Source organism: Thermus thermamylovorans (assembly GCF_004307015.1).
Taxonomy (GTDB): domain Bacteria; phylum Deinococcota; class Deinococci; order Deinococcales; family Thermaceae; genus Thermus; species Thermus thermamylovorans.
The window spans coordinates 1-53768 of sequence record NZ_SIJL01000009.1 but is presented as its reverse complement, the minus strand read 5'-3'; the positions used below and the strand labels follow the sequence as shown (position 1 = coordinate 53768).

Here is a 53768-nt window from a genome sequence, read left to right as displayed (position 1 = left end):
ATGCCCGAGGGGATGAGGATGCTCCAGAAGGTCCAGTACATGACCCGCCGGGCCCCGAAGCGGTCGGAGAAGTAGCCCCCGAGGGGCCTTAGGAGGCTTGCAGGGAAGATGTAGAGGGCGGTGAGGAGGGCGGCCTGGTGGAGGGGTAGGCCGAAGACGTCCACGTAGTACTTGGGCAGCCAGGCGCTCAAGGCCACATAGGCCCCGAAGACCACCACGTAGTAGAGGCTGAAGCGCCAGACGCGGATGTGCCTTAAGGGTCTCAGCATGTCCAGAAGGGCCCGGCCTTGCCCCGGCACCTTGTCGTTTTTAGGGGTGCCGAACCACATGACCAAGCCCATCAGGACCAGGAGCACCGCGTAGAGGAAGGGGATGAAGCGCCAGCCCCCCGGGATGAGCCCCCCCAGGTACCCGGCGGCGGGGACGCTGGCGATGAGGGCCGGGCCGATGAACTTGGTGACGCTGGCCCCCACGTTCCCCGCCCCGAAGAGGCCCAGGGCAAAGCCCTGCTGCTCCTTGGGGAACCAGGCGGAGTTCCAGGCGATGCCCACGCTGAAGGCGTTCCCCGCGAAGCCCACCAGGAAGGCGTAGAGGAGGAGCTCCTCGTAGCTCCCCGCCCGGGAGACCAGGTAGGCGGGGATGGCGGTGAAGAAGAGCATGAGGGTGAAGACGAGCCGCCCCCCGTAGCGGTCGGCGAGGATGCCCGTGAACATCCGCCAGAGGGAGCCGTTCAGGATGGCCACCGCCGAGAGCCAGGAGAGCTGGACATCCGTTAGGCCGAACTCCTGGCGGATAGGGACCCCCAGCACCCCGAACATCAGCCACACGGCGAACATCACGGTGAAGCCGATGGTGGAAAGCCAGAGGACCTTAAGCCTCTCGGGCCGCTCCCGCTCCAGCTGCTTGGGGTCTTGCACCATGGCTCACCTCGCCTGCTTGCGGATCCAGACCACGATCTGCCAGGGCCTAAAGAGGTAACCCAGGGGCACGGTGATGATGTGAACCAGCCGGGAGAAGGGGAAAGCGGCCAAGAGGGCCCAGAAGCTGAAGACGTGGAGCTGAATCCAGAAGGGAAGGTCGGCCAGGAGCTCCGGCCTGGGCTGCAGGGTAAGGACCGACCAGAGGTAGGGGGTCATGACCGCGGGGAACCAGAAGGTGCCGTAGCGGTAAAGGAGGGCGGTGAGAAGGCCGGAAAGGATGGAGAGCAGGAGAAGTAGCAAAACCGCGTAGTCCATGGGGGTAGAGGCGGCCCGCACCCGGGGGTTGCTGATCCTCCGGCTTAAGAGGACCCAGACGCCCACCAGGGCCCAAAGCCCCAGGCCGAACCCCGTGATCTGCAGGAGGTAGAGCCTCACCGGCACCGCGTTCCAGAGGAGGAGGCCCTGGGGGAGAAGGAGGCCCAAGAGGTGCCCCAGGAGGACCAGCACGAGCCCCCAGTGCAGGGCCACGGAGCCGAAAAAGAGCTGCCTTTGTTCCAGAAACTGGCTGGACTGGGCCGAGACCGAGAAGGGCCGGTAGATCATGCGGTAGGCGGTGACCGCCACCGCCAGGGTGAGGGCGATGTAGGGGAAGACGCCGAAGAGAAGGGCGTTCCAGCTCATCCTTCACCTCCTGGTTAAGACCCCTTGCACCGCCTCCTGGGCCCCTTCCAGGACCAGGAGGTAGGGGTTCTTGGCGTCCAGGGTCTTTAGGGTCTTGTGCATCTCCTTGAGGGCCCGGGGGAGAATCTCCAAAAGCTCCGGCAAGGGCGCTTCCGCGCGGGCCAGGTAGCGGAGAACGTTGGCCAGGTGGTCGGGGAGCTCGCTGCCCGGGTCCAGGCCCAGCTCCCGGTAGGCCCGCACCAAGGCGGCCAGAAGCTCCCCCCGCTGGTAGCTCTCCCCGTAGACGGCGAAGCCCACGTAGGGAGCGGTGGTGGGGGTCAGGTCCAGGGTGCGGGTGTAAAGCTCCTCCCACTCCCCCAAGGGGAGCTCCTCCACCTGGCGCAAAAAGCGCTCCAGCTTCTGCTTGGCAGGGCCCCTAGGGCACTCGATCCAGCGCCGCCACAGCTCCTCCAGGCGGCCAGGCAGAGGGTAGTCCAGGGCCAAGGCCAGGGTTTCCAAGAGGGTAGGGTTGACCATGGCCTCCCTCCTACTCGCCCCTCAAGGGGGGCTGGATGTAGCCGAAACCCGCCTCGCCCTTGGCGGCCAGGGGATCCTTCCAGACCTCAGCGGCCATCTCCCGGTGGTAGGGGGGCAGGACGAAGCGCTCCTCCAGGGTGGGCAGGGTGGTGAGGCGGTAGATGGCCTCGGCCTCCTCCAGGGTGAGGCCGGCATCCGCTAAAACCTTCAGGGCCTTCTCGGTGGGCTGGCCCTCGAGGCTCTCCTGCCGCTTCAGGATGCGCACCGCCAGCATCTTCTTGAGGATGGGTACGACCACGGCCTCGTTGCCGGCGGCGAAGAGGTTCGCCAGGTACTTCACGGGCAGGCGGGCCTTCTCCAGGCCCTCGTAAAGCTCAAAGTCCAGATCGGTCTCGGGAAGGTCCAGGCGGAGCAACTCCCGCTCCTGGCCGCCCCTAAGGGCCTTCTCCACCGTGGCCACCACCGGGGAAAGGGGCGGGACGTAGAACATCATGGCCAGGGTGCGGTACTCGGGATGGTGGGGGAGGGCCAGCCGCCAAACCTTCACGAACTTGTAAAGGGGAGAGTTCTGGGCGGCCTGAATCCAGCCGTCGTCGATCCCCTCGGCTTTAGCGGCGGCGATCACCTCCGGGTCAAAGGGGTCCAGGATGAGGGAGAGCTGGGACGCCACCAGCTCCTCGTCCGGCACCATGGCCGCCTCGGGGATGCGGTCGGCGTCGTAGAGCAAGACCCCCATGTAGCGGATGCGCCCCACGCAGGAGTGGGCGCAGGCGGGGGCCTGGCCCGTCTCCAGGCGGGGGAAGCAGAGGATGCACTTCTCGCTCTTCCCCGTGGCCCAGTTGTAGTAGACCTTCTTGTAGGGGCAGGCGGCCACGCACATGCGCCAGGCCTTGCACTTGTTCTCGTTGACCAGGACCACCCCGTCCTCCGCCCGCTTGTAGATGGCCCCCGAGGGGCAGGCGGCCAGGCAGGAGGGGTTCAAGCAGTGGTTGCAGATCCGGGGCAGGTACTGGAAGACCACCCCTTCGATCTCCTCCAGTTGGGCCCGCACCTCGGGGTCCAGGGCCTTCAGGTTGGGGTCGTTTTTGGCGTAGAGGGGGCTTCCCCCCAGGTCGTCGTCCCAGTTGGGACCGGTCTCGGGGGTCATGGGCTCCCCGGTGACCATGGAAATGGGGATGGCCGTGGGCTGGTCCTCCCCCTCGGGAGCGGTGAACAGGTCCGAGTAGCGGAAGGTGAAGGGCTCGTAGTAGTCGTCCAAGGAGGGCAGGGCGGGGTTGAAGAAGAGGCGGAAAAGCCCCTGGGCCCGGGAGTGGAGGCGGAGATCCAGGTGGCCGTCCTTGTAGGCCCAGCCCCCCCTAAAGCGCTCCTGGTCCTCCCAGCCCGTGGGGTAGCCGGACCCGGGGCGGGTTTCCACGTTGTTCCACCACATGTACTCCGCGCCCTTGCGGTCGGTCCAGAGGTTCTTGCAGGCGATGGAGCAGGTGTGGCAGCCGATGCACTTGTCCAGGTGGAAGAGCATGGACACGTGGGCTCTAACCTTCATGGGCTTCCTCCTTTACCACTCCGGCGGGGTCTCCAGCTTGCGCACGTAGACCCAGGTGTCCCGGTTCACCCCCACCGGCCCCCAGTAGTTGAAGGCGTAGGTGAACTGGGCGTAGCCGCCGGACATGAGCACGGGCTTGAGCCTGGCGCGGGTGATGGAGTTGTTCATCCCTGCCCGCTTGCCCCTTAAGGGGCTTTTGGGGATGCCCACGGTGCGCTCGGTGGCGTGGTAGACGAAGACCGTGCCCCGGGGGATGCGGGCGGAGACGATGGCCCGCTGCACGAAGACCCCGTTGTCGTTGAAAAGCTCCACCCAGTCGTTGTCCTTAATGCCCAGCTCGGCGGCGTCCTTATCGTTGAGCCAGACGGGGTACCCGCCCCGGGAGAGGGTCATCATGCGGTGGTTTTCCGAGTAGGTGGAGTGGATGGACCACTTCCCGTGGGGGGTGATGTAGTTCATGAGCTTGCCGCTGGCCTCTTGGGAGCTCCTCTCCGTCTCCTGGAGCATGTGGACCTCGGGCCTTGGCTTGTAGGTGGGGAGGTGTTCGCCAAAGGCCAGGTAGTTGGGGTGGTCCAGGTAGAAGTGCTGCCTGCCCGTAAGCGTCCGCCAGGGAATGAGGCGCTCCACGTTGAGGGTGTAGGGGCTGTAGGCCCGGCCGTGGTTGATGATGGCGCTCCAGGTAGGGGTGGTAAGCATCCTGCGGGGCTGGGCCACGATGTCCTTGAAGGAGATGCGCGCGTGGCGGCTCCCCTCGGCCAGGTCGGTGAGCTTGACGCCGGTCTTTTTCTCCTCGTCCAGGAAGGCCCGGTAGGCCAGTTCCCCGTTGGACACCGGGTCCAGGAAGAGGATGGCCTCGGCCACCTCCCGGGCCTCCTCGAGGCTCGGCCGCTTCTCCCCCTGGAAAAGCCGGGGCTGGCGCTCGGCAAGCTCCCGGTAGAAGTCCTCCACGGGGATGGCAAGCCCGTGCATTCCCACCCCGTTCCTCTCCACCGCGGGCCCCAGGGTGACCATCTTCTCGTAGAGCTGGGTGTAGTCCCGCTCCACCACCCGGAACTTGGGCATGGTCTTGCCGGGGATGGGCTCCGCTTCCCCTTTCTTCCAGTCCCGGTCCTCCGTCTGGGCCAGCTCGTCCGGGGTGTCGTGCTGCAGAGGAATCATGACGATGTCCTTGACGGGCTTGGGCAGGTGGACCTTGGCCAGCTCCGACACCTTCTTGGCGATGGCCTTGTAGATCTCCCAGTCGTGCCTGGACTCCCAGGCGGGGGGGACGGCGGCCTGCAGGGGGTTGATGAAGGTGTGGAGGTCGGTGGTGTTCAGGTCGTCCTTCTCGTACCAGGTGGCGGCGGGCAGGACGATATCGGAGTAGAGGGCGCTGGTGTCCATGCGGAAGTTGAGGTCCACCACCAGGTCCAGCTTCCCCTCGGGGGCCGGCTTGCGGTAGACCACTTCCTGGACGTGCCCCTCCGCCCGCTCCTCGGCGGTGGCGGTGCTGTGGGTGCCCAGGTAGTGGCGCATGAAGAACTCGTGCCCCTTGGCGCTGGTGCCGATGGCGTTGCCCCGCCAGATGAACCAGACCCGGGGCCAGTTCTCGGGGGCGTCGGGGTCTTCTACGGCGAACCTGAGCTCCCCCCGCTTCAGGGCCTCCACCACATACCCCACGATCTCCGCCTCGGTCTTGGCCCCCTTGGCCTCGGCTTCCTGCACCAGCTGCAAGGGGCTCTTGTTGAACTGGGGGAAGAAGGGGAGCCACCCCTTGCGCACCGCCCGCACCTGGTGGTCGATAGTGTGGTCAGAAAGCCCCTGGGCCGTCTTGTCGTAAGCGGAAAAACCCCGCTCGTAGCGCCACTGGTCCGAGTGGACGTAGTGGAAGCTCGGGGTGTTCTGCTGCCTGGGGGGGTAGCCCCAGTCGGCCCCGAAGGCGATGGGGGCCCAGGAGGCCTGGTTGGCCACCTTCTCCTGGCCCACGTAGTGGGCCAGGCCCCCGCCGTTCACCCCCACGCTCCCCGTGAGCATGAGGGCCACGATCCCCGCCCGGTACATCAGGTTGTTGTGGTACCAGTGGTTGATGCCCGCCCCGATGATGATGAGGTTCTTCCCCCCCGTCTTGAGGCCGTTTTCCCCCCAGGCCCGGGCGTAGGTGAGGAGGGTGTCCCGGTGGATCCCGGTCCACTTCTCCTGCCAGGCGGGGGTGTAGGGGAGGTCGTCCTCGTAGCCCTTAGGGTAGTCCCCCGGAAGGCCCCGGCTCACCCCGAACTGGGCCATGAGGAGGTCGAAGACCGTGGTCACCGCCACCCGTTCTCCCTCCTTGGTGACCACGTACTTCACGGGCACGCCCCGCCGGAGCTTCCGGTCCGAGGCGAAGTCGTCGAACTCCACCAGGGCTACCTCGTCCTCCACCCCGAGGAGGGTGAGATGGGGGGAGAGGGGCTCCCCGGTCCTGGGGTCCTCCAGCTTCAGGTTCCACTGGCCCTTTGCCTTCTGCCAGCGGAAGCCGAGGGTGCCCATGGGCATCCTGGGGCCCTTGGCCTCGTCCCACAAGAGAAGCTTGAAGTCCCCGTTTTCCTCCTCGGCGTACTCCGCAAGGCGGTTCGCCCGCAGGTAGCGGCCTGGGCGCCCGTCCCGGAGCTCCACCAGGAAGGGGGCATCGGTGTAGCGCTTCAGGTAGTCCTGGAAGTAGGGCACCTCCCTTTCCGCGTAGTACTCCTTGAGCAGGACGTGGTTCACCGCCATCCAGAAGGCCCCATCCTGGCCGGCGTTCACCGGAATCCACCAGTCGGCGTACTTGGACACCTGGGAGAAGTCGGGGCTGAAGACGGTGAGCCTAGCCCCCGCGTGGCGGACCTCGGAGATGAAGTGGGTGTCCGGGGTGCGGGTCATGTTGAGGTTGGAGCCCATGACAGCGATGAAACGGGCGTTGTACCAGTCCGCGGACTCGTGGACGTCCGTCTGCTCCCCCCAGATCTCCGGCGAGGCGTTGGGCAGGTCGCAGTACCAGTCGTAGAAGCTCATGGGCACCCCGCCCAAGAGGGAAAGAAAGCGCGAACCCGCGGCGTAGGAGATCTGGCTCATGGCGGGGATGGGGGAGAACCCGATCACCCGGTCCGGCCCGTAGCGCTTCACCGTGGAGACCACCGCGGCGGCGATGAGCTCCAGGACCTCCTCCCAGCCCGCGCGGCGGAAGCCCCCCTTGCCCCGGGCCTTCTGGTAGCGCTTGCGCTTGTGGGGGTCGTTCTGGATGGCCTCCCAGGCGGCCACGGGATCCGGGTGCTGCTTCTTGGCCTCCCGCCAGAGGTCCAAAAGGGCCCCCTTGGCGTAGGGGTACTTCACCCGGATGGGGCTATAGAGGTACCAGCTGAAGCTGATGCCCCGCTGGCAGCCCCGGGGCTCGTAGGGGGGGAGACCCGCCTCGAGGCTGGGGTAGTCCGTGGCCTGCAGCTCCCAGGTGACCACGCCGTCCTTGACGAAGACCTCCCAGGAGCAGGACCCGGTGCAGTTCACCCCGTGGGTGGTGCGCACGCGCTTATCGTGCTGGAAACGGTTGCGGTAGAACTCCTCCCACTTTCTTTCCGCCGGGCTTTCGATTTCCTTGATCCAGTCCCTCATGCTCGCCTCCTCAGCTGCTCGCGGATGCGCTCCGCCAGGCTCTTGGGCCTCAGCTGCCAAAGGACCGCCTGGTAAAGGAGCAGTAACCCCACGAAGAGCAGGCCCGCCACCAGGTAGCGCCCCAGGTAGAGGGATGGGGGCCTGGGGGTCTCCTGGGCCGCCTGGACGAAGAAGGCGGCCAGGGCAGCGGCCTCGGCCTCGGTGAGGGGCTTGTCCCGGTAGGCCTCCCGCATCACCGGCCAGGCGGTGGGGTTCTGCAGCACTGCCCTAAGCCCTGCCTCTCCCCCCAGGCGCTCCGCCACCCGGGTCAGGTCCTGACCCAGGGAACCGCCCCCTAAAAACCCCAGCCCGGCCACGGTGTGGCAGGCCTGGCAGGGGGCCCCGCCGTTTTGGAAGCGCCTTTGCCCCAGGAAAAGGGCCCGGCCGAGCTCGGCATCCCCCTCCGCCGCCAAGGCGGGCGGCGGAGGGGCCGGGGCCTCGGCGGGGGCTCCGGAGAGCCCCCGCAGGTAGGCCAGGATCTCCCGGGCCTGGGCCTCGGCCACGTGGGGCAGGGGGGGCATGGCCCCGATCCCCTGGCGCACGGCCCGCAGGAAGCGGGCCTCGTCGGCCAGGGACGGGTGGTCCAAAAGCCCGGGGATAGCCCCGGGGATGCCCTGGCCCTGAGCCCCGTGGCAGGCAGCGCAGTACTGGCCGTAAAGCGCCTCCCCCTGGGCTAGGGCCAGGCCCAAGGCGAAGGCCAGGGCTAGGGAAAGGAACCTTCTACCCTTCATCCTCACCTCCGGCTTCCAGTGTTGGGGAAGGTTCTGGCGGCCACTTACCTCCCTAGGGACATCTGTCCTAGGAGTTGGCCCTACCCTGAGGGGAGATGCGGCCCCTCGCCCGCCTGCAGCTGGACGCCCAGGGCCGGGCTATGGTCCTCGAGGCCGACCCCTCCTTGGGCCTGGAAGGGAATGGTCTCCCCTGCGCGGCCCTGGTGCAGGGACAGGATCCCTTCGGCCGCCCCTTGTGCCCCCGCTGCCCCGTCCAGCGAGAGCTCAAGCGGGGGGCCTACCGGGCCAGCACCCCCCTCCTCCTCAAGGGGAGGCGGCTCCGCTGCCAGGGCTACCGGGAGAACAGGGGCTTTTTGGTGGAGCTCTACCCCGAGCGGGCGGAACCCCCGGACCTTCTCCTGGAGCTTTCCCGGCTTGCCCGGCACCTCCTGGACCGCCCCGAGCACTTCCCCGAGGCCCTGGAAACCTTTCTGGGCACCCTGCGCAAGAGCCTGGGAATGGAGGCCACCGAGCTCTTCCTGGCGGACCCCGAGGGGCACCACCTGCTTCTCACCGCCTACGAGGGCCTCCACCGCGAGGCCTTCCTGGAAAGACCCTGGTTCCAGCTGGGAGAGGGCTACCCGGGCCTCGTGGCCTTAAGGCGCGAGCCCCTTTACACCCACGCCTTGAAGGAGGACCCCCGCTACCTGAGGCAGAAGGTGAAGCAGCTGGGTTACCAGACCTACATCTGCTACCCGCTGGAGCTGCCTCACGGCCTCATCGGGGTTTTGAACCTGGCCTCCCGGGACCCGGAGGCGGACCATGAGGAGGTCTTGGAAGCCCTCTCCCGCATCGGCCCCCTCTTCGCCAGCACCCTCTACACCCTCCTCACCCGCCTGGGGGAAGTGGGGCTTTTTGCCCTGGGGGCCCACCTGCAGCGGGGTGAGGTTTCCGAGGGTCAGCACAACTTTTTACGGGAGCTCAGGCGCCTTTCCGGGGCCACGGGGGTCCGGCTGGTGGGCCGGAGCGGGGAGCGGCTGGAGCTGGGATTCGTACCCCCCTGCGCCATGAGGGACTGCCCGGCCTGGCGGGGAGAGGTGATGGGCCTCAAGAACGGCTTACCCCCTTGCCCCGAAACCGAGGGCAGGCCCCGCATCTGCCTCCCCCTGTGGGCCCAAGGGGGAGTGGTGGCGGTGGGCACGCTCTTCCACGCCCGTCCCCCCAAGCCTCCCACGGGCCCCGCCGCCCCCGCCCTGTGGCTTTCCCGCCTGGCCATCCCCTTGCTCTTCGCCCGGGCGAGGGAGGACCCCCCGGAGCTGGAGGTCCATGCCCTGGGGGGCTTCCGCCTACGGTACCGGGGGCAGGAGCTTTCCCCCAAGAGCTTCGGCCGGAGCGGGGCCTACCGCCTCTTCAAGTTCCTCCTGGCCAACAAGGACCGGGCCCTTTACACGGAGGAGCTTTTGGAGACCTTCTTCCCCGACCTGTCCCCTGAGAGAGCCCGCCAGGAGCTCTACGCCCTGGTCTACCACCTGCGCAAGACCCTTCCCGGGGTGGTGGAGCGGGAGGGGGAGTACTACCGCCTGCACCTACCGGAAAAGCGCTTTCTGGACTTTGAACGCTTTGAGGAGCTCATGCGCAAAGCGGACCTGGAGGAAGGTCTTTCCGCCTTCAAGACCCTGCGCCAGGCCTTGGAGCTCTACAAGGGCCCCCTCTTCGGGGACGACCCCTACGGGGAGTGGGCGGAAGCGGAGAGGGCCTACCTTCAGGACCGGGCCCTCTCCGGGCTCCTGCGCCTCGGGGAACTGGCGGAGGCGCTGGGCTACAAGGAGGTGGCCAGGGAAGCCTACGCCCGCGCTCTCAAGCTGGAGCCTTTCCTAGAGGAAGCCCGGGAACGCCTCCTGGCCCTGAAGGGGTGAGGCGTGGACCTCTCCCAGGTACCCCTTTTCCGCGAGTTAGGCGAGGCGGACCTGAAGGCCCTTCGCGCCGAAGCCCGGCCCCGCGCCCTGGGGAAAGGGGAACTCCTCTTCCTGGAAGGAGAGCCCGTGCAGGCCCTTTTCGTGGTACGGAAGGGGCTCATCAAGGTGTACAAGCTAGACCCCGAGGGGAGAAAACAGGTGGTGCTCCACGTGGAAGGCCCGGGAAGGGTGCTGGCCGAGGTGGCCCTCTTCCTGGAGCGCCCCACTTACCCGGCCAGCGCCGAAGCCCTGGAGGCTAGCGAGGTGCTGGTCATCCCCAAGGAGCGCTTCTTCCAACTGGTGGAGGCCCGCCCTCCCTTGGCCCGGGCCCTCATCCGCTACCTGGCCCGCCGCCAGGGGCAGCTTCTCCACCTCCTGGACCGCCTGGTCTTCCACGAGGTGCGGGAAAGGCTTTGCGAGTACCTTCTGGAAAAGCTCAAGGAGGAAGGGCAGGGCTTCCGCCTGCCCACCAACCCCGAGCTGGCCGCCCTCCTGGGCACCGTGCCCGAGGCGGTCTCCCGCAACCTGGGGGAGCTCTACCGGCGGGGGCTCATAAGGCTTGCGGGCCGCCAGGTGGAGATTCCTGATCCCCAGGCCCTGAGGGGAGTCATCCGATGAGGCCTGGGATCGAGACCCCCCTGGCCCGCGCCCGGGGAAAGGGCATGACCCGGGTCATGGCTCCCACCCCCTCCTTCCCCGCACCCTGGGGGCATGGCTGCGGAAACCCCCTCACCCGGGAAGCCCGGCCGGTCCCGGGAAGGGAAGGCGAGGCAGGGCTCGGACCGAGGGGCGCGGCCTTGTGTTTTGCGAAGGAGGGCGAGATGGTGGCGATTTTTCGGGGAAGGGATCTGATCCGCCCTGGGGGCCGGGTGGCGGTCTTGGAACTGAGCCCAGGAGAAGAGGTCCCCGTACAGGTCCAGAAGGGGGAGGACGCCCTCCTGGCCGCCATCCAGGGAGAACTAAAGCTCCGTTTCTGGAGCAGGAGCCTGGAGGTAAGGTCGGGGGAGGTGGCCCGGCTCCGCCGGGGGAAGCTGGTCCTAAGCGCCCCCAAAGGGGGCAGGGCCCTCCTGGTAGTCCTCGGGATCTCCCCGGAAAGCCTGGCCCGGGACCACGAACGCCTCCTCGCCCTCCTCGAGGCCCTTCCCGCCCGGGAGGCCGCGGAGGCTCTGGCTCAAGCCTTTGAGGAGCACATCGCCAAAGAGGAGGCCCTCTACTACCCCACCCTCTCCCCGGGCAAGCTCAAGGAGCGGCTCCTGGAGCACAGGCTTCTGCGCGAGCTTTTGACAGAGCTCCTCAAGGCCCTGAAGGAAGGCCGCTCCACGGAGGGAATTGTCCAGCGGCTCAAGACAGCTTTCCAGGCCCACTCGGAGGCGGAACTGGAAGGGTGAGTTATACCACCCCACACGGACTTTGTCCGTGTGGAGCCCCGGTGAAAGGGTACCCAAGGTCCCCGCTAGGGAAAGGCAGCGAAGGGTTCCGCGGAAAAGGGGTATCAGGTCTTTTCCAGCACGTGCACGTTGGGCAGGGAGCTGGCCCACTCCCGGTTCTTCTCGATGTAGACCTTCCACTTTTCGGGCACGTCCTCCTCGGGGTAGATGGCGTTCACCGGGCAGGCGGGGACGCAGGCCCCGCAGTCGATGCACTCGTCCGGGTGGATGTAAAGCTGCTCTCCGGCGTCGTAGATACACTCCACCGGACAGACCTCCTGGCAGGATCGGTCCTTCACGCCGATGCAGGGCTCGCAGATCACGTGGGGCATGGTTCACCTCCGAAGACCAGCTTCACCCCTCCTCCCGGGACCGTCCATGACCGGGGTCAAGGGGGCAAGCGCCCTTAGAGCACCTTGGCCGGGGAGGAAACGGGGTACCCTAAGGGCATGATCCGCTTGCGCGCCCCCCTCCCCCCCTACCTCCTCTGGACCCCGGAGGGGGCCAAGGTCTACCTGCCGGACCTCAAGGGGAGAATTCTGATCCTGGTGCGAAACCCTGTCCTGGCCCAGGCCCTGGCGGAGCGGCAGGAAGAGCTCCGGGAGCTTGCCGCCCAAGCCTACCTCCTGGCCCAGGCCCCCGCCGCAAGCCCCCTCCCGGTCCTCCTGGACCCGGGGGGCCAGCTTCTTGCGGCCCTCCCCAAGGAGGGGGTTCTGGTGGCCGACGCCTACCTGGAGGTCTACCACTTAGGCCCCGTGGCCGATGCGGAGGAGGTGCTGGCCTGGGTGGGCTTCGTGGCCGCCCAGTGCCCGGAGTGCGTGCTGCCGGAGGCGGCATGGACCTGAGGGTCAAGCGGGTCTACGACCCCCCTTCCCCCGAGGACGGGGTGCGGGTGCTCGTGGACCGCCTCTGGCCCCGGGGGCTCAGCAAGGAGCGGGCCAAGGTGGACTGGTGGGCCAAGGAACTCGCCCCCTCCGACGAGCTCCGCCGCTTCTTCGCCCACGACCCCGAGAAATACCCGGAGTTCCTCCGCCGCTACCGGGAGGAGCTGGAGGGCAACCCCACCTTGGAGCGGCTGCGGGCCCTGGCCCAGCGGGGGAGGGTGACCTTCCTCTTCGGGGCTCGGGAAGCCCGGTACAACAACGCCACCGCCCTGGCGGAGATCCTCAGGGAAAATCCGGAGGAAGCCGTGTAATACCACCTCACCCTGACGAAGTTAGGGTGGGGGCCCCGGTGAGACCACCCCACCCCGGCTCGCGCCGGGGTGGGGCCCGGTAAAAGGGTGTCCAAGGCCCTCAGTGGAAGAAGGCAGCGAACGGTTCAGCGTGGAAGGGTATAAGGCTCCCTAGGCGGGGGTGAACCTTCAGGGGAAAGGCCTACCTGGGGGTCCCCCGAGGCCTTGACGGTTAGGGGTGCCGGGCTTATCATTTAGGAGTCCTAAGGAGGTGAAGCATGAGGAAGGTTTTGGGAATCCTCGGCGCCTTGGCCTTAGGCCTCCTGGTCCTGGCCCAGTACGGGGGAGGGGCCACGCAACCCACCTTCCCCTACCCTGAGGGCCACCGGCTCTGGACCCACGTGAAGAGCATGGAGCTCAGGCCCGGCCACCCCCTCTACGAGAGCTTCGGCGGCCTGCACCACATCTACGTGAACCAGGCGGGGCTAAAGACCTACCTGGAGGGCAAGAGGACCCCCTTCCCTAAGGGCACGGTCATCGTCTTCGACCTCCTCGAGGCCAAGGCGGAAGGAAACGCCCTTCTGGAAGGCCCTAGGAAGCTCATCGGCGTTATGGTCAAGGATCCGGACCGCTACCGGGACACGGGGGGCTGGGGGTACTACGCCTTTGGCCCGGACAAGAGGCCCCTCAGCATCGACCCCCAATCCTGCCACGCCTGCCACCAGGGAGCCGCCCACACCGACTATGTATTCAGCGCCTTCCGGCCCTAAGATGGAAGGGTGGAGGCTTCGCCAGGCGAACAGCAAGGGGAAAAACTCGTAAGCTTGCTAGAGCGCCTGGCCCAGGTGGAGCGGGCCCTCCTCCTCCGAAGGGCGCACCGCCTGGGCCTCACCGCCCTCCAGGCCCAGCTTCTCCTCCACCTCTCCGAAAGGCCCTACGGGGTAGTGGCCCTGGCCGAGCTCCTGGCCCTTACCCCAGCCACGGTAAGCGAAGCCCTTACCACCTTGGAACGCAAAGGTTTTCTCTCGCGGGCCAAGGACCCGGAGGACGGGCGACGGTGGCTCCTCAAACCCACGGAAGAAGGGCTTAGGATGGCCCAGGCCCTGAAAGGTTACGCAGGGCCCTTTCACCAAGCCCTGGGGAAGGTATCCCATCAAGAGGGGCTCCTCTTAGGGCTCACGGAGTTATTGGCGGAGCTGGTACGGCAAGGAACGGTACCCGAAACCGGCCTTTGCCTTACCTGCCGCCACCTACGGCGGGAAAAAGGGTTTTTTTGCGCCCTTCTTGGCCTAGCCCTCACACCTTGGGACCTCCGCCTTGCCTGCCCGGACCACACACCCGCCTGACCCCCTTCACCCTGCCGCGGGAACCCCGCCCCGCTCCGTCCAGGCCGGGGGTACATAAACGCACCGGGGCTCGCTTTGTAGGTAATCCCCCGTCTCCGCCCAGGCCCTGGCCCGGCTCCCCCCGCACACATAGCGGTACTCACAGACCCGGCATTTCCCCTTCAGGCGGTCCTTGTCGCGCAGCGCCTGGAAGAGGGGGCTATGCCGGTAGATTTCCAGAAGGGGCCTTTCCCGCACGTTCCCCGCATAGACCGGCAGGAAGCCTGAGGGAGCCACGTCCCCGGTGGCGGACACGAAGACAAAGCCGTTTCCGTCCGTAACCCCCAGCCGCGAGTGCTCCATGCCGTCTTGGAAATACTCCCGGTACATGCTCTCCCCCGCCGCCAGGGCCCGGTCCTGCGCACCCGCTTCCCGCCGCTTTTGCAACACCACCCGGCGAAAGTGGTGGGCCTCGGTGGTTTTGACATGGAAGGGATAGGAGAGGGCAACCTGGTAAAGCCAGTGGAGCACCTCCTCAAACTGCCGGGCGGAGAGTTGCCTGAGAAGGGCTCCCCGCCCTACTGGAACCAGAAAAAAGAGGCTCCAAAGGACCACCCCCTTCCCGGCTAGCAGATCGGGCAAAGCCTGGATCTCCGGCCAGTTCTCCCGGGTCACGGTGGTGTTCACCTGGGTAGGAAGCCCCGCCTCCTTGGCCCAGTCCAGGGCCGCCAGGGTCCGGGCAAAGGTGCCCTCCTCTCCCCGAAAGGCGTCGTGGCTCTGGGGGCTAGCCCCGTCCAGGGAAAGGGCCAGCCGGGTCACCCCCGCCTCCTTGAGCTGGAAGACCTTCTCCCGGGTAAGGAGGGGGGTGGCCGCCGGGGTGAGGCCCACCTTCAGGCCCAGCTCCCGGGCCTTTTGGATGAGGGAAAGGAGGTCGGGACGGGCCAAGGGGTCCCCCCCGGTGAGGAGCAGGAGGGGCTTGGGGCGGTAGGTGGCCACCTCCTCGATGAGTCGCAAGCCCTCGTCCGTGGAAAGCTCCCCGGGCAGGGGGTGGGGCATGGCGGAAGCCCGGCAGTGACGGCAGGCGAGGAGACAGGCGTTGGTCACCTCCCAGGCGACCAGATAAGGGTACTGGGCGAACTCGGGACGCTCCATGGGGCCAAGCTAACCGGAAGACCCCTTGCCAGCCATGACCGGGATCAAGGCCAGGCGGGGAGCGTTTGGATGCTCCCCGCCCTCAACCTAGGAGGCTAATAGATGTCGTAAGCGGTGTTGTACACGTTGAACTTGCCCGTGGGGGTGCGCACCCAGTCCCCGGTGATGCGGGCCTTCTCCTCCAGGGTGAGGGCGTCGTAGACCACGATGAAGGTGGGGGTGTCCTTGGCGCCCCAGGCGGAGACCCAGACCTCCGTGCCCCCCTTGTTGAACTCCGGGTGGACCATGCGGGCCCTGAACTCCCGTGCTCCCGGCACCTCCCAGCACCGGGCCACCTCCAGCCGGTAGCGGTCGATGGCGCAAAGGCTGGCCGCGGCCTCGGGGCTCGGGCTCATGGGGAAGTCCACGATAACCCAGGGGCTGTTGGGGTGGGTCTTGATGAAAAGGTTGCCGGTGTAGGGAAGCTCGATGCGCCGCACCACCCGCCAGGCGTACTCCGGGTGGTTTTCAGGGTCCACCCCCACCACCGTTACCTCGGGGCTGCCGATGTTCCCCGTGGCCCACACTGGACCGTACGTAGGGTGGTTCCAGTTGGAACCCCGTCCCGGGTGGGGCAGGACTCCGGCCTCCACCTCGGCCACGAACTCCCGGGTCTTGGTGTCGATGACGATGAGCTTGTTCACCTGGTTGGCGGCTACGATGAAGTAGCGCTTTAAAGCCCAGCCCCCGTCGTGCAGGAAGAGCTCGGTGTCGATAACGGTGATGGGCAAAGGCCGACCCTTCTTATCCAGGTAGGCGTAGTCCACCAACCAGGTCTGGCCCGACTCCTTCAGGTTGATGATCCACTCGGGGTTGAAGTGGCTGGCCACGATGGCCGCCACCCGGGATTCCAGCACCAGCTCCCCGGCACCCTTGGCGTAGGAGATGGTGGAGACCATCTTGAGGGGCTCGAGGGTCAGGCCGTCCAGGACCACCATGACAGGCGGCCAGTAGCAGCCCACCACCGCGTACCGGTCCTCGTAGCCCTTAAACTTGCTGGACTCGATGGAGCGGGCGTCGATGCAGGGCTTGGACTCGGCCACCACCTGGGGCGGGTCCATCCAGAGGTCGATGAGGCTGGCCTTGCCGTCCCGCCCGATGGCCATGAAGTACCGCCCCGTGGCGGAGGAGCGCAGGATGTGGGTGGCGAAGCCCGTGGGTACGATGGCGACCAGCTCCTTGGTGTCCCCGTCGATGATAGCCACCTGGCCCAGGTCGCGCAACACCTGGCCGAAGAAGTTCTCCCAGTTGCGGCCGTGCAGGGGCCTGTCAGGCCTTCGCTCGGGGGGTACGTGCACCTTCCAAGTGGCGGCGATCTCGTCAAAGGAGAGGAAAGGGGGCTCGGGGGGCTCCTCCAGGAGGAAGCGGGCGGAGATCTCCACCTGCCGCTCGTCCAGGATCCCCTGCCTGCCCCAGTCGGGCATGCCCCGGGGGAGGCCGCCGTGGATCACCGCCTTCAGGTACTCCAGCCCCCTTTCCGCCATCCTCTTGGGGTCCAGGGCGGGCCCCGTGGCCCCCTTGCGCAAGACCCCGTGGCAGCCGGCGCAGCGGTCAAAGTAAAGGCGGGCCGCCTCCTCCCGCTCCTGGGGCGTCAGGGGCGGGGGAGCCTGGGCTAAAGCGGCCACCGCCAGCGCCAAAAGCCCGAGAAAGCCAAGCGCACCCTTCATGGCTTTCACCTCCGCCAACTAGGATAGCAATGTCTGAGTAGTACAGATGTCCTAAGACAAAAGTCCCTACAAAAGACCTCTTGACCCAGGTCAAGGCCGGGCCCGGGAAAAGGGTTTACGCTAGAAGCATGCGGCTTGCCTTTGTGGGATTGGGCCTCTTCTTTACCGGCCTGGGCTTTTTGGGGGCCTTCCTCCCCGTCCTCCCCTCCACTCCCTTCTTCCTGGTGGCCGCCTACCTTTTTTCCAGAAGCCATCCCCGCCTCGAGGCCTGGCTCCTCTCCCTGCCCCGGGTGGGTCCCCTGGTACGGAACTACCGCGCCGGGCGGGGCATCCCTCGAGGGACCAAGGGCCTAGCTACGGGGATGGCCCTAGGGGCGGCCGCCCTTAGCGTCTACGGCCTGCCCCACCCTGCGGGCCAGGCCCTGGTGGTCCTCCTCATCGCTTACGGCCTCTACTTCATCTGGAAGCGGGTGCCCACCTCAGCGCCGGAAAAAGGTCCAAAAGACCAGGAACTCCCAAAGGGCTAGAAAGCCGCCCAAGGCGTCCACCTCCCCCCTACCTCCCCAGGCCCAGCCGTAGGGGGTGAGGAGGGGAAGGCCCGTGAGCCGGCTCGCCAGGTAAAAGAGGAAAAGGCCCAAGGCCAAGAAAGCAGAGGCCCGACGCAGCGCGCTCCCCAAACCTCCCCTCAGGACCTCGGGGGCCGCCAGGAGGAGGAAGAGCAGGGTGTAGCCCAATCCTCCTTGCAGGATGAGCCCTCCCAGAAGCACCCCCTCGTAGAGGAAAGCCTCCGCCTCCCCCCCGTAGGCCCTCCGGCCCAGGCCGGCGAGGAGGTCCCCGCAGAAGCCCTTCAGACCCAGGCTCGCCCCCAGGCCCTGAAGGTGGGCCGGAAGGAGGGCTAGGAGGGGGGGCAGCCAGGAAGGCATGAGCCCAGGGTAGCGCCAAGGGGGAGGGACATTCGTACTTGACGGGACCGGGAAGGGCTTACAAAACTCAGATGTGTAGATCTGAGTTAGGAGGTGGCGTATGGCGGAAAAGGCGCACTGGCTTCTGGACAACCCCTGGCTCCTCCTTCTCCTCCACGGAGCGCTCTTCGTGGGACTCTACCTGGTCTGGGGGTGGCTGGACATCGGCCGCGTCCCCGGACGCTAGGAGGCGCCATGGCCCTCCACACCCCCCCCAAAGGCTGGCAGGAGGAAGGCCTGCCCCCGGAGGAGCGGGTTTGGCTCGTGCTGGCCACCCTCTTCGCCATCGTCTTCCTCTCCGCCTTCATGGGACTGTGGCACCTCACCGGCCGCCAGACCACCCACGGGGAGGCCTACCAGGTAGACCCGGCGGCCTTCCGCCAGGAGGTGATGGCCTTCGCCGAGCGCTACCGGGTGGGAGAGCTCCACGGCGTCCCCGTGGTGGCCCCGCCCCCCGGGGACGTCTACCTCATGGCCCAGGCCTTCAGTTGGTACCCGGTCCTAAAGCTGAAGAAGGGCGAGACCTACCGCCTCCGGGTGGCCTCGGTGGACTATCCCCACGGCTTCAGCCTCTACCCCCACGAGTGGAGCCTCCAGCTCTACCCCGGGTATGAGTGGGTCTACCCCTTCACCCCCACCCGGGCCGGAGAGTATGCCCTCATCTGCAACGACTACTGCGGCCTGGGGCACCACGCCATGGTGGGGAGGATCCTGGTAGAGGAGTAGGAGGTAAGCATGGCCCTTCCCCTGGAACGCACCTGCCCCGCCACGGGGCTCAGGCTCTACAGCGCCGCGGAAACCCTGGTCAAGGCCAACGCCGTGGCCGCGGTGGTCTTCCTGCTGCTGGGGTTCCTCTGGGTCATTCCCAGCACCTTGAACCGGGTCCTAGGGCCGGAGGCTGCCTCTCCCTTCCTTTACTACCAGGCTACCTTCCTCCACGGCTGGAATATGCTCATCTTCTGGATTCTCTTCTTTGAGGTGGCCCTCCTCTACTTCGCCGCCTCGGCCATCCTCAAAACCCCCCTCCGCTTTCCCGGGTTGGCCTGGGGAGGATTCGGGCTCATGCTCCTGGGAGCGGTCCTCGTCAACTACCTGGGCGTGGCGAGTCCCCAGAACTTCCTCCCCTTCACCCCCTATGTGCCCCTAAAGGCCCCGCCTCTCTTCTATCTGGCGGTGATCCTCTTCGCCGTAGGGGCCATCCTGGCGGTCTTCGTCTTCTTCGCCACCCTGCACCGGGCCTGGCGGGAAAAGGCCTACGGAGCCTCCATGCCCCTGGCGGCCTTCGGAGCCCTGACCGCGGCCATCCTGGCCACCACCACCCTGCTCTCCGGGGCCATCGCCTTCATCCCCGCCTTCCTCTGGTCCTTAGGCCTCCTTCCCGGCCTGGACCCCTTGTGGTTCCGGCACACCTACTGGGGCTTCGGCCATGGGGCCCAGCAGGTAAACCTGGCGGCCATGGTCACCGCCTGGTACCTCCTGGCCCTCTTCACCGTGGGCGGCACCACCCCCAGCGAGAGGCTTTCCCGCATCGCCTTCCTCCTCTACCTCCTGGGCATCAACCTGGGCTCGGCCCACCACCTCCTCACCGAACCCACGGGGGCTCTCTCCAGCGCCTGGACCTGGGTGAATACCGGCTACCTCATCCACGTGGCCGTGCTGGGAAGCCTGATCCATGCCTTCTCCGTACCCGCGGCCATCGAGCGGGGCCTAAGGCTTAGGGGCTTCACCCAGGGGCTTTTCGGCTGGTTCCTTAGGGCCCCTTGGGGGAACCCTGCCTTCTCCGCCCTGGTCCTCTCCGTGGTCCTCTTCGGATTTCTGGGGGGCACGAGCGGGGTCACCATGGGCTCCTACGACCAGAACCTCAAGTGGCACAACACCCTGGCGGTGGTGGGCCACTTCAAGAGCACGGTGGTGCTGGGGATCAGCCTGGCCTTCATGGGCCTCACCTACTACCTACTCCCCCTCCTCTTCCGCCGCCGGCTCCTCTGGCCGAGGCTCGCCGCCTGGCAGCCTTGGCTCTTCGGGCTGGGCATGGCCCTCCTCTCCCTGGCCATGATGCGCCTAGGGCTGGTCTACGGCCTTCCCCGGCGCTTCGGAGACACCTTCCAGTTCGGCGGGAGCCCCTTCGGCTTCCAGTATCCACCGGAGATGGCTCCTCTTCTCGCGGCCATGGGCATCGGGGGCACCTTGGCCCTCCTGGGAGGCTTCCTCTTCGTCCTCCTGGTGGTGGGAAGCCTCCTTTGGGGCAAGCCCTTGGGGGACGAGGAAATCCGCCAGGCCTACCCGGTGCGGGCGGAGGTGGGGCACGCCACCCCCAAGGGGGTGTACCTCCTGGCCCTCCTCTTCCTGGCTTTCTTCCTCCTCTACTACCTCTACCACCACTGGTTCCTCGCCCAGACCTGGTTCATCGGCGGCCGGTAGCGCCCTCCCTCCCGCACCCCCGGGGCAGTCCCCCGGGGGTTTAGCATGGAGGCATGCCGGTACGCAGCCTGTTGCGGCGCGAAGAGTCCTACGCCCTGCACGCCCTTTTGCTCCTGGCGGAGGAACCGGGGCTTGGCGCGGCGGAGATCGCCAGGAAGCTCAAAGCCCCGCCCGCCTTCCTGGCCAAGGTGCTCTCCAAGCTGACCAAAGCCGGCCTGGTGGAAAGCCGCATGGGCCGGGCCGGGGGGGTGTGGCTCAGGCTTCCCCCAGAGGAGATCACCCTCCTCAAGGTGATGGAAAGCCTCTCCGGGCCCGTAGCCCTGGACCTTTGCGCCACCCTGAGGCGCTGCCCCACGGAGGAAAGGCGGGGGTTTTGCTACCTCAAGCCCAACCTGGTGCGCATGAACCAGGAGATCCGCAGGGCCTTTTCCAGCCTCACCCTCAAGGACCTCCTGCCCGAAGCGCCCAAGAGGGCTTGATCTAGGTCATAGCGGGAAAATCCCCAGGTGCCCAAGGCTAAGAGGCATGGAAGGGATCACCCTGAAGACCACGGTGAACGAGATCCTCAGGCGCTTCCCCGAGGCGGTGGGGCTTCTGAGCAAGCTTGGCCTGGACACCTGCTGCGGCGGGGCAGAGCCCCTGGAGGAGGCAGCCAAGGCGGCGGGCCAGGAGCCGAGGGCGGTGCTCCGGGCCCTAGAGGCGTTCCTGGGGGAGGAAGAGGCATGAACCTCCTGGAGAAGGCCCGCTACGGGACGGTGCGGGGGGTGGAGCTCCTCGCCGACCACCCCGAGGTGCGCCTGGTCCTTTTCAGCCTGCAGGGGGGCCAGGAGGTGCGGGGCCGAGGGGAGCCCCGGGTCCACCTCCTCTGCCTGGAGGGGGAAGGCACCCTCTGGGCGGGGGAGCGGGAGGTGGCGGCCCGTCCAGGCACCCTCCTCGCCGTCCTTCCCGGGGAAGCCCACGGGGCCAGGGCCGGGGAGGGGCGCTTTCTGGTCCTCGGTATCCTCACCCCCAGGCCATGATCCCTGCAAGCCGCCTGGCCCTCACCGCAGCCCTCTTCTGGTTCGTGGCCGGCAACCTCCTGGGCCTTCTGCTGGGCCTAGGCTTCCTCCCCTACACCTGGCGGCCCGTCCACGGCCACCTGCAGCTCTTGGGCTTCGTCAGCCTCATGATCTACGGGGTGGCCTACCACGCCCTACCCCGCTTCCGGGGGGTGGTCTTCCGCAGGCCCGGCTTAGCCCTTTGCCAGGTGGCCTTGGCCAACCTAGGGCTTTTGGGCATGGCCCTGGGCTGGGGACTGGCCCTGGGTCCCGTCTTCTGGGGAGTCTTCGCAGGGGTTTCCGCCCTGGCAGGGCTTCTCTTTGCCCTCCTCATGCTGGAGGTGCTGTGGGGCTAAAGGGGCTTTGGCCTACGGACCTTCCCTTACCCTGGAAGCAGGTATGCGCCCGGCGAGCGTTCCCCTAAAAACGGTGGCCCTTCCCACGGAGCACGGGGGCTGGGGGTTTACCCTGGAACCCCTCCTCCTGGGCCTCCTCCTCTCCCCCGGGCCCCACACCCTGGGGCTTCTCTTCCTCGGCCTCTTCGGTTTCCTGGCGCGGCACCCCCTGAGGCTTGCCTACCAAGACCTGAGGAGGGGCAGGCGCTACCCCCGCACCCACCTAGCCCTAAGGGTGGGCGGGGCCTACCTCTTCCTCGCCCTCCTCGGCCTCCTGCTCACGGCCCTCACCGCCAAAGGGCCCTTCCTCCTGCCCCTCCTCCTCGCCCTCCCCTTGGGGGCCTACATGGCCTGGGCGGATGCGCAAAACCGCGCTCGGGAGCTTTTCCCTGAGGTGACGGCGGCGCTTTTTATGGCCTCCTTGGCCCCGGCCGGGGTTCTGGCCGGAGGGCTCGGATGGGAGGTGGCCCTGGGGAGCTTCCTGGCCCTGGCCCTGCGCGACGTGGCCGCGCTCTACTATGCCCGCACCCAGGTACTCCGCGCCCGGGGCGAAAGCCCGAAGGCATACCCCGCCCACCTGGCCCTTTGGGGAGCGGGCTTTTGCGCCTTTCTCCTCGCCTGGCGGGGCCTCCTCCCCTGGGCGGTCTTGCCCGCCCTCCTGCTCCTCGCCCTCTACGGGAGCCTGGCCCTCCTCCGCCCCCCTGTCCCCGCCCGGGTCATCGGTTGGACGCAGATGGGCTTTGGCCTCCTGGTGGTCCTGGCCACCGCCTTGGGCTACACCCTGGGAGGCCTCCCCACCCCCCTCCTGGGGGTACCCGCCCTCCACCGCCTCCTGGGGTGGGGCCTGGTAGGGGCGGCCTTCGCCGCCGGGGTCTACCTCCTCCTGCGGAAGGAGGTGCCCCGGGCCGTGCGCTTCCTGGTGGGGCTTTACGACCTGAACGCCTTCCTTGGCCTCCTCGCCCTGGTCTTCGCTCCCAAGCTCCTCCCCCATCCCCCTCTGGCCCTTTTGGGAGTAGTGCTCCTCCACCTCCTCCTGCGGCGGCCCCAACCCTGGCCTTCCCTGGGCTTTTTCCTCCTGGGGCTTCTGCTCCTCTGGCATTGAAGCGCGGGCCCCCCGCAGGCATCGGGCAGAATGGTGGGCGGAACCACCCTGGAGCGGACGGGAAGAAGCACAATGTGGTCATGAAGGGAGTCCGGGGCATCCTGCTCCTCGTGCCCCTGGTCCTGGCCCTCTACGCCCTCCTCGCCCAGGGGCCGCCCCTGATCTGGGCTGAGCCCGTGCAGGCCCCGCCCTCCGGGCTGCAGGAGGTCTACAACCGGGCCCACCCCGCGGCCTTGCGGGTGGAGGGGCCCGAGGGGGGAAGGGGCACGGGGTTCTTCTACGCCCCGGGCCTGGTCCTCACCGCCTACCACGTGGTGGCCGAAGGGGAAGGTTACACCCTCCTCCTCGCCAACCGCGCCCGGGCCCGGGCCGAGGTCCTGGGCTTCCACGAACCCCTGGACCTCGCGATCCTGCGCACCGAGGCGGCGGCCCCGGCCACCCTGCCCCTGGAGACGGCGAGGCCCCTGAGGGTGGGGGAACCCCTCCTCCACATCGGCAACGGCCGGGGGCAGTTCATCGCCCCCCGCTTTGGCCGCGTGACCCGCCTCGAGGCCAGCCCCTCCCCCTTCCTGCCCCAGGGCCTGGTGGAGACCAGCCTTCCCCTCGCCCCGGGGGACTCCGGGGGGCCGGTTCTGGACGCCCAGGGCCGGGTGGTGGGGGTAGCGGTGGCCATCGGCCAGACGGAGGAGGGCTTCCGCAGCTTCTTCACCCCCCTCCTCGGCCGGGCGGCGGTCCTGGCCGGCCTGGAGCGGGGGGAGCGGACCTACTGGCCCTACCTGGGCCTCCGGGGTCCCCGGGCCTTGACCCCCGACCTGGCCCGGGAACTCGGCCTGCCCCCGGGGGGCGTGGCCGTGGGGGAGGTGGTGCCGGGGGGAGCAGCCCACCGGGCGGGGCTCAGGGGCTTCGAGGCGGGGGGGGTGCCCGACGTGATCCTGGAGGTGGACGGCACCCCGGTGAACACCTTTGAGGAGCTCCTCGCCGAGGTGCGCCGCCGCCAGGTGGGGGACCGGGTCCTCCTCACCGTGCGCCGGGGGGCGGAGGTCTTCCGGGTAGGGGTGGAGCTCGCCCCCTTCCCCGGCCGCTAGGCGCCCGGTTGTGGGCCGCGCCGCGGTGGGGGCCCCCCGCCGGGGCCCTCAGCCCGCCACGAGCTCCCGGTAGCTCGGCACCCCGAGGAAGCCCTCCGCCAGGAGCACCGCCCGGGCGATGGCCCGGGCGAGGGCGTCGGCGGCGTAGGCCCCGAGGCGCAAAAGGGCCATGGGGTCCACCCCCCGCCCGTCCCCCAGGGCCAGGGCGAAGACCAGGTCCCCGTCCAGGGGGGTGTGGGCCGGGCGGATGGCCCGGGCGATCCCGTCCTGGGCCATGATGGCCAGGCGCCGGGCCTGGGCTTTGCTGAGGGGGGCGTCCGTGGCCACCACCCCTAAGGTGGTGTTCTGGCCCGGAAGATAGGGGAAGCGGTGGTCCTCCTCCCTCCCCTGGTAGCGGGAGAGGTCCGGGAGGAGGGCCTTTTCCTCCACGGCCAGGAGGCCTTCCGCGTAGAGCCTGCCCGTCCGGGGGTCGAAGGGCCGCCCCAGGCTGTTCACCGCCGCCAGGGCTGCGACCCGAAACCCCTCCTCCAGGAGGTAGCCCGCCAGGCCCACCCCGCCCTTGACCCCGCCGGCCACCGCCCCCGTGCCCGCTCCCACGCCGCCTTCCCCCACCTCCTCCCCTACCGCCAAGGCCGCCTGGTACCCTGCCTCCGCCCCCGGCGGCCGGTGGAGCCTGCCCCGGCCCAGGTCGTAGAGGACCGCCGCGGGCACGATGGGCACCACCCCGCCGGGGGTGGGAAAGCCCCTGCCCCTTTCCGCCAGGTAGCGCACCACCCCCTCCGCCGCCGCCAGGCCAAAGGCGCTTCCCCCCGTGAGCACCACCGCCTGCACCCTTTCCACGGTGTTTTCCGGCCGGAGGAGGTCCGTCTCCCGGGTGCCGGGGGCCGCCCCCCGCACGTCGGCCGCCGCCACCGCCCCCTCCGCCGCCAGGACCACGGTGCAGCCGGTCCGGGCCTCGAGGTCCGTGAAGTGACCCACCCCAAGGCCCAAGGGAAGGGCCTTCCCGCCCCACAAGGCTTCCGCCATGGGACCAGTATGGTGTAGGCTGAACCCGGATGCAAGGAGGCTTCATGTGGGAATACCTCGTCCACGGCGAGCCTACGCCCCGGGTGGCGGCCCTGCTGGAGGGGGTGGGGCAGGCCCTCGAGGCCCAAGGGTTTCGCCAAAACCCCCAGGCGGAGGCTCCCAACCTGGTGCTGAACGCCATCGCCCCGGAAAACCCCAAACCCTACCGCCGTAAGGCCCAGGCCACCTTCGTGGCCTCGGTGCTGGAGCTTCCCCACTTCCCGGAAAACCCCCTGCAAAACCTCTACCCCTACCTGGTCCGGGCGCTTTCCAACGTCCTCCTGGCCTACGTCCCCGGGCAGGGGGTGAAGTTCCTCACCTTGGAGCTCGGCCACTACGAGGAACCCGAAGGGGCGGCGTTTTACGAGCGGGTGGCCGCGCGCCTAAGGCCCATCGCCTGCAGCCGACTGGTGATCAACAACCTCTTCGAGCCCGACCTGGAGCCCGAGCTCTGGGAGGGGGACGAGCTCACGAAAAGCCTCCACCGGGCGGGCAAGAGGCTCAAGGAGTGGGACCTCCTCCCCGCCCCCTTTCCCATAGAGGAGATCCTCCCCCCCGAGGACCTGCGCCACGTGAAGAGGCTCTACGGCATCGGAGGTCTCTCCTACGGCAACCTCTCCGTGCGCAAGGACGAGCGCCGCTTCTGGATGTCGGCGAGCGGGGTGGACAAGGCGAACCTGAAGGCGGTGGGCCGGGACATCCTCATGGTCAAGGGCTACGACCCGGGAAGGAACGCCATCCTCCTCTCCATCCCCCCCCATGTGGAGCCCAGGCGGGTGAGCGTGGACGCCATAGAACACTGGATGATTTACCGGGAGCACCCCGGGGTGGGGGCCATCCTGCACGTGCATGCCTGGATGGAGGGCGTCCCCGCCACCCCCTTCAACTACCCCTGCGGCACCTACGAGCTGGCCCAGGCGGTGGCGGAGAAGGTGCGGGAGGCTCCTGACCCCACCCGGGCGGTGGTGGGCCTCAAGAACCACGGCCTCACCATCACCGGCCGCAGCATGGACGAGATCCTTGAGAGGATCGAGGGCCGGCTCATCCGCACCGTGCCCATGGTATGAAGGCCCTCCTCTACACCCCCTCCCTGCCCCGCTTTTTCGCCGCCCGGGCCCTAGGCAAGCGCTTTCCCAGGGGGCTTCTCCCCTTGCGCCTGGCGGAGGTGCCCCTGCCCGAGCGGGAGGGCTTCGTCCGGGTCCGGGTGCGCCTAAGCGGGGTCTGCGGCTCGGACCTGGCCCTCCTCTATGGGAAAAGCCCCCCTACCATCAGCCCCTTCTTCTCCTTCCCCGCCGTCTTGGGCCACGAGGTCCTGGGGGAGGTGGAGGGGAGCCTGGTGGCGGTGAACCCTCTCCTCTCCTGCGCCGACCGGGGCCTTCCCCCCTGCCCCGCCTGCCAGAGGGGAGAGGAGGGGCTTTGCCAGAACGTGGCCGAAGGGGCCCTGGCCCCGGGGATGCTGGGGTACAACCGCGACCTCCCCGGGGGCTGGGGGGAGTGGATCCTGGTCCGCCCCGAAAGGCTTTACCCCATTCCCCCGGGGGTACCCGAGGCGCGGGCGGTCCTCGCCGAGCCCCTGGCGGTGGTCTTGCGGGGGCTTAAGAAGCTCAGGCCCTGGCCGGAGGAACTGCTGGTGCTGGGCATGGGCACCCTGGGCCTCCTGGCCGTGGGGCTCCTGAGGGCCTTGGGCTTCGCCGGCAAGGTCTACGCCGTGGCCAAGTACCCTCACCAGGGGGAAAGGGCCCGGGCCTTCGGGGCGGATGGGGTTTACGGAACCGCCCGGGAGGCCCTCCTGGCCCGGGCCCGGCGCTACCGCTACCTCCTCTTCGAGGGGTACCGGGGAGGATACCAGGCGGTGGTGGAAGCCTCGGGAAGCGGCCGGGGCTTCCGGGAAGCCCTGGCCCTGGCCCAAGAAGGGGGAAAGGTTCTCCTCCTGGGGGCCCCGGGGCTGGAGTGGGCCGATCTCTCCCCCTTCTGGTTCAAGGAGGTGGGCCTCCTGGGGAGCTACACCTACACCCGGGAGGAGTTCGCCGAGGCCGTGGGCCTCCTGCCCAACCTCCGGGGTCTGGAAGGCCTGGTGGGGGGTACCTTCCCCCTGGAAAGGTGGCCCGAGGCCCTCGCCGCCCGCGGCAAGGCCCTTCTCAGACCCGGCTGAAGGGCCTTGGGAAGCGGCAGCCCCGCCTCCCGGGCCTACCGGCCTACCCGGCAGACCCCTACCCCCTGCCCCCGGTCCACCCGGCATTCCCGGGGGCAGAGATCGCAGCCGGCCAAGGACTCGAGGGCCGCCGCCCGCTCCTTGAGGCAGGCTTCCCCGTAGGCCCGGAGGGAGACGGGGAGGTGGCCCCGGAGGACAAAGCGGCCGTCTCCGTGGACCTCCGTAGGCACCCCGGCCACCATGGGCAGCCTCGCTGTGCCAAAAAGGTGGCCACCCCCCTAGCACCTCTGCCCCCTTGGCGCTATACTCCGGCCAACCCGGAGGCAGCCGTGGCCTGGGAAGAAGCCTTTCAGGAAGCAGGGGAAAAGCTCAGGGGCCTGCTTAAGGAGATCAAGCGTGTCATCGTGGGCCAGGACCGCCTCCTGGAGAGAATGCTGGTGGCCCTCCTGGCCCGGGGCCATCTGCTCATCGAGGGGGTACCGGGGCTGGCCAAGACCCTGGCGGTCAAGACCCTAAGCCAGGCCTTGGGGGGCACCTTCAAGAGGATCCAGTTCACCCCCGACCTGGTGCCCGCGGACCTCCTGGGCACCCGGGTCTACAACCCCAAGGAGGGGGAGTTCCGCACCGAGCTCGGACCCATCTTCGCCCACCTCCTCCTGGCCGACGAGATCAACCGGGCCCCCGCCAAGGTGCAGTCGGCCCTCCTGGAGGCCATGCAGGAGCGCCAGGTAACCATCGGCAAGGAGACCTACCCCTTGCCGGATCCCTTTTTGGTTCTCGCCACCCAAAACCCCATCGAGAGCGAGGGCACCTATCCCCTGCCCGAGGCCCAGCTGGACCGCTTCCTCCTCAAGGTGGTGGTGGACTATCCCGCCTTCCACGAGGAGCTCCGGATCGTGGAGCGCATGACGGCGGGGGAAGAGATCCGGGTGGCGAAGGTCCTCCCCCTGGAGGAGCTCCTGGCCATCTCCCGCCTGGCCGACCGGGTCTACGTCCACCCCAAGGTGGCGGAGTACGCGGTCGCCCTGGTGCAAGCCACCCGGGACCTGGAGGGGGCAGGGCTTAGGGACCTCAAGCCCTTCGTGGCCTACGGGGCAAGCCCTAGAGCTTCCTTGGCCCTAGTCCAGGGGGCTAAGTCCCTGGCCCTCCTGCGGGGCCGGGCCCACGCCCTTCCCGAGGAGGTGCGCGACCTCTACTTGGACGCCCTCCGCCACCGCCTGGTCCTCTCTTACCAGGCCCTGGCGGAAGGGGTGAGGGCGGAAAGCGTGCTGGAGGCCATCCTGAAGCGCTTCCCTCCGCCCTTCGTGCCCTTCCACGACCCCCATGGAGACGCCCGAAGCCCTTTTGGCCCGGCTGGAGCTTGAAGCGGTACGTCCCCTAGACGGGTTCCTCTTCGGGGACTATCGGGGAGTGTTCTACGGGAAGAGCCTGGAGCTGGCGGAAATCTCCCCCTATAGCCCAGGGGACGAGGCGGAGCGCATTGACTGGCCGGCCACCGCCCGCACGGGGGAGCTCCACGTGCGCCGCTTCCGCGAGGAGCGGGAGCTCACCCTCTGGCTCCTCCTGGACGGGAGCCCCTCCATGCGCTTCGGCTCCCGCAGGCGGGAGAAGTACCGCCTGGCCCTGGAACTGGCCCTGGCCATCGCCTACATCGCCCTGCGCCACGGAAACCGGGTGGGAGCCATCCTGCCCGCTGGCCTTCTGCCCCCCCGGGGGGGCAAGGCCCAGGCCCTCCTCCTGGCCCGGGAGGCCCAAAGGACCGGGGGAAGCCGCCCCCTGGGGGAGGCCCTGGACCTCCTGGGACGGGTGGGAAGGCGGCGGAGTCTCTCCTTTGTCTTCTCGGACTTCCTGGACCCCTTTTACGCCCCCCTCGCCCGCCTGGCCGCCCGGCACGACCTGGTGGCGGTCCTGGTGGAAGACCCTTGGGAGCGGGAACTGCCCGGGGCGGGGGTGCTCCCCTTCTTCGACCCGGAAACGGGGGAGGAGGTAGAGGTGAACGCTTTGGACGGCCGGGTGCGGGAGGCTTACCGGAGGCGGGCCGAGGCCCTCCGGCGGGCAAGGGTGGGGGAGATCCGGCGGGCGGGGGCGGACCTCCTCCCGGCCTCCACGGAGGAGGACCTGGTTCCCCTGCTCCTCCGCTTCGTGGAGAGGAGGCGAAAGTGGCCTTCAAGAGCCCCGAGGGTTTCCTCCTAGGCCTTGTTCTCCTCGGGACCGGGGTAGCCCTCCTCTGGCTCAGCCACCGGGCGGGCCAAAGGCGGCTTGGCCGCTTCCTGGACCCCCACCTCCTCCCCCGGACCAGGCCCCTACCCCTGCCGTACCTCCTGGGCCTTTTGCTCCTCCTTCTGGCGGCGGGCCGCCCCGAGGCCAGCCTGCCCTGGCGGGAGAACCTCACCCAGGTGATGCTGGTGGTGGACACCAGCCACTCCATGGCCGCGGATGACGAGCCCCCAAGCCGCCTGGAACGGGCCAAAGCCCTGGCAAAGGCCTTCCTGACGGGCCTGGACCCCTCGGCCAAGGTGGGGCTCGTGGGGTTCGGCCCCCACGGGGCCCTCCTCTTCCCCCCCTCCACAGACCGCGAGGGGCTTCTGGAGGTTCTGGAAGCCCTCCGCCCCCAGGGGAACACCGCCTTGGCCCAGGGTCTGGCCGTGGCCCGCCGGGCCCTGAGGCCGGAAGGGCCCGCGGGCCGGGACCTGCCCGAAGCCCGCCCCCCGGCGGCCCTCCTGGTCCTCTCCGACGGGGCCGCCAACGTGGGGGGCGATCCCGTGGAGGAGGGCCGGGCCCTGGCCCGGGCGGGCCTGCCCGTCTTCGTCCGTCCCCTGGGGGACCCCCGGGGTACGGTGAGCCGTATCGGTGAGGGGCTTTTCTTCGTCCCCGCCGACCCCCTCGGCCTCTTGCGCCTAGCCCAGGCCACGGGAGGAGGGGTGCTGGAGGAGGACTTCCGGCCCCTGTACCGGGTCCTGAAGCCCCACCGCGCCTGGCGGAGGCAGCCCCGGGACCTCTCCCAGGCCCTGGTGGCAGCCGGCTTCCTCCTCTTCGCCTTCGGGGCCTACCGGAGCCTGGCCCAGGAAGGGAGGTGGCCGTGAGCCTTCTGGCCCCCGAGGCCCTAAGCCTCCTGTTCCTCTTGGGCTTCCTCCTCCTCGGCCTCCACCGGAGGAGGCCCAAAGCCCGCCTACCCCATCCCCTCGTCCCCCTCCTCCGGGAGGCGGCCCGGGAGGCCCGGGGGCCTTTGCCCTGGCTTCCCACCCTCCTGTTTGCCCTGGGCCTCCTCCTCCTGGCCCTAGCGGCGGCCCGGCCCCTCCTCCCCCTGCCCGGCCGGGGAGGAGGGGGGGTGGCCATCCTGGTGGTGGACGTGAGCCGAAGCATGATGGCCACCGACCTCAGGCCAAACCGCCTCGAGGCCGCCAAGGAGGCGGCCCGGACTTTCCTCCAGGAGGCGCCCCCGGGGGTGCGGATCGGCCTGGTGGCCTTTAGCGGTTTCGCCCAGACCCTCCAGCCCCCCACCCGGGACCGCCCGCGCCTCCTCCAGAGTCTGGAAAGCCTGGAGTTCGGCCGCTCCACGGCCATCGGGGAAGGCCTCCTGGAGGCTTTGCGGCTAATCCGCGAGGCGGGGGGCCGGGGGGAGATCCTCCTCCTCACCGACGGGCGCAACCGCACCGGGGCGGACCCCTTGGAGGCCGCGGCCGAGGCCGCCCGGATGGGGGTGCGCATCTTCGCCGTGGGGGTGGGGGTACCCGGCTGGACCCCGGGCCCAGAGGACCCGGTGAGCGGTTTGGGCTTCCTCGCCGGAGCCTTTGAACTGGACGAAGAGCTCCTGTGGTCCTTGGCAGCCTTCACCGGGGGCCAGTACTACCTGGTGACCTCGGAGGGGGACCTGTCCGCCCTGTACCGGGAGCTGGCCCAGGGCCTGCGCCTGGAGGCGCGGACCGCGGAGGCCACCGGGCCTTTGGGCCTTCTGGGGGGCTTCCTGGCCCTCCTGGGCCTGACCGTCCGGCGCTACCTTTCGCCCGCCTGAGCACCCCGCTGCGGCCTGGGCTGAGGCGCGGGGGCCTCAGAGAGGTGCGCAGGCCGGTGTTCCTCTCCCGGTGGGGCAACCTGGGCGCAGCGGCACCTAGGAGCCGCCGAAGGGGTTTGGGGCGGGCTGCACAGGGAGGAGTTCCTGGGGCTCCCCCCCGGGGATGGGAAGCAGGCGGAAAAACTCCCCGTTCCAGAAGAGGTACACCTGGGGCTCGCAGCTCCCCTCCTCCCCCTGGGGGAAGGGGAAGGATTGCACGGGAAGGACGCCGTAGGCCTCTTGCGGGCCCAAGGGATCCCGGGCCGCCGGGAAGGCGGCCATCCAGACCGCGCCCGCCCCCAGGAGCCCCCCCAGGGCCAGGCCCAAAAGGAAGGGTCTCATGCCCTAAGGGTAGCAGGCCGCCCCCCTCCGCGCAGGGAGGAAGCGCCCCTTCCCTCAAACCCCTTGCGGCCCCGCCCACCTTTTCCCCTCCTCTTCCGCCTTAGGCTGAAGCCATGCACCCCGTGGTCCTCCTGCTTTGGGGCTTCCTTCGGGCTCGGGCCCTGGCCCCGGGGGACAAGGCCCCCCTCCTCCAGGCCCAGGACAGCTACGGCCGCCCCGTGGATCTGAGGGGCACCTGGGCCGTCCTCTGGTTTTACCCCAAGGCCCATAGCCCCGGCTGCACCTTCCAGGCCAAGCGCTACTCGGAGCTCTACGAGGAGTTCCGGCGCCTGGGGGTCCAAGTCTACGGGGTGAGCCACGACCCAGCCTCCGAGCAGTGCGCCTTCTTGGAGCGGCTGGCCCTCCAGGGGGGGATGATCCCCGACCGGGACGGGCGTCTGGCCCGGGCCTACGGGGTGCGGAGCCTCTTCGGCTTCTACAGCCGGGACACGGTGCTCATCCACCCCGAGGGCCGCATCGAAAGGGTCTGGCGGGGGGTGAACCCCCTGAAGGACGCGGACACGGTCCTGGCCTACCTGAAGGGGCGCCTCCGCTGACGCCACCCCGGCCCCAGTACCCCGCCGCGGCCTGCACCCCAGGGGGGGCGCCAAAGGCCGTGGCCAGGCCCCTTCCCTTCTTCCCCGTGGGGGGACCCCCGTGCACGGGCAGCCAACCCCCGCAGACCCGGGCCCCGGAGCAAGCGGGAAAGGCTTCCAATCCGTAGCCAATCCTTGACCCAAGCGGATTCCAAGGGTATCCTGCCTGCAAATGGCGGAGCCCGTGCTGGCCTTCTTGGCCTTTCTGCCCATCCTGGTGGTGCTGGTCCTCATGCTGGGCCTGGGCTGGGGAGCGCGGCAGGCCATGCCCTTCTCCCTCCTCACCGTGGCCCTGGTGGGCCTCCTGGCCTGGCAGGTCCCCGGGGTGGTGGTCCTGGCCGCCGCCATCCAGGGGATCTGGGTGGCCCTCTCCCTGCTCTGGATCATCTTCGGGGCCCTCTTCCTGCTCGCGGTCCTGAGCCGCTCGGGGGCGGTGGAGGCCATCCGCAAGGGCCTCCGGACGGTGAGCCCCGACCGCAGGATCCAGGCCATCCTGGCGGGGTTCCTCCTGGGCTGCTTCATCGAGGGGGCCTCCGGCTTCGGCACCCCGGCGGCGGTGGTGGGACCCCTGCTCCTGGCCCTGGGCTTCCCCGCGGCGGCGGCGGTGATGGTGGGGCTCATGGCCCAGTCCACCCCCGTTTCCTTCGGGGCCATCGGCACCCCCATCCTGGTGGGGGTCCGGAGCGGGCTGGACGCCCCCCCGGTGCGGGAATACCTGGCCCTGGCGGGGGTGAGCCTCGAGGCCTACGCCTGGGAGATCGCCCGCTTCGTGGCCCTCATCCACGGCCTGGTGGGCCTCCTCATGCCCCTCCTCATCGCCATGATGCTCACCCGCTTCTTCGGGGAAAGGCGCTCCTGGCGGGAGGGCCTTGCCGTCTGGCCCTTCGCCCTCTTCGCCGGGGCGGCCTTCGTGGTGCCCTACGTGCTCACCGCCTGGACCCTGGGCCCCGAGTTCCCCTCCCTCTTCGGGGGGCTTCTGGGCCTGGCGGTGGCGGCCTACGCCGCCCGGCGGGGCTTCCTCCAGCCCAAAACCCCTTGGGACTTCCCCCGGCGGGAGGCCTGGCCCGCCTGGTGGATGGGGACCCTGGAGCCCCCCAAGGAGAAGGAGGGGCCGGGGATGCCCCTCTTCCGGGCCTGGACCCCCTATGTGGTCCTGGGCCTCCTCCTGGTCCTCACCCGGCTGGAGGCCCTCCCCTTGCGGGGCTGGCTCACCCAGGTGGACCTGGCCCTCCGGAACATCCTGGGCACCGGGATCTCCCAGGGCTGGCAGATCCTGTACTCCCCGGGGACCATCCTTCTCCTGGTGGGGGTCCTGGCGGGCCTCCTCCTCTACGGGATGGGCCCCAGGTCCATCGGCCTGGCGGCCCGGGAGGCCTTCTCCCAGGTGCGGGCGGCCTCGCTGGCCTTACTGGTGGCCCTGCCCATGGTGCGCATCTTCATCGAGTCGGGCCGGAACACCTCCGGCCTGGAGTCCATGCCCCTCCTCCTGGCGGGCTTCGTGGCCGAGAACGTGGGCCTGGCCTGGCCCGCCTTCGCCGCGGTCATCGGGGCCCTGGGGGCCTTTGTGGCCGGGAGCAACACCGTGTCCAACCTGATGTTCGCCCTCTTCCAGTGGGGGGTGGCCGACCGCCTGGGCCTGCCCCACGCCCTGATCGTGGCCCTGCAGGCGGTGGGCGGGGCCGCGGGCAACATGATCACCGTGCACAACGTGGTGGCCGCCGCGGCCGTCACCGGGCTCATCGGCCGGGAGGGGCCCCTCCTGCGCCTCACCGTCCGCCCCACCCTCCTCTACCTCCTCCTGGCGGGATTCTTTGGGTGGGTCCTGCTCCGCTTTTTCTGAGGGGCGGAAGGGGGGCTCGGTACCCCGTTAGGCCACGACGGGGCCCTGAAGGGGCTACGGGTGCGCTCTTTCCCCTGTGGATGCGCACCTAAGCCTTCTCTCAGGGAAAGGGCTCTATGATGGGGGCGTGTACGCCCTCCGCGAGGCCCTGCGCCAGATCCTCCGCCACCCCACCTCTAGCCTCGCCACCTTCTTCACCGCCCTGGTCTCCTTCGCCCTCCTCTACTTCCTGGGCCTTCTCCTTTGGAACCTGGAGCGGGTGGTGCAGGGCCTGGAGCGGGAGCTGGAGGTGGCGGCCTTTCTGGCCAGGGAGGCCGACGTGGAAGCCCTCCTGGGCGAGGTCCAGAACTGGCCCGAGGTCAGGGCGGTGCGCCTGGAGCCCAAGGAGGAGGCCCTGGCCCAGCTGATCCTGGACTACCCCTACCTGGCCGAGGCCCGCGACCTGGTGGAAAACCCCCTCCCCGACACCCTCAGGCTCAAGCTGAGCGAGCCGGAAGCGGTGCGGGAGGTGGCGGAACGGCTGAGGCGGCTTCCCGGGGTGGAGGGGGTGGAGTACGGAGGGGAGCTTACGGAACGCCTGGTACAGGTGATGGCGGGAAGCCGGGTGGCCATGGGCCTTCTGGTGGGGCTTCTCCTCCTCAACACCTTCTTCAGCGTCATGGGGGCCATCCGGCTCAGCGTGGAAAGCCGAAGGGAGGCTTTGGGTATCATGCTCCTGGTGGGCGCCACGCGGCGGTTCGTCCAGGGCCCCTTCGTGCTGGAGGGGGTCCTCCTCACCCTAGGGGCGGGGATTCTGGCCGTCCTCTTCGGCGGGCTCCTCTACCGGGCCCTGGCCCAGGCCGCCCAGGGCCTCCTCCCCTTCCTCCCCGTCCTGGGCCAGGACGACCTCCTGCGCACCGGGGGGGTGGTCCTCCTCCTGGCCCTGGTCCTGGGCGCGGGGGGGGCCTTCATGGCCAGCCGGGCCCACCTGAAGGAGGCCTGATGCGGTGGCTTTGGCCCCTTCTCCTCCTGCCCCTCCTGGCCCTGGCCCAGGACGTGGCCACCCAGGAGCGGCGGGTGCGCTCCCTGGAAGAGGAGCTGGCCCGGGCCCGGACCCTGGAGCGGCAGATGGAGGCGAGGGTCCAGGCCCTGAACCGGGAGCTGGCCCGCCTCTCCCAAAGGACGCAGAACCTGCTGGCGGAGAAGACCCGCCTCGAGGGGGAGATCGCCCGGCTGGAAGGGGAGCGGGCCGCCCTGAGGCGGGAGGTGGCCCGCCTGCAGGGGGAGGTGCGGCGCACGGAGGAGCGCATCGCCCGGCTGGAAAGGGACCTGGAAAGCCTTAAGGATCGGCTGCAGGCCCTGATGCAAAGCCTCCACCGGGAGCGGGCGGGAAGATACCTACCCCTCCTCCGGGCCCAGTCCTTCACCGACCTGGCGGTGCGGGCCCGGTGGGTGGGGTACATCTCCCGGCGGGACGCGGAGGTGGTGCGGGCCATCCAGACCACCCTCCAGGCCCTGAGGGCCGAGCGGGAGCGCCTCGGCCTCCTCCTCGCCGACCTCTCCGCCCGGGAGGAGGCCCTGGCCCGGGCGCAAAGGGGCCTGGAGGCGCGGCAGGAGGAGCTTACCGCTACCCTGGAGGCCCTGAGGCAGGAGGAGGAGGGCACCCGCGCCCTCCTCCGGGAAGCCCTAGGGGAGAGGCAGCGCCTGCAGGGGAACCTGGCGGCCCTTCAGGCCCGGATCCTGGCCGAACGGCAGCGGCTTTTGGAGCTCCAGCGCCAGGAGGAGGAGAGAAGGCGGCAGGAGGCCCTGAGGCGCCAGGCCGCGGCCCGGCCGGCCCAGGTGGTGGTCCCTCCCCCACCCCTCCCCGCCGCCGTGGGGCGCCTGGCCTTCCCCGTTCCCGGGGGCCGGGTCCTGATCCCTTACGGGCAGGAAGGCCCCTTCCAGGTGATCCAGGCCCCCGCGGCGGGGAGCCCGGTACAGGCGGCGGCCGACGGCTACGTGGCCGGCATCCTCTACCTCCCCAACCTGGGTTACACGGTGATGCTGGTGCACACGGAGACCCTGGCCACCGTCTACACCAACCTGCAGGAGCCCCTGGTGGGGGAGGGGGAGGGGGTGCGCCGGGGGCAGGTTCTGGGCTACACGGGGGGTGGCCTCCTCATCCGCCCGGAGGAGCTGGAGTTCCGGGTGGCGGTGCGGGTGGGCCTGGAGACCCGCTTCGTGGACCCGGCGGCCTACTACTAAAGCCCCTGCCGCAGCTTTCCCTGCGGCAGGGGTCCCCAAGGCCTCAAGCGGGCTCGATCAGCCCGTAGTTCCCGTCCTTGCGGCGGTAGATGACGTTGATCTCCTCGGTGTGAGCGTTCCGGAAGACGAAGAAGTCGTGGCCCAGGGCCTCCATCTGGAAGGCAGCCTCCTCGGGGTCCATGGGCTTCATCTCGAAGCGCTTGACCCGCACGATCCTGGGGCCCTCCTCCTCCTCGGGCTTGCGCAGGGCCTCCAGATCCCGCACCTCCGGGGGCGGGGGGCCTTGGTAGGAGTGGCGCTTGCCGATGAAGCGGCGCTCCCGGTAGCGCTTGAGCTGGGTCTCCAACCGGTCCACCATGCGGTCGATGGCGGCGTAGAGGTCAGGGTCCTCCTCCTCCACCCGCACGAGCCCCCCGGGGAGGTCCACCTGCACCTCGGCCTTGGCCTTCTTCTCCACGTGGGGGCTCGCCGCCAAGGAGAGCACCACCTTGGCCATGAGCTCCCCGTTCTGGTAGCGGTCCAGGCGGGAAAGCTTCCGCTCCACGTAGTCCCGGATGGCGTCGGTGATCTCCAGGTTACGGCCGATGAGCTTGTAGACGTTCACATGCCCTCCTTTCCGCCCCGGTCAGGGCTTTCCCTTACCCTTATGCTACCACCCTCCCCAGGGCGCTCGTCCCGCACCACCTGCCCCGCCTTCAGGACCACCACCCGGGCGGGGTAGGCCTCCAGGAGCTCCCGGCTGTGGGTGGCCACCACCACCGTGGCCCCCCGGGCGTGGGCCCCTTTGAGGATCTCCAGGACGGAGAGGGCGTTGCCCGGGTCCAGGTTGCCCGTGGGCTCGTCGGCCAGAACCACGGGGGGGTCCAGGAGGAGGGCCCGGGCCAGGGCCACCCGCTGGGCCTCCCCCACGGAGAGCTCCTCGGGAAAGGCCCGCTTCTTGTGGAAAAGCCCCACCCGGCGCAGGGCGGTGGCGATCCGCTCGGGCCATTCTTTGCGCCTGACCCCCTGAACCTCCAGGACGAAAGCCAGGTTCTCCTCCACCGTCATGTCGGCGAGAAGGCGGTGATCCTGGAAGACCATGCCGATGCGGCGCCGGTGGAAGGCCACCTGGTCCCCCCGGAGGTGCCTCAGGTTCTGCCCGGCGAAGTAGACCGCCCCCTGGGTGGGCAGGAGCCTCCTGAGGATGAGGGCAAGCAGGGTGGACTTCCCCGCCCCCGAGTGGCCCACCACGTAGACGAACTCCCCCTTTTTGACCTCCAGGTTCACGTGGTAAAGGGCCTTGGTCCCGGTCCGGGGGTACTCCAGGCTCACCCGGTGGAAGGCGATCATGCCCCCACTATACGGGGTACCCATGGGCCAGGCCACGCTCGTTTCTCACGGAAGGGGGCTATAGTAGAAGTCAGGTGAGGGAGAAGATGAAGCGAAGCGCGTGGATCGTCGCGGGGCTGGGCGTGCTCTTGGCCCTGGTGTACGCCCAACTGCCCCGCCCCCAGGCGGAAAGCCTTCTGCAGAACCCCAACGGCCAGGCCCTCCTCGAGGTCTACCAACGCCTGCAGCAGGACTACCTGGAAACCCTGCCCCGGGAAAGGCTCAACGCCCTTCTGGAAGGGGCCATCGGCGGCATGATCTCCTCCCTGAAGGACCCCTTCACCAGCTACTCCCCACCCCAAAGGGCAAGCCTTCGCCAGGAGGACCTCCGGGGGGAGTTCTTCGGCATCGGGGCCACCCTAAGCCCCGCCAACCCCGACGGCACCGGGGCCCGGATCATCGGGGTGATGCCAGGCCTGCCCGCCCAGCGGGCGGGGATGCGGGCGGGGGACGTGATCCTGGAGGTGGACGGGGAGGACGTCACCGGCCTCCCCCTCCAGGAGGTGGTGGCCCGGATCCGCGGGCGGGAGGGCACCCAGGTGACCATCTCCGTGCGCCGGGAAGGGGTGCCCTCCCCCCTGGTCTTCGAGCTGGTGCGGGAGCGGGTGGAGATCATCTCCGTCTCCACGGGGCGCATCGGCGAGGTGGGCTACATCGCCCTGGAGACCTTCGGCAACTTCCGGGTGGAGGACCAGCTCAAAAGGGCCATCGACGAGCTTAAGGCCCAGGGGGTGACCAAGCTCATCTTCGACCTGCGGGACAACGGGGGCGGCCTCCTGGACCAGGGCTGCGCCGTGGCCAGCGCCTTCCTCCGGGAGGGCCCCATCGTCTACACCCGCACCCGGAACCTCACCCGGGTCTGGTGCGAGGCCTCGGGGAGGCCCCTCTGGGACGGGCCCATGGTGGTCCTGGTGAACGGCAACTCCGCCTCCGCCAGCGAGATCGTGGCCGGGGCCCTCCAGGACTACGGCCGGGCCAAGGTGATCGGGGAGCGCACCTTCGGCAAGGGGGTGGGCCAGACCCCCTACACCCTGGCCAACGGGGGGGAGCTCACCCTGGTGACCTTCGAGTGGCTCACCCCCAAGCGGCGGGCCCTGAACCGGGAGGGCCTGACCCCGGACCTCGAGGTGCCGGACACCCGCTTCCCCACCCCCTTCTCCTTCCAGGGAGCGGGGGCCCCGCCGGGGGCGGAGATCACCGTGACCCTCAACGGCCGCACGGTCACGGTTCGGGCCGACGAGGAGGGGAAGTTCACCTACGCCGAGCCCCAGCGCCAGCGCCCCCTGGCCGAGGAGCGGGGCCGGGCGGTCTTGGACCTGGAGAACGACGCCATCCTGCGGCGGGCCCTGGAGGAGCTGGGCGTCCGCTAGCCCCCGCCAAAGCCGGGGGGCCGGGGCTTACCCCGGCCCCCCCTCGCCTACCCCCTACCGGACCACCGCCCCCGGGGGGATATCCCCCTCCACCGTCGCCAGGGCTAGCCTATCCCCCTCCTGGGCGGCCAGGATCATGCCCTGGCTCTCCACGCCCCGGAGCCTGGCGGGCTTGAGGTTGGCCACCAGCACCACCTTCTTCCCCACGAGCTCCTCGGGGCGGTACCAGCGGGCGATGCCCGCCACCACCGTGCGCTCCTCGTTTCCCAGGGAGAGCCTCAGCACCAGGAGCCTGTCGGCGTTGGGGTGCCGTTCTGCCGCCACCACCTCCGCCACCCGCAGCTCCACCTTGGCGAAGTCCTCGAGGCCGATCCGTCCGCCCTGCGGCCCCTTGACCTCCGCGCTGCCTCCTGGCCCCGCCCTTTGCGGCGCGGCCTCCTTGGGAAAGAGCACGGGGGCCTCCTCCGGGATGGGAAGGGGCTCGGCAAGGCCCCAGCGCTCGGCCTCCTCCAGGCGCACCTCCTCCTTCAGCCCCAGGGCCCGGCGGAGCTCGGCTATCTTGTCCGGCATGGCGGGGGTGAGGAGGATGGAGGCGATGCGCAAGCCCTCCACCACCCGGTAGAGGACCGCCCTGGCCTCCCCCGGGTCCTTGCGGTATAGCTCCCAGGGGCGCCTCTCGTTGATGTAGCGGTTCAGGCCCTTCACGTAGGCCATGGCCTCCTCGAGGGCCACGTGGAACTTTAGCTCCCGCACCAAAAGGCGGAGGCGCTCCGCCAGCCGGGTACCCTCCTCCACCTCTTCCCCGGCCACCGGCTCCGGCACCCGCCCTTCCGCGTAGCGCAGGAGCATGGCCCGGGTGCGCTGCACCAGGTTCCCCAGGTCGTCGGCCAGGTCGGCCTCGTACCGGGTCCTCAGGGCCTCCTCGCTCACCGGGGTGTCCTGGCCGTAGGGGATTTCCCGGAGAAGGTAGTAGCGCACCGCGTCCTTCCCGTACCGCTCCGCCAGGGCGAAGGGGTCCACCACGTTCCCCAGGGTCTTGCTCATCTTGCGCCCGTCCGGGCCCAGGAGGAACCCCCCCACCCCCAGGTGCCGGTACATGGGGATGCCCGCCGCCTTCAGCATGGTGGGCCAGAAGACCGCGTGGGGCTTCAGGATGTCCTTGCCGATGAGGTGCCAGGCGTGGGGCCAGAAGATCCGGTAGCCTTCCCCGTCGGGGTAGCCCAGGGCGGAGACGTAGTTGAGGAGGGCGTCGAACCACACGTAGGTCACGTGCCCCTCATCCCACGGCAGGGGGATGCCCCAGGGGACCCGGGCCTTGGGCCGGGAGATGGAGAGGTCCCCGATGGGCTCGGCGAGCATGGCGAGCACCTCGTTGCGGTACCCCTCGGGGCGGATGAGGTCGGGATGGGTCTGCAGGTAGTCGATGAGCCACTCCCGGTACCGCTCCATGCGGAAGAAGTAGTTGCCCTCTTTGCGCCTCTCCACGGGCCGCCCATGTAGGGGGCAAAGGCCCTCGGAAAGCTCCTTCTCCGTGTAAAAGCGCTCGCAGGAGACGCAGTAAAGCCCCTCGTACTCCCCGTAGTAGATGTCCCCCGCCTCGTAGACCTTCTGGAGTACCCCTTGCACCACCCGCCGGTGCCTTTCCTCCGTGGTGCGGATGAAGCCATCGTAGGCGATGCCCAGGAGGTCCCAGGCCCGCCGGAAGCGCTCAGAAACCCGGTCCACGAAGGCCTTGGGGTCCTCCCCCGCCCCCAGAGCGGCCCGGTAGACCGTCTCCCCGTGCTCGTCGGTACCCGTGAGGAAGAAGGTCCGGTAGCCGTCCAGGCGGTGCCACCGGGCCAGGAAGTCCGCCACCACCGTGGAGTAGGCGTGGCCCAGGTGGGGCTCGGCGTTCACGTAGTAGATGGGGGTGGTGATGTAAAAGACCTTTTCCACGCTCGCCTCCTAAAAAACCCGGGGCATGCGCCCCGGGCGGGGAAGCCCCCCTGCCCTACCCCCGGGGCATGCCCTTCATGGGCAACATCTTAACACCCGGGAGCCCGGGGCACACCCTGAGGGGTCCTTCCCCTGGGAAAAGGACACCCCCCCAACCCCTTTGCGGCCCCCCTTGGCCTGGGCCGCCACGGGGCGACTAGGGCAGGAGCTCCTCCACCCCCAAAGGCCCCGCCACCAGGGCCCGGGTGGCCAGGCCCACAAAGAGCCCCGTTTCCACCACCCCGGGGATCTCCAGAAGGGCCCGGTGAAGGCCCATTGGGTCCCCGATGGGCCCGAAGCGGCAGTCGGCGATGAGGTGGCCGCCGTCGGTGAAGTAGACCTCGTCCCCGTCCATGCGGAGCTCGGGCTCTCCCCCCAGGGCAGCGATGGCCCGGAGGGTGGCCCGGTAGCCGAAGGGCACCACCTCCACCGGCACCGCCCCCCGCCCCAAAACCGGCACCTTCTTGGTGTGGTCGGCGACCACGAGGAACTCCCTGGCGGAACTCTCCACGATCTTCTCCCGCAGGAGGGCCCCGCCCCTCCCCTTCACCAGGGAGAGGTCCGGGGCGATCTCGTCCGCCCCGTCGATGGCCAGGTCCACCCCTTCCGGGGGGAGGTCCACGAGGGGGATGCCCTCCTTGAGGGCCAGGGCCTCCGTGGCCCTGGAGGTGGGCACCCCCCGCACCCCCCTTAGCTCCCCCTCCCGCAGGCGGCGGGCGAGCTCCAGCACCGCGTAGCGGGCGGTGGAGCCGGTGCCCAGGCCCACCAGCATCCCATCCTGCACGTAGGCCACCGCGGCGTGGGCCGCCTCCTTCTTGTAGCTCTCCAGGGGCCTCTCCATCACGACCCCTTAAGGGCCCGGAGGGCCTCGGCCACCTCCTCCGCGTGGCCCTCGGGGGAGACCTTCCGCCACACCTTGGCGATGCGCCCCTCGGGGTCGATGAGGAAGGTCTGGCGCAGAACCCCCTCGTACTCCTTGCCGTAGAGGTTCTTCTTGCCCCAGGCCCCGTAGGCCAGGATGGCCTGGCGCCCGGGGTCGGAGAGGAGGGGGAAGTTCAGGCCGTACTTCTCCGCGAAGCGCCGGTGGCTCTCCACGTCGTCCGCGGAAACCCCCAGGACCACCGCCCCCAGGGCCACCAGGTCCCCCATGCGGTCGCGGAAGCCGCAGGCCTCCTTGGTGCACCCCGGGGTGTCGTCCTTGGGGTAGAAGTAGAGGACCACCCATCTCCCCCGGTAATCGGAAAGCCGGTGAGTCCGCCCCTCCTGGTCGGGTAGGGCAAAGTCGGGTGCAGCAGTTCCAGGCTCCATGAGGGCATCTTACCCCAAGCCCCCGGAGCGGGGATAAGGGGGCGCTAAAGTTTGTAGCCGAAACGGCGGAGAAGGTCTTTGCGCCAGGCCACCTCGGCCTCGTCCTCCACCCCCAGGGGCCCGTAGCCGTCCATGACCCCCAGGATGGCCCTCTGCTCCCCCTCCTCCGCCACCACCACCTGGAGGGGGTTGGCGGTGGCGGCGAAGATCCTGACCACCTCGGGGCAAGCCTTCACCGCGTGTAGGACGTTGATAGGGTAGAAGCCCTCCCCCAAGACGATGAGGAAGGTGTGCCCTGCCGCCAGGCTCAGGAGGTTCTTCACCGCCAGCTCGGTGAGCTCGGGGTCGGTGCCCGAGCGGCGGATGAGGCGCTTACCGCTGGCCTCGGAGAAGGCGAGGCCGAACCGGATGCCCGGCACCGCGGTGACCAGGGCCTCGTGCAGGTCCTCCACCGTCTTGATGAAGTGGGCCTGGCCCAGGATGACGTTCAGGTTTGCCGGTTTCTCGATGGGGATCAGCTTCAGCTCCATGCCCCCATTCTACCCGTGGCCCAGGCCCCACCCGAAGGCCCCTGGAAGGTGCTAGGATGGGGCCCATGGACGTCCTGGAGAAGGCGGTGGCGGGGGAGCGGCTTTCCGAGGCGGAGGTGGTGGCCCTCTTCCACCTCCCCCTCCCCGAGCTGGCCGCCGCCGCCCACGAGGTGCGTCTACAAAAGACGGACCCCGAGGTGGTGACCTTCCTCATCGACCGGAACATCAACTATACCAACGTCTGCACCGTGGCCTGCGCCTTCTGCGCCTTCTACCGCACCAGGCGGCAGAAGGACGCCTACACCCTCACCTACGAGGCCATCGCCCAGAAGGTGGAGGAGCTCTACCGGGTGGGGGGGAGGCGCATCCTCATGCAAGGGGGGGTGAACCCGGAGCTTCCTCTGGAATGGTACCTGGACCTCCTGCGCTACCTGAAGGGCCGTTTCCCCGACCTGCGCATCGACGCTTTCAGCCCCGAGGAGATCCTGGGCCTGGAACGGCTCACCGGCCTCCGGGCGGAGGAGGTCCTGGAGAGGCTCAAGGAGGCGGGCCTGGACGGGATGCCGGGAGCGGGGGCGGAGATCCTGGTGGACGAGGTGCGGCTAGGGGCGGCCCCGGCCCGCATAAGGACGGCGGACTGGTACCGCATCGTGGACGCCGCCCAGTCCTTGGGGCTTTACACCCTGGCCAGCATGGTGATCGGCTTCGGGGAAGGCCCCAGGGAGCGCACAGCCCACCTCCTGGGCCTCCGCGCCCAGCAGGACCGGGCCCTCGAGCGCTACGGCAACGGCTTTGCCGCCTTTGCCCTTTGGACCTTGCAGGTGGAGCACACCCGCCTGAAGGGGAAGGCCCCGGGGGCCACGGCCCACGAGTACCTGAGGACCTTAAGCGTGGCCCGGCTCGCCCTGGACAACCTTGCCCACCTGCAGGCCTCCTGGCCCACCCTGGGGTTCAAGGTGGCCCAGGCCGCCCTCTACTACGGGGCCGACGACTTCGGCAGCACCATGCTGGAGGAGAACGTGGTCTCGGCGGCAGGGGGGCATGGGCGCACCCACGCCACGGTGCGCCAGATCGTGCGCCACATCGTGGACGCAGGCTTCCGCCCCGCGGAGCGGGACCCCCTCTACCGCATCCTGCGCTACCCGGACCCCGAGGCCATCCTGGCCGAGAAGGAGCCGGTGGAACTCCCCCTGGCCTAACACCCTTTTCCGCCGAACCCCCCGCCTCACCGAGGCGGAGGAGGCGGCCACCCTTCCCACGGACCCCTAGGGGGACGGGGTCCGCGTGGGATGGCCTCAGGGGCACTGCCCCTGGCGGTAAAGATCAAAACCGGTGTAAAGGGCGGCCTGGTAGGGCTCGCCCTCCTGGGCGGCATCATAGCCGTTCCAGCCGTGGCGCACCCGGAGAAGCCGCAGGGTACCCACCCAGTAGAGCTTGTCCCCGGAGCCGTTAGCGTAGAGGAGGTACCGGCTGCAGGTGTCGCCCAGAACCGTATCTCCCCCGCTGAAGCGGCCGTTGTTGTCCTCGTCCCGGTAAGCCACCACCTGGTAGCTGCCCTCGGCGGCCACGGGGGGAAGCTCCATCCAGTAGCCCCGGAGGAGGCTCGGGTCCTTGATCTCCAGCGGGTTGGAGTAGTCCAATTGGCCCTCGGAGGTCAGGCCCACCAGGGCCAACCTCAGGCCCGAGGCCACCTCCTGCCAGTCCCCCTGAAACCCGCCCGTCACCTTAGGACCTCCAAAACCAGGGATAAGGCCACACGCAGCCAAGAACAGCAGCCCTACCCCTACGGGGAAGATCCTCGTCAGCCCCACGGTTCACCTCCGGAGGGGAGGCTACCCCCCGGAGGTTAACAGGCGGTAAACGATCCCCTCCCCAGGGCACCTCCCCCGGCGAAGCCAAGGCGGCGTCAGGCCGGCTCCTTCTGGAAGAGCCCCTGCCGGACCTCCTCCAGGATCGGCGCCAAGGGGCGGCCCGCCTCGAGGGCCCGAATGAGGGCGCTCCCCACCACCACCCCGTCGGCCACCGCCGCCTGGGCAGCGGTCTCCCGCCCCGAAACCCCGAACCCCACCGCCACGGGAAGGGGAGTCTTGGCCCGGATCCGCCGCACCAGGTCCCGCACCTCCTCGGGCAGGCGCTCCCGCTCCCCCGTCACCCCGGTCACGGAGACCGCGTAGACGAAGCCCGTGGCGTGGCGGACCACGGTCTCCACGCGCCTTTCCGTGGAGGTGGGCGCCAGGAGGAAGACCGTCTCCAGGCCGATCTCCTGGGCCAGGCGCACCAGGGCCGGGTCCTCGTCCGGGGGGAGGTCGGGGAGGATCAGGCCCGTGGCCCCCGCCTGCTGGAAGAGGCTGAAAAAGCGCTCAGGACCCCAGGCCAGGACCGGGTTCAGGTAGGTCATGAGGAAGAGGGGCTTAGGGGTGAGGGCGCGCACCTCCCGCACCAGCTCCAAAACCCCCTGGACGCTCATGCCCTTCTTGAGGGCCACCTCGCTGGCCCGCTGGATCACGGGGCCATCCCCCAGGGGGTCGGAGTAGGGCAGGCCGATCTCCAGAAGGTCGGCCAAAGGCAGGACCTCCCTGACCGCCTCCAGGAAGCCTTCGCGGCTGGGGAAGCCCGCGGTGAGGTAGGGGATGAGGGCGGCCCGGCCTTCGGCCCTGGCCCGGAGGAAGGCCTCGCGGGTGGTCACAGCTCCCCCCCCAAAAGGCGCATGGCCTCGGTCACGTCCTTGTCCCCCCGGCCGGAGAGGTTGAGGACCACGATCTGGTCCTTGTCCATCTCCGGCACCACCTTGGCCGCGTGGGCGATGGCGTGGGCCGACTCCAGGGCGGGGAGGATGCCCTCCAGGCGCGCCAGGAGCTTGAAGCCCTCCAGGGCCTCCTCGTCCGTCACGCCGGCGTACTCCGCGATCCCCTGGTCGGCGTAGTAGCTGTGCTCCGGCCCCACCCCCGGGTAGTCCAGGCCCGCGGAGACGGAGTGGGCCGGGGTGATCTGGCCGTCGTGGTCGTAGAGGAGGTACATGTAGCTGCCGTGCAAGACCCCCCGCTTTCCCGCCCCGATGCTGGCCGCGTGCCTGCCCGTGGAAAGCCCCTCCCCCGCCGCCTCCACCCCGATGAGCCTCGGGCGCTCCCCCTCCGGCAGGTAGGCGAAGGGAGCGAAGAGGCCGATGGCGTTGGAACCCCCGCCCACCGCGGCGATGAGGGCGTCGGGGTAGCGGCCGAAAAGCTCTAGGCTCTGGGCCTTCACCTCCTCGCCGATGACGCTCTGGAACTCCCGCACCATCATGGGGTAGGGGTGGGGGCCCACCACCGAGCCCAGGATGTAGAAGGTGCTGCGCACATGGGTGAGCCAGTCCCGGATGGCCTCGTTGGTGGCGTCCTTGAGGGTGCGGCTCCCCGCGGCCACAGGCCGCACCTCGGCTCCCAGAAGCTTCATGCGGAAGACGTTCAGGGCCTGCCGCCTAACGTCCTCCTCCNCGGCTCCCCGCGGCCACGGGCCGCACCTCAGCCCCCAGGAGCTTCATGCGGAAGACGTTTAGGGCCTGCCGCCTCACGTCCTCCTCTCCCATGTAGACCACGCACTCCAGGCCGAAAAGCGCCGCCACCGTGGCCACGCTGACCCCGTGCTGGCCCGCCCCCGTTTCGGCGATAACCCGCCTCTTGCCCATGCGCCGGGCCAGAAGGGCCTGGCCCAGGGTGTTGTTGATCTTGTGGGCCCCGGTGTGGAGGAGGTCCTCCCGCTTCAGGTACACCTGGGCCCCGCCCCAGTGCTGGGAAAGCCTCTTGGCGTGAAAAAGGGGGGTGGGGCGCCCGGCGAAGGCCTTGAGGTAGTGGGCGAGCTCCTCCAGGAAGGCGGGGTCCCGCTTGGCCTCCTTGTAGGCGGCCTCCACCTCTTCCAAGGCGGGAATCAGGGTCTCGGGGACGTACCGACCCCCGTAGGGGCCAAACCGCCCCCGCTCGTCGGGCAAGGGAAAATCCGGCAACCTCAGCATGGCTGACTCCAAACAGGGCACGGGGTGCCCAAAGCCCACTCATCCTAAAGCCTCTTCGCCCGGGCGCAAAGCGGCCTCAGGCCCGGTAGCGCCCGTGCCTCCACGGGAAGGCGCAGGGGGTTCTCGCCCGCATACGTCTAGGGTAGGGCCCTTGGGGCCAGAGGGCAAGTAGACTTGAGGGCATGGAGCCGCTCAAAGAAATCCCCGTTCTGGACAAGGGCTTCGTGCGCCTGGTGGAGGCCATGGGGGACGACGGCGCCATCGTCCAGGCCGCCCGGGTGTCCTACGGGGAGGGCACCAAGACGGTGCGGGAGGATGCCGCCCTCATCGACTACCTCATGCGCCACCGCCACACCAGCCCCTTCGAGATGGTGGAGTTCAAGTTCCACGTGAAGGCCCCCCTCTTCGTGGTGCGGCAGTGGTTCCGCCACCGCACCGCCAGCGTCAACGAGATCTCCGGGCGCTACTCCGTGCTCAAGGAAGAGTTTTACGAACCGCGGGCGTGGCGGAGGCAAGCCCGGCGGAACAAGCAGGGCTCCGAGGGGGAGGTGGCCGACCCGGAGGCCCTGGCCCTCCTCCAGGGGGTGGAGGGGGAGGCCTACCGGGCCTACCGGGCCCTTCTGGAAAGGGGGATCGCCCGTGAGATGGCCCGCATGGTCCTGCCCCTGAACCTCTACACCGAGTTCTACTGGAAGCAGGACCTCCACAACCTCTTCCACTTCCTGGCCCTGCGCCTGGCCCCCGAGGCCCAGTGGGAGATAAGGCAGTACGCGGAGGCCATCGCCCGTCTGGTGAAGGAGAGGGTGCCCCTGGCCTGGCAGAGCTTCGAGGAGCACGTGCTCCGAGGGGCCCACCTCTCCCGCACCGAGCTCAAGGCCCTCCAGGGCCTCCTCACCCCGGAGCTCTACGAGAAGGCCCTCCTGGCCTTGGGGCTTACCCCCTCCCGGGTGCGGGAGGCCCTGGACAAGGTCTTCGGTCCCGAACCCTAGGAGGCTGAGGGGAACTCCGGCCGCTTCCCCGTGCGTTCGGCGATGAGCCGGTAAAGCTCCTCCTCCGTGAGGGTGGGCACCCCCAGGGCCCGGGCCTTCTCCAGCTTGCTCCCCGGGGCCTCCCCCACCACCAGGTAGCCCGTCTTGCGGCTCACGGCGTCCGTCACCTTGGCCCCCAGGCGCCGGAGGAGGGCCTTCACCTCCTCCCGGGGCCGGGAAAGCTCCCCGGTGAGGACGAAGGTGAGACCCTTGAGGGCCTCCCCGCCCCGCTCCTTGGCCTCCATCTCCACCCCCGCTTCCTTCAGGCGGCGCACCAGGTCGCGGAAAGCCGGGTTGCGGAGGGTCTCCAGGATGCCCTTAGCGGTGAGCTCCCCCACCTCCTCCACCTCCAGAAGCTCCTCCAAGGAGGCCTCCAGGAGGCGGTCCATGGTGCGGAAGCGCGCCGCCAGGTTGCGGGCCAGGACCTCCCCCACCCCGGGAAGCCCCAGGGCGTAGAGGAGGCGCTCCAGGCCCCGCCCCTTGCTCTCCTCGATCTGGCGGAGGAGGTTTTGGGCGCTCTTTTCCCCCATGCGCTCCAGGCCCAAAAGGTCCTCCTCCTTGAGGCGGTAGAGGTCGGCCACATCCTTCACCAAGCCCCTTTCCAGGAGCTTTTCGATGAGCTTCTCCCCCAGGCCCCCGATGTCCATGGCCTTGCGGGAGGCGTAGTGGCGGAGGGCCTCGAAGCGCTTGGCGGGGCACAAGGGGTTGGGGCAGCGGTGCACCTTGCCCTCCTTGACCAGGCGGTGGCCGCACTCGGGGCAGGCTTCGGGCCAGAGGATGGGCTTCTCCTCGCCGGTGCGCCGCTCTTTGAGCACCCTCAGGACCTCGGGGATCACCCCCCCGGCCTTGTGCACCAAGACCCAGTCCCCCACGCGCACGTCCAGCTCCTCGAGGTAGCTCTCGTTGTGGAGGGTGACCCGGGCCACCTCGCTTCCCTCAATGAAAACGGGCCTCAGGAGGCCCACCGGGGTTACCCGGCCCGTGCGCCCCACCTGGAAGACCACGTCCAAAAGCTGGGTTTCCTTTTCCTCCGCGGGGAACTTGTAGGCGATGGCGAAGCGGGGGGCCCGGGCGGTGTAGCCCAGCTCCCGCCAAAGGGAAAGCTCATCCAGCTTCACCACCACCCCATCCGCCTCGAAGGAAAGGCTCCGCCGCTCCCTCAGCCAGGACTGGTACACCCCCTCCACTCCCTCCGCCCCGTAGGCCCGGGCGAAGCCGTGCTCTACGGGGAAGCCCTTCTCCTTGAGCCAGTGGAGGAGGTCCAGCTGGGTCCTCAGGCCCGACTCCTCCAGGCCCAGCCCCAGGGCGTAGAAGGTGGCCCTGAGCCCCCTTCCCGCGGTGATCCGGGGGTCCTTTTGCCGCAGGCTCCCGGCGGCGGCGTTCCGGGGGTTCTTGAAGACCTTCTCCCCCTTTTCCTCCAGCTCCTCGTTGAGGCGGAGGAAGGCCTCGAGGGGCATGTAGACCTCCCCCCGGACCTCGAGGCGCTCCGGCACCCCCTTAAGCCTTCGGGGGATGGTGGGGATGGTGAGGAGGTTCTGGGTGACCTCCTCCCCCGTCTCCCCGTCCCCCCGGGTGGCCCCCCAGACCAGGATCCCCTCCTCGTAGTAGAGGTTCACGGAGAGCCCGTCCACCTTGTGCTCCACCGCGTAGGCGAAGGGGCCCTTCCGCCCCAGGGCCCGCTCGAGGCGCTCCTCAAAGGCCCTGACCTCCTCCAGGGTGAAGGCGTTGTCCAGAGAGTACATGCGGGTGGGGTGGCGGAGGGGGCGGAAGGTGGCCTCAAGGTAGCCTAGCGGCTGACCAAGATAGCCTAACGGCTGACCCAGGGGCCTGGCCCCCACCTGCGCCGTGGGGGAGTCGGGGCTTTTGAGCTCGGGAAAACGCTCCTCCAGCTCCTCAAGCTCGCGAAGCAGTCGATCGTACTCGGCATCGGAGATCTCCGGGGCGTCCAGGACGTAGTAGCGGTAGTTGTGGTAGCGGATGAGGTCCCTTAGCTCGTTGGCGCGCCTTCTGGCCTCCTCCAGGGTCATGGTTCCAGTCTACCTTGGGGTATACTGGGCCTGACCCTGGGGCCCTCGGCCAAGCTCCGGGGTGGATATCGTGTGCGTAAGGAAAGGAGGTCTGAAGGTGAAGCAGAAAGCCGTGCTGTTGCTGCTCCTAGGAGCCCTGGCCCTCCTCCTCACCGCCTGCCCCAGGCGGGCGGCGGAGGAGGCCCCGGCTCCCGCGGAGGCCCCTGGCGCGGAGGTACGGGTAGGGATCGCTTTTGACGCCGGCGGCAAGTTCGACCGTTCCTTCAACCAGTCCGCCTGGGAGGGGGCGGAGCGGGCCGCCCGGGAGCTTGGGGTGCAGATCTTCGACTTCGAGCCCGCCGACCCCGCCCAGGTGGGCCAGGGGATCCGCACCTTCGCGGAGGAGGGCTTCGACCTGGTGATCGGGGTGGGCTTCGCCAACGAGCCCGCCATCGCCGCCACGGCCCGGGAGTTCCCCAACGTGAACTTCGCGGTCATCGACGCCGTCCCCGGGGAGGGTGAGCTGCCCAACGCCCTGGGCATCGTCTTCCGCGAGCACGAGGGGAGCTTCCTGGTGGGCTACATCGCCGGCAAGCTCACCCGCACCGGGGTGGTGGGCTTCATCGGCGGCATGGACATCCCCCTGATCCACAAGTTCGAGGCCGGCTTCCGCGCCGGGGCAGAGTACGCCTTCCGGGAGGACGGCATAGAGGGCCGCGTCCTGGTGGGCTACGTGGGCAACACCCCCGCGGCCTGGAACGACCCCGCCCGGGCCAAGGAGATCGCCGCCAGCCAGGCCCGGCAGGGGGCGGACATCATCTACGCCGCTGCGGGCGGCTCGGGGCTTGGCCTGATCGACTTCGTCAAGGAGCAGATGTGCCTCAGGGAGGGCGGGGCGGTGCGCTTCGTACGGGAGAGCCCCTTCTTCTTCCTCAACCCCTACCCCGAGTACGAGGCCCGCTGCGGCGGGGACACCACCCCCATGTTCTTCATCGGGGTGGACGCCAACCAGAACTACCTGGGGGACACGGACAACGACCCCTTCACCCTCAACCACGGCCTCACCTCCATGGTGAAGCGGGTGGACGTGGCCGTCTTCGAGGCCATCCAGGCCGTGGTGGAGGGCACCTTCCGGGGCGGGGTGCGGGAGCTGGGCCTGGCCGAGGAGGGGGTAGGCTACGCCCTGGACGAGTACAACATGAGCCTCATCCCCTGGGACCTCCAGGACCGGCTGGAGGACCTGAAGCAGGCCATCATCAACGGCGAGATCCAGGTGCCGGAGACCCGCTAAGGGGAAGATGGGGGTGCCGGGGGCCCTGGCCCCCGGCTCTGCTATACTCCCCTCGTGGCGAAGGCCCTGGCGCTACAAGGCATCACCAAGCGCTTCCCCCTGGTCCTGGCCAACGACCGCATCGGCCTGGACCTGGAGTGGGGCGAGGTCCTGGCCCTGGTGGGGGAGAACGGGGCGGGCAAGTCCACCCTGATGCGGATCGTCTACGGCCTCCTCCCCCCGGACCGGGGGGAGATGTGGGTGGCGGGCCGCCCCTACCGCCCCAAAAGCCCCCTGGACGCCATCCGCGCCGGGATCGGCATGGTCCACCAGCACTTCATGCTGGTGGAGCCCTTCACCGTCTTGGAAAACCTGGTCCTGGGCCTGGAACCGGGAAGCCCCTTCTTCCTCAACCTGGAGCAGGCCAGACGGCGGGCTTCGGCCCTCATGGAGGAGCTGGGCTTTCAGGTCCCCTTGGACGAGCGGATCGAGAACCTGCCCGTGGGGCTGCAGCAGCGGGTGGAGATCCTCAAAGCCCTCTACCGTGAGGCCAAGATCCTCATCCTGGACGAGCCCACCGCCGTCCTCACCCCCCAGGAGGCGGAGGAGCTCTTCCGTTTCCTCCGGGCCTACGCGGCCAAGGGCAACGCCGCCATCTTCATCAGCCACAAGCTGAAGGAGGTTTTGCAGGTCTCCGACCGGGTTACGGTGATCCGGGACGGGAGGGTGGTGGGCACGGTGAGGACCCCGGCGACCTCTCTGGAGGAGCTGGCCCGCATGATGGTGGGGCGGGAGGTGGTCCTGCGGGTACCGAAGGGCCCCGCACGGCCCGGGGAGGTGGTGCTGGAGGTGGAGGGCCTCGAGGCCCCTCCCCGGCTCAAGGGGGTGAGCTTTAGGGTGCGCTCCGGGGAGATCGTGGGCATCGCCGGGGTGGAGGGGAACGGGCAGACGGAGCTGGTGGAGGCCCTCACCGGGCTTCGGCCCCACCGGGGGGTGGTGCGCTACCTGGGAAAGCCCCTCCCCCCCCTGGCCCGCAGGGTCCGGGAGGCGGGGGTGAGCCACATCCCCGAGGACCGGCAGGCCCGGGGCCTGGTGCTGGACTTCTCCGTGCGGGAAAACGCCGTCCTCGGCGACCAGCACCGGAGGCCCTTCCGGGGGTTTTTGGGCTTTCTGGACGGCGACCGGCTGGAGGCCCACGCCCGGGAGCTGGTGGAGACCTTCGACGTCCGCCCCCGCTCCACCGGGCTTTCCGCAAGGCGCTTCTCCGGGGGCAACCAGCAGAAGATCGTGGTGGGCCGGGAGCTCCTCAGGGCCCCCAGGCTCCTCGTGGCCGCCCAGCCCACCCGGGGGGTGGACGTGGGGGCCATCGAGTTCATCCACCAGCGCCTGGTGGAGGCCCGGGACCGGGGTCTGGCGGTGCTCCTGGTTTCCGCCGACCTCTCCGAGGTGCTCTCCCTCGCTGACCGCATCCTGGTGATGTACGAGGGCAGGATCGTGGGGGAGCTCACCCCCGAAGAGGCCAAGGGCCAGCCGGAAGGCTACCTGGAGGAACGGCTCGGCCTCCTCATGGCCGGGGTCCCGGCCTGAGGCGGGGGGTGTAGAATGGAGGACAAATGTCCCGTGAACCCCTTCTCCGGGTAGAAGGCCTGGTCAAGGACTTCGGGGGCCTAAGGGCGGTGAACGGCTGCACCTTCGCCGTGGCGGAGGGCTCCATCACCGGCCTCATCGGCCCCAACGGGGCGGGCAAGACCACGGTCTTCAACCTCATCACCGGCTTCCTCAGGCCCGACGCGGGCCGGGTCCTCTTCCAGGGGGAGGAGATCACCGGCCTGCCCCCCTACCGGATCTTCCGCAAGGGCCTGGCCCGCACCTTCCAGATCCCCCGGGAGCACCGCCTCCTCACCGTCTTGGAAAACCTGATGCTGGTGCCCCTGGGCCAGCTGGGAGAAGGGTTCTGGAACGTCTGGTTCCGGCCCCAGGCGGTGCGGGCCCAGGAGGAGGCCATCCGGCAAAGGGCCCTGGAGGTCCTGGAGTTCGTGGAGCTCCTCCACCTCAAGGACGAGTACGCGGGCAACCTCTCCGGGGGGCAGCGGAAGCTTCTGGAGCTGGCCCGGGTTCTCATGGCCGAGCCCAGGCTGGTCCTTTTGGACGAGCCCGGGGCCGGGGTGAACCCCACCCTGATGAAAAAGCTTGCGGAAAAGATCCTGGAGCTCAACCGCAAGGGCCTGACCTTCCTCATCATCGAGCACGACATGGACCTGGTGATGCGGCTTTGCGACCCCATCGTGGTCCTGAGCGAGGGGAGCGTCCTCAAGGAGGGCTCCCCGGAGGCGGTGCGGCGGGACCCCAAGGTCCTGGAGGCCTATTTGGGAGGGCAGTATGGCGCTTTTGAGGGCTGAGGGGATCGTGGCCGGCTACGGGGAGCTGGAGATCCTCAAGGGGGTCCGCCTGCGGGTGGACCCCGGGGAGATCGTGGTGATCATCGGCCCCAACGGGGCGGGGAAGAGCACCCTGGTCAAGGCCCTCTTCGGCCTGGTGCGGGTGAAGGAGGGCCGGGTGGAGTTCGCCGGGGAGGAGGTCACCCGCAAGCCGCCGGAGCTCCTCATCCGCAAGGGCATGGCCTACGTGCCCCAGGTGAACAACGTCTTCCAGAACCTCACCGTGGAGGAGAACCTGGAGATGGGGGCCTACGTGCTACAAGGGGACCTTAAAGAGCGCAAGGAGCGGGTCTACACCCTCTTCCCCCGGCTCTACGAGCGCCGGGGGCAGAAGGCGGGGCAGCTTTCCGGGGGGGAAAGGCAGATGGTGGCCATCGGCCGGGCCCTGATGCTCTCCCCCAAGCTCCTCATCCTGGACGAGCCCACC

At 69.0% G+C, this 53768-nt stretch carries 56 protein-coding genes and 1 pseudogene (1 of these 57 running past the window's edge); 34 read left to right on the top strand and 23 right to left on the bottom strand.

Annotated features, from left to right (window positions below; all coding sequences use genetic code 11):
- The 6 genes in view from ETP66_RS07975 to ETP66_RS07950 are tightly spaced (at most 12 nt apart) and all read right to left on the bottom strand, a layout consistent with a single transcriptional unit that may run on beyond the window.
- Nucleotides 1-920, bottom strand: the 5' portion of a protein-coding gene (locus tag ETP66_RS07975; protein ID WP_130842109.1) for an MFS transporter. It extends 412 nt beyond the left edge of the window; only the first 920 of its 1332 coding nucleotides appear in the window; it begins with the start codon at nucleotides 918-920; its stop codon lies beyond the left edge, outside the window.
- A 3-nt stretch (nucleotides 921-923) separates the two neighbouring features.
- Nucleotides 924-1601, bottom strand: coding sequence for a respiratory nitrate reductase subunit gamma (gene narI / locus ETP66_RS07970; protein ID WP_130842108.1), 678 nt, complete (start codon nucleotides 1599-1601; stop codon nucleotides 924-926).
- Nucleotides 1602-1604: 3 nt separating this feature from the next.
- Nucleotides 1605-2117, bottom strand: a complete 513-nt coding sequence (locus ETP66_RS07965) for a nitrate reductase molybdenum cofactor assembly chaperone (protein WP_130842107.1) — start codon at nucleotides 2115-2117, stop codon at nucleotides 1605-1607.
- Nucleotides 2118-2127: 10 nt separating this feature from the next.
- Nucleotides 2128-3660 carry a nitrate reductase subunit beta gene (gene narH, locus ETP66_RS07960; protein WP_130842106.1) on the bottom strand — a complete coding sequence of 511 codons (1533 nt, stop codon included), beginning with the start codon at nucleotides 3658-3660 and terminating at the stop codon, nucleotides 2128-2130.
- A gap of 12 nt (nucleotides 3661-3672) precedes the next feature.
- Entirely contained in the window at nucleotides 3673-7263 is a 3591-nt protein-coding gene (locus tag ETP66_RS07955; protein WP_130842105.1) for a nitrate reductase subunit alpha, read from the bottom strand.
- Nucleotides 7260-8033, bottom strand: a complete 774-nt coding sequence (locus ETP66_RS07950) for a c-type cytochrome (RefSeq protein ID WP_130842104.1) — start codon at nucleotides 8031-8033, stop codon at nucleotides 7260-7262. The genes ETP66_RS07955 and ETP66_RS07950 overlap by 4 nt, the downstream gene beginning before the upstream one ends.
- Nucleotides 8034-8128: 95 nt before the next feature.
- On the opposite strand from ETP66_RS07950, the gene ETP66_RS07945 reads away from it, so the two are divergent.
- The 3 genes from ETP66_RS07945 (at nucleotide 8129) to ETP66_RS07935 (ending at nucleotide 11355) form a co-directional block, all read left to right on the top strand.
- Nucleotides 8129-9928, top strand: coding sequence for an AfsR/SARP family transcriptional regulator (locus ETP66_RS07945; protein WP_130842103.1), 1800 nt, complete (start codon nucleotides 8129-8131; stop codon nucleotides 9926-9928).
- Between the two features lie 3 nt (nucleotides 9929-9931).
- The gene (locus tag ETP66_RS07940) at nucleotides 9932-10585 is read left to right on the top strand and encodes a Crp/Fnr family transcriptional regulator (RefSeq protein ID WP_130842102.1); all 654 of its coding nucleotides are present in this window, start codon (nucleotides 9932-9934) and stop codon (nucleotides 10583-10585) included.
- Nucleotides 10586-10788: 203 nt separating this feature from the next.
- Nucleotides 10789-11355 carry a hemerythrin domain-containing protein gene (locus tag ETP66_RS07935; protein ID WP_130842101.1) on the top strand — a complete coding sequence of 189 codons (567 nt, stop codon included), beginning with the start codon at nucleotides 10789-10791 and terminating at the stop codon, nucleotides 11353-11355.
- A 104-nt stretch (nucleotides 11356-11459) separates the two neighbouring features.
- Here ETP66_RS07935 and ETP66_RS07930 read toward each other — a convergent pair whose 3' ends face one another.
- The gene (locus ETP66_RS07930) at nucleotides 11460-11726 is read right to left on the bottom strand and encodes a ferredoxin family protein (RefSeq protein ID WP_130842100.1); all 267 of its coding nucleotides are present in this window, start codon (nucleotides 11724-11726) and stop codon (nucleotides 11460-11462) included.
- A gap of 117 nt (nucleotides 11727-11843) precedes the next feature.
- On the opposite strand from ETP66_RS07930, the gene ETP66_RS07925 reads away from it, so the two are divergent.
- The 4 genes from ETP66_RS07925 (at nucleotide 11844) to ETP66_RS07910 (ending at nucleotide 13914) form a co-directional block, all read left to right on the top strand.
- Complete coding sequence (locus ETP66_RS07925; RefSeq protein WP_130842099.1) at nucleotides 11844-12239, top strand: hypothetical protein; 396 nt, start codon at nucleotides 11844-11846, stop codon at nucleotides 12237-12239.
- Nucleotides 12230-12589 carry a DUF488 domain-containing protein gene (locus tag ETP66_RS07920; RefSeq protein WP_130842098.1) on the top strand — a complete coding sequence of 120 codons (360 nt, stop codon included), beginning with the start codon at nucleotides 12230-12232 and terminating at the stop codon, nucleotides 12587-12589. Before ETP66_RS07925 ends, ETP66_RS07920 begins: the two co-directional genes overlap by 10 nt.
- Nucleotides 12590-12846: 257 nt before the next feature.
- Nucleotides 12847-13338, top strand: coding sequence for a cytochrome P460 family protein (locus tag ETP66_RS07915; protein WP_130842097.1), 492 nt, complete (start codon nucleotides 12847-12849; stop codon nucleotides 13336-13338).
- 54 nt (nucleotides 13339-13392) lie between these two features.
- Complete coding sequence (locus ETP66_RS07910) at nucleotides 13393-13914, top strand: MarR family transcriptional regulator (protein ID WP_236630155.1); 522 nt, start codon at nucleotides 13393-13395, stop codon at nucleotides 13912-13914.
- A gap of 6 nt (nucleotides 13915-13920) precedes the next feature.
- Here the strand turns inward: ETP66_RS07910 and ETP66_RS07905 are convergent, their stop codons facing one another.
- Both ETP66_RS07905 and ETP66_RS07900 read right to left on the bottom strand, forming a co-directional pair.
- Nucleotides 13921-15045, bottom strand: a complete 1125-nt coding sequence (locus ETP66_RS07905) for a TIGR04053 family radical SAM/SPASM domain-containing protein (protein ID WP_130842095.1) — start codon at nucleotides 15043-15045, stop codon at nucleotides 13921-13923.
- A 95-nt stretch (nucleotides 15046-15140) separates the two neighbouring features.
- Nucleotides 15141-16751, bottom strand: a complete 1611-nt coding sequence (locus ETP66_RS07900; protein ID WP_130842094.1) for a nitrite reductase — start codon at nucleotides 16749-16751, stop codon at nucleotides 15141-15143.
- A 128-nt stretch (nucleotides 16752-16879) separates the two neighbouring features.
- On the opposite strand from ETP66_RS07900, the gene ETP66_RS07895 reads away from it, so the two are divergent.
- A complete protein-coding gene (locus ETP66_RS07895) occupies nucleotides 16880-17278 on the top strand; it encodes a YbaN family protein (protein WP_130842093.1) in 399 nt (132 codons plus the stop codon).
- Here the strand turns inward: ETP66_RS07895 and ETP66_RS07890 are convergent.
- Nucleotides 17231-17674, bottom strand: a complete 444-nt coding sequence (locus tag ETP66_RS07890) for a hypothetical protein (protein ID WP_130842092.1) — start codon at nucleotides 17672-17674, stop codon at nucleotides 17231-17233. The two genes, ETP66_RS07895 and ETP66_RS07890, sit on opposite strands and share 48 nt — an antisense overlap.
- A gap of 100 nt (nucleotides 17675-17774) precedes the next feature.
- On the opposite strand from ETP66_RS07890, the gene ETP66_RS12405 reads away from it, so the two are divergent.
- The 9 genes from ETP66_RS12405 to ETP66_RS07850 all read left to right on the top strand — a co-directional run bounded on the left by ETP66_RS12405 (nucleotide 17775) and on the right by ETP66_RS07850 (nucleotide 23753).
- Entirely contained in the window at nucleotides 17775-17900 is a 126-nt protein-coding gene (locus ETP66_RS12405) for a hypothetical protein (protein ID WP_269089305.1), read from the top strand.
- Between the two features lie 8 nt (nucleotides 17901-17908).
- Nucleotides 17909-18439 carry a cupredoxin domain-containing protein gene (locus ETP66_RS07885; protein ID WP_130842091.1) on the top strand — a complete coding sequence of 177 codons (531 nt, stop codon included), beginning with the start codon at nucleotides 17909-17911 and terminating at the stop codon, nucleotides 18437-18439.
- 9 nt (nucleotides 18440-18448) lie between these two features.
- A complete protein-coding gene (locus ETP66_RS07880) occupies nucleotides 18449-20134 on the top strand; it encodes a cbb3-type cytochrome c oxidase subunit I (protein WP_130842090.1) in 1686 nt (561 codons plus the stop codon).
- A 53-nt stretch (nucleotides 20135-20187) separates the two neighbouring features.
- Complete coding sequence (locus ETP66_RS07875) at nucleotides 20188-20613, top strand: RrF2 family transcriptional regulator (protein ID WP_130842089.1); 426 nt, start codon at nucleotides 20188-20190, stop codon at nucleotides 20611-20613.
- 46 nt (nucleotides 20614-20659) lie between these two features.
- Nucleotides 20660-20860, top strand: a complete 201-nt coding sequence (locus ETP66_RS07870; RefSeq protein ID WP_130842088.1) for a DUF542 domain-containing protein — start codon at nucleotides 20660-20662, stop codon at nucleotides 20858-20860.
- Nucleotides 20857-21153, top strand: coding sequence for a cupin domain-containing protein (locus ETP66_RS07865; RefSeq protein ID WP_130842087.1), 297 nt, complete (start codon nucleotides 20857-20859; stop codon nucleotides 21151-21153). The genes ETP66_RS07870 and ETP66_RS07865 overlap by 4 nt, the downstream gene beginning before the upstream one ends.
- Nucleotides 21150-21527, top strand: a complete 378-nt coding sequence (locus ETP66_RS07860; protein WP_130842086.1) for a hypothetical protein — start codon at nucleotides 21150-21152, stop codon at nucleotides 21525-21527. Before ETP66_RS07865 ends, ETP66_RS07860 begins: the two co-directional genes overlap by 4 nt.
- A 43-nt stretch (nucleotides 21528-21570) precedes the next feature.
- The gene (locus ETP66_RS07855) at nucleotides 21571-22668 is read left to right on the top strand and encodes a YwiC-like family protein (protein WP_130842085.1); all 1098 of its coding nucleotides are present in this window, start codon (nucleotides 21571-21573) and stop codon (nucleotides 22666-22668) included.
- An 80-nt stretch (nucleotides 22669-22748) separates the two neighbouring features.
- On the top strand, nucleotides 22749-23753 hold the full coding sequence (locus ETP66_RS07850; RefSeq protein ID WP_130842084.1) for a S1C family serine protease: 1005 nt from the start codon (nucleotides 22749-22751) through the stop codon (nucleotides 23751-23753).
- A 48-nt stretch (nucleotides 23754-23801) separates the two neighbouring features.
- Here the strand turns inward: ETP66_RS07850 and ETP66_RS07845 are convergent, their stop codons facing one another.
- On the bottom strand, nucleotides 23802-24779 hold the full coding sequence (locus tag ETP66_RS07845; protein ID WP_130842083.1) for a P1 family peptidase: 978 nt from the start codon (nucleotides 24777-24779) through the stop codon (nucleotides 23802-23804).
- A 44-nt stretch (nucleotides 24780-24823) separates the two neighbouring features.
- Between ETP66_RS07845 and ETP66_RS07840 the strand changes: the two genes are divergently transcribed.
- Nucleotides 24824-25885: a class II aldolase/adducin family protein gene (locus ETP66_RS07840; protein WP_130842082.1), complete on the top strand. Its 1062-nt coding sequence runs from the start codon at nucleotides 24824-24826 to the stop codon at nucleotides 25883-25885.
- Nucleotides 25882-26970 carry a zinc-dependent alcohol dehydrogenase gene (locus tag ETP66_RS07835; RefSeq protein WP_130842081.1) on the top strand — a complete coding sequence of 363 codons (1089 nt, stop codon included), beginning with the start codon at nucleotides 25882-25884 and terminating at the stop codon, nucleotides 26968-26970. The genes ETP66_RS07840 and ETP66_RS07835 overlap by 4 nt, the downstream gene beginning before the upstream one ends.
- Before the next feature lie 35 nt (nucleotides 26971-27005).
- Here ETP66_RS07835 and ETP66_RS07830 read toward each other — a convergent pair whose 3' ends face one another.
- Entirely contained in the window at nucleotides 27006-27209 is a 204-nt protein-coding gene (locus ETP66_RS07830) for a hypothetical protein (RefSeq protein ID WP_145964256.1), read from the bottom strand.
- A 90-nt stretch (nucleotides 27210-27299) separates the two neighbouring features.
- Between ETP66_RS07830 and ETP66_RS07825 the strand changes: the two genes are divergently transcribed.
- The 4 genes from ETP66_RS07825 to ETP66_RS07810 are packed head-to-tail and all read left to right on the top strand — an operon-like array spanning nucleotide 27300 to nucleotide 30982.
- Nucleotides 27300-28334, top strand: a complete 1035-nt coding sequence (locus ETP66_RS07825; RefSeq protein ID WP_130842079.1) for an AAA family ATPase — start codon at nucleotides 27300-27302, stop codon at nucleotides 28332-28334.
- A complete protein-coding gene (locus tag ETP66_RS12400; protein WP_130842078.1) occupies nucleotides 28294-29163 on the top strand; it encodes a DUF58 domain-containing protein in 870 nt (289 codons plus the stop codon). Before ETP66_RS07825 ends, ETP66_RS12400 begins: the two co-directional genes overlap by 41 nt.
- Nucleotides 29130-30053 carry a vWA domain-containing protein gene (locus ETP66_RS07815; protein ID WP_130842077.1) on the top strand — a complete coding sequence of 308 codons (924 nt, stop codon included), beginning with the start codon at nucleotides 29130-29132 and terminating at the stop codon, nucleotides 30051-30053. The genes ETP66_RS12400 and ETP66_RS07815 overlap by 34 nt, the downstream gene beginning before the upstream one ends.
- Nucleotides 30050-30982, top strand: a complete 933-nt coding sequence (locus ETP66_RS07810; protein WP_130842076.1) for a vWA domain-containing protein — start codon at nucleotides 30050-30052, stop codon at nucleotides 30980-30982. Before ETP66_RS07815 ends, ETP66_RS07810 begins: the two co-directional genes overlap by 4 nt.
- Nucleotides 30983-31078: 96 nt before the next feature.
- Here the strand turns inward: ETP66_RS07810 and ETP66_RS07805 are convergent, their stop codons facing one another.
- Nucleotides 31079-31363 carry a hypothetical protein gene (locus ETP66_RS07805; RefSeq protein ID WP_130842075.1) on the bottom strand — a complete coding sequence of 95 codons (285 nt, stop codon included), beginning with the start codon at nucleotides 31361-31363 and terminating at the stop codon, nucleotides 31079-31081.
- Nucleotides 31364-31476: 113 nt separating this feature from the next.
- On the opposite strand from ETP66_RS07805, the gene ETP66_RS07800 reads away from it, so the two are divergent.
- From ETP66_RS07800 to ETP66_RS07785, 4 genes are all read left to right on the top strand, one after another.
- The gene (locus ETP66_RS07800) at nucleotides 31477-31959 is read left to right on the top strand and encodes a peroxiredoxin (protein ID WP_130842074.1); all 483 of its coding nucleotides are present in this window, start codon (nucleotides 31477-31479) and stop codon (nucleotides 31957-31959) included.
- 211 nt (nucleotides 31960-32170) lie between these two features.
- On the top strand, nucleotides 32171-33838 hold the full coding sequence (locus ETP66_RS07795; RefSeq protein WP_130842073.1) for an L-lactate permease: 1668 nt from the start codon (nucleotides 32171-32173) through the stop codon (nucleotides 33836-33838).
- A 127-nt stretch (nucleotides 33839-33965) separates the two neighbouring features.
- The gene (locus ETP66_RS07790) at nucleotides 33966-34820 is read left to right on the top strand and encodes a cell division protein FtsX (RefSeq protein ID WP_130842072.1); all 855 of its coding nucleotides are present in this window, start codon (nucleotides 33966-33968) and stop codon (nucleotides 34818-34820) included.
- Entirely contained in the window at nucleotides 34820-36061 is a 1242-nt protein-coding gene (locus ETP66_RS07785; RefSeq protein ID WP_130842071.1) for a murein hydrolase activator EnvC family protein, read from the top strand. The genes ETP66_RS07790 and ETP66_RS07785 overlap by 1 nt, the downstream gene beginning before the upstream one ends.
- A 43-nt stretch (nucleotides 36062-36104) precedes the next feature.
- Here the strand turns inward: ETP66_RS07785 and hpf are convergent, their stop codons facing one another.
- Together hpf and ftsE are read right to left on the bottom strand one after the other, a co-directional pair.
- Complete coding sequence (gene hpf, locus ETP66_RS07780) at nucleotides 36105-36665, bottom strand: ribosome hibernation-promoting factor, HPF/YfiA family (RefSeq protein ID WP_130842070.1); 561 nt, start codon at nucleotides 36663-36665, stop codon at nucleotides 36105-36107.
- Nucleotides 36662-37390, bottom strand: coding sequence for a cell division ATP-binding protein FtsE (gene ftsE / locus ETP66_RS07775; protein ID WP_130842069.1), 729 nt, complete (start codon nucleotides 37388-37390; stop codon nucleotides 36662-36664). The genes hpf and ftsE overlap by 4 nt, the downstream gene beginning before the upstream one ends.
- A gap of 86 nt (nucleotides 37391-37476) precedes the next feature.
- On the opposite strand from ftsE, the gene ETP66_RS07770 reads away from it, so the two are divergent.
- Nucleotides 37477-38799: a S41 family peptidase gene (locus tag ETP66_RS07770; protein WP_130842068.1), complete on the top strand. Its 1323-nt coding sequence runs from the start codon at nucleotides 37477-37479 to the stop codon at nucleotides 38797-38799.
- 54 nt (nucleotides 38800-38853) lie between these two features.
- Here the strand turns inward: ETP66_RS07770 and metG are convergent, their stop codons facing one another.
- The 4 genes from metG to ETP66_RS07750 all read right to left on the bottom strand — a co-directional run bounded on the left by metG (nucleotide 38854) and on the right by ETP66_RS07750 (nucleotide 42611).
- The gene (metG, locus tag ETP66_RS07765) at nucleotides 38854-40734 is read right to left on the bottom strand and encodes a methionine--tRNA ligase (protein WP_130842067.1); all 1881 of its coding nucleotides are present in this window, start codon (nucleotides 40732-40734) and stop codon (nucleotides 38854-38856) included.
- Nucleotides 40735-40930: 196 nt separating this feature from the next.
- Nucleotides 40931-41614, bottom strand: a complete 684-nt coding sequence (gene rpiA / locus ETP66_RS07760; RefSeq protein WP_130842066.1) for a ribose-5-phosphate isomerase RpiA — start codon at nucleotides 41612-41614, stop codon at nucleotides 40931-40933.
- Nucleotides 41614-42081 (bottom strand): thioredoxin-dependent thiol peroxidase, encoded by a 468-nt coding sequence (gene bcp, locus ETP66_RS07755; protein WP_130842065.1) that lies wholly within the window; start codon nucleotides 42079-42081, stop codon nucleotides 41614-41616. Before bcp ends, rpiA begins: the two co-directional genes overlap by 1 nt.
- Before the next feature lie 44 nt (nucleotides 42082-42125).
- Nucleotides 42126-42611, bottom strand: coding sequence for an adenosine diphosphatase (locus tag ETP66_RS07750; protein ID WP_130842064.1), 486 nt, complete (start codon nucleotides 42609-42611; stop codon nucleotides 42126-42128).
- Nucleotides 42612-42667: 56 nt separating this feature from the next.
- On the opposite strand from ETP66_RS07750, the gene ETP66_RS07745 reads away from it, so the two are divergent.
- Complete coding sequence (locus ETP66_RS07745; protein WP_130842063.1) at nucleotides 42668-43810, top strand: CofH family radical SAM protein; 1143 nt, start codon at nucleotides 42668-42670, stop codon at nucleotides 43808-43810.
- Between the two features lie 96 nt (nucleotides 43811-43906).
- Here the strand turns inward: ETP66_RS07745 and ETP66_RS07740 are convergent, their stop codons facing one another.
- The 3 genes and pseudogenes from ETP66_RS07740 to ETP66_RS07730 form a co-directional block, all read right to left on the bottom strand.
- On the bottom strand, nucleotides 43907-44335 hold the full coding sequence (locus ETP66_RS07740) for a hypothetical protein (RefSeq protein ID WP_236630136.1): 429 nt from the start codon (nucleotides 44333-44335) through the stop codon (nucleotides 43907-43909).
- A gap of 182 nt (nucleotides 44336-44517) precedes the next feature.
- Nucleotides 44518-45297 (bottom strand): tryptophan synthase subunit alpha, encoded by a 780-nt coding sequence (gene trpA / locus ETP66_RS07735; protein ID WP_130842062.1) that lies wholly within the window; start codon nucleotides 45295-45297, stop codon nucleotides 44518-44520.
- Nucleotides 45294-46599 (bottom strand): annotated as a pseudogene (locus tag ETP66_RS07730) (tryptophan synthase subunit beta). The gene trpA and the pseudogene ETP66_RS07730 overlap by 4 nt, the downstream one beginning before the upstream one ends.
- Nucleotides 46600-46781: 182 nt before the next feature.
- On the opposite strand from ETP66_RS07730, the gene thyX reads away from it, so the two are divergent.
- The gene (gene thyX, locus ETP66_RS07725; RefSeq protein ID WP_130842061.1) at nucleotides 46782-47588 is read left to right on the top strand and encodes an FAD-dependent thymidylate synthase; all 807 of its coding nucleotides are present in this window, start codon (nucleotides 46782-46784) and stop codon (nucleotides 47586-47588) included.
- On the opposite strand, the gene ligA is transcribed toward thyX, so the two are convergent.
- On the bottom strand, nucleotides 47585-49654 hold the full coding sequence (ligA, locus tag ETP66_RS07720; protein WP_130842060.1) for an NAD-dependent DNA ligase LigA: 2070 nt from the start codon (nucleotides 49652-49654) through the stop codon (nucleotides 47585-47587). The two genes, thyX and ligA, sit on opposite strands and share 4 nt — an antisense overlap.
- 97 nt (nucleotides 49655-49751) lie before the next feature.
- On the opposite strand from ligA, the gene ETP66_RS07715 reads away from it, so the two are divergent.
- From ETP66_RS07715 to ETP66_RS07700, 4 genes are all read left to right on the top strand, one after another.
- Nucleotides 49752-50924, top strand: coding sequence for a BMP family lipoprotein (locus tag ETP66_RS07715; protein WP_130842059.1), 1173 nt, complete (start codon nucleotides 49752-49754; stop codon nucleotides 50922-50924).
- A gap of 54 nt (nucleotides 50925-50978) precedes the next feature.
- Nucleotides 50979-52490, top strand: coding sequence for an ABC transporter ATP-binding protein (locus ETP66_RS07710; protein WP_130842058.1), 1512 nt, complete (start codon nucleotides 50979-50981; stop codon nucleotides 52488-52490).
- Between the two features lie 26 nt (nucleotides 52491-52516).
- Nucleotides 52517-53302: an ABC transporter ATP-binding protein gene (locus tag ETP66_RS07705; protein ID WP_130842057.1), complete on the top strand. Its 786-nt coding sequence runs from the start codon at nucleotides 52517-52519 to the stop codon at nucleotides 53300-53302.
- Nucleotides 53283-53768, top strand: a 486-nt coding sequence (locus tag ETP66_RS07700) for an ABC transporter ATP-binding protein (RefSeq protein WP_130842056.1), incomplete at its 3' end; no start/stop codon positions are given. The genes ETP66_RS07705 and ETP66_RS07700, both read left to right, overlap by 20 nt.

Coding starts and splice junctions, on each gene's coding strand:
- ETP66_RS07850 (WP_130842084.1), top strand. CDS start 22,749: ATGAAGGGAGTCCGGGGCATCCTGCTCCTCGTGCCCCTGGTCCTGGCC.
- ETP66_RS07905 (WP_130842095.1), bottom strand. CDS start 15,045: ATGGAGCGTCCCGAGTTCGCCCAGTACCCTTATCTGGTCGCCTGGGAG.
- ETP66_RS07870 (WP_130842088.1), top strand. CDS start 20,660: ATGGAAGGGATCACCCTGAAGACCACGGTGAACGAGATCCTCAGGCGC.
- ETP66_RS12405 (WP_269089305.1), top strand. CDS start 17,775: ATGGCGGAAAAGGCGCACTGGCTTCTGGACAACCCCTGGCTCCTCCTT.
- narI (WP_130842108.1), bottom strand. CDS start 1,601: ATGAGCTGGAACGCCCTTCTCTTCGGCGTCTTCCCCTACATCGCCCTC.
- ETP66_RS07840 (WP_130842082.1), top strand. CDS start 24,824: ATGTGGGAATACCTCGTCCACGGCGAGCCTACGCCCCGGGTGGCGGCC.
- narH (WP_130842106.1), bottom strand. CDS start 3,660: ATGAAGGTTAGAGCCCACGTGTCCATGCTCTTCCACCTGGACAAGTGC.
- ligA (WP_130842060.1), bottom strand. CDS start 49,654: ATGACCCTGGAGGAGGCCAGAAGGCGCGCCAACGAGCTAAGGGACCTC.
- ETP66_RS07835 (WP_130842081.1), top strand. CDS start 25,882: ATGAAGGCCCTCCTCTACACCCCCTCCCTGCCCCGCTTTTTCGCCGCC.
- ETP66_RS07875 (WP_130842089.1), top strand. CDS start 20,188: ATGCCGGTACGCAGCCTGTTGCGGCGCGAAGAGTCCTACGCCCTGCAC.
- ETP66_RS07855 (WP_130842085.1), top strand. CDS start 21,571: ATGCGCCCGGCGAGCGTTCCCCTAAAAACGGTGGCCCTTCCCACGGAG.
- ETP66_RS07935 (WP_130842101.1), top strand. CDS start 10,789: ATGGTGGCGATTTTTCGGGGAAGGGATCTGATCCGCCCTGGGGGCCGG.
- ETP66_RS07915 (WP_130842097.1), top strand. CDS start 12,847: ATGAGGAAGGTTTTGGGAATCCTCGGCGCCTTGGCCTTAGGCCTCCTG.
- rpiA (WP_130842066.1), bottom strand. CDS start 41,614: ATGGAGAGGCCCCTGGAGAGCTACAAGAAGGAGGCGGCCCACGCCGCG.
- ETP66_RS07785 (WP_130842071.1), top strand. CDS start 34,820: ATGCGGTGGCTTTGGCCCCTTCTCCTCCTGCCCCTCCTGGCCCTGGCC.
- thyX (WP_130842061.1), top strand. CDS start 46,782: ATGGAGCCGCTCAAAGAAATCCCCGTTCTGGACAAGGGCTTCGTGCGC.
- ETP66_RS07845 (WP_130842083.1), bottom strand. CDS start 24,779: ATGGCGGAAGCCTTGTGGGGCGGGAAGGCCCTTCCCTTGGGCCTTGGG.
- ETP66_RS07865 (WP_130842087.1), top strand. CDS start 20,857: ATGAACCTCCTGGAGAAGGCCCGCTACGGGACGGTGCGGGGGGTGGAG.
- ETP66_RS07930 (WP_130842100.1), bottom strand. CDS start 11,726: ATGCCCCACGTGATCTGCGAGCCCTGCATCGGCGTGAAGGACCGATCC.
- ETP66_RS07955 (WP_130842105.1), bottom strand. CDS start 7,263: ATGAGGGACTGGATCAAGGAAATCGAAAGCCCGGCGGAAAGAAAGTGG.
- ETP66_RS07770 (WP_130842068.1), top strand. CDS start 37,477: ATGAAGCGAAGCGCGTGGATCGTCGCGGGGCTGGGCGTGCTCTTGGCC.
- ETP66_RS12400 (WP_130842078.1), top strand. CDS start 28,294: ATGGAGACGCCCGAAGCCCTTTTGGCCCGGCTGGAGCTTGAAGCGGTA.
- ETP66_RS07965 (WP_130842107.1), bottom strand. CDS start 2,117: ATGGTCAACCCTACCCTCTTGGAAACCCTGGCCTTGGCCCTGGACTAC.
- bcp (WP_130842065.1), bottom strand. CDS start 42,081: ATGGAGCCTGGAACTGCTGCACCCGACTTTGCCCTACCCGACCAGGAG.
- ETP66_RS07705 (WP_130842057.1), top strand. CDS start 52,517: ATGTCCCGTGAACCCCTTCTCCGGGTAGAAGGCCTGGTCAAGGACTTC.
- ETP66_RS07890 (WP_130842092.1), bottom strand. CDS start 17,674: ATGCCTTCCTGGCTGCCCCCCCTCCTAGCCCTCCTTCCGGCCCACCTT.
- ETP66_RS07860 (WP_130842086.1), top strand. CDS start 21,150: ATGATCCCTGCAAGCCGCCTGGCCCTCACCGCAGCCCTCTTCTGGTTC.
- ETP66_RS07895 (WP_130842093.1), top strand. CDS start 16,880: ATGCGGCTTGCCTTTGTGGGATTGGGCCTCTTCTTTACCGGCCTGGGC.
- ETP66_RS07800 (WP_130842074.1), top strand. CDS start 31,477: ATGCACCCCGTGGTCCTCCTGCTTTGGGGCTTCCTTCGGGCTCGGGCC.
- ETP66_RS07900 (WP_130842094.1), bottom strand. CDS start 16,751: ATGAAGGGTGCGCTTGGCTTTCTCGGGCTTTTGGCGCTGGCGGTGGCC.
- ETP66_RS07885 (WP_130842091.1), top strand. CDS start 17,909: ATGGCCCTCCACACCCCCCCCAAAGGCTGGCAGGAGGAAGGCCTGCCC.
- ftsE (WP_130842069.1), bottom strand. CDS start 37,390: ATGATCGCCTTCCACCGGGTGAGCCTGGAGTACCCCCGGACCGGGACC.
- ETP66_RS07950 (WP_130842104.1), bottom strand. CDS start 8,033: ATGAAGGGTAGAAGGTTCCTTTCCCTAGCCCTGGCCTTCGCCTTGGGC.
- ETP66_RS07745 (WP_130842063.1), top strand. CDS start 42,668: ATGGGGCCCATGGACGTCCTGGAGAAGGCGGTGGCGGGGGAGCGGCTT.
- ETP66_RS07945 (WP_130842103.1), top strand. CDS start 8,129: ATGCGGCCCCTCGCCCGCCTGCAGCTGGACGCCCAGGGCCGGGCTATG.
- ETP66_RS07880 (WP_130842090.1), top strand. CDS start 18,449: ATGGCCCTTCCCCTGGAACGCACCTGCCCCGCCACGGGGCTCAGGCTC.
- ETP66_RS07925 (WP_130842099.1), top strand. CDS start 11,844: ATGATCCGCTTGCGCGCCCCCCTCCCCCCCTACCTCCTCTGGACCCCG.
- ETP66_RS07805 (WP_130842075.1), bottom strand. CDS start 31,363: ATGAGACCCTTCCTTTTGGGCCTGGCCCTGGGGGGGCTCCTGGGGGCG.
- ETP66_RS07795 (WP_130842073.1), top strand. CDS start 32,171: ATGGCGGAGCCCGTGCTGGCCTTCTTGGCCTTTCTGCCCATCCTGGTG.
- ETP66_RS07750 (WP_130842064.1), bottom strand. CDS start 42,611: ATGGAGCTGAAGCTGATCCCCATCGAGAAACCGGCAAACCTGAACGTC.
- ETP66_RS07920 (WP_130842098.1), top strand. CDS start 12,230: ATGGACCTGAGGGTCAAGCGGGTCTACGACCCCCCTTCCCCCGAGGAC.